The sequence below is a fragment of the Promicromonospora xylanilytica genome (genome assembly GCF_054782895.1).
Genome location: NZ_BAAGRP010000073.1, coordinates 56876 through 113406, shown reverse-complemented (window position 1 = coordinate 113406; position 56531 = coordinate 56876). Strand labels below are relative to the sequence as shown.

General features: G+C 71.0%; 51 protein-coding genes and 1 pseudogene (2 of these 52 running past the window's edge). 11 read left to right on the top strand and 41 right to left on the bottom strand.

The genetic code is table 11. From position 1 onward, the window contains the following. From mmsA to ACYVK7_RS22465, 6 genes are all read right to left on the bottom strand, one after another. Window positions 1-886, bottom strand: the 5' portion of a protein-coding gene (gene mmsA / locus ACYVK7_RS22490; RefSeq protein ID WP_460889950.1) for a multiple monosaccharide ABC transporter ATP-binding protein. The gene continues 686 nt to the left of window position 1, outside the view; the window shows 886 of its 1572 coding nt (coding positions 1-886); its start codon is at window positions 884-886; the stop codon falls past the left edge of the window. Between the two features lie 177 nt (window positions 887-1063). Continuing rightward, window positions 1064-2236 carry a multiple monosaccharide ABC transporter substrate-binding protein gene (gene chvE, locus ACYVK7_RS22485; protein ID WP_460889949.1) on the bottom strand — a complete coding sequence of 391 codons (1173 nt, stop codon included), beginning with the start codon at window positions 2234-2236 and terminating at the stop codon, window positions 1064-1066. Between the two features lie 240 nt (window positions 2237-2476). Beyond that, on the bottom strand, window positions 2477-3394 hold the full coding sequence (locus ACYVK7_RS22480) for a carbohydrate ABC transporter permease (RefSeq protein ID WP_460889948.1): 918 nt from the start codon (window positions 3392-3394) through the stop codon (window positions 2477-2479). After that, on the bottom strand, window positions 3394-4323 hold the full coding sequence (locus ACYVK7_RS22475) for a carbohydrate ABC transporter permease (RefSeq protein ID WP_460889947.1): 930 nt from the start codon (window positions 4321-4323) through the stop codon (window positions 3394-3396). Before ACYVK7_RS22475 ends, ACYVK7_RS22480 begins: the two co-directional genes overlap by 1 nt. 26 nt (window positions 4324-4349) lie before the next feature. Then, on the bottom strand, window positions 4350-5675 hold the full coding sequence (locus tag ACYVK7_RS22470) for an ABC transporter substrate-binding protein (protein ID WP_460889946.1): 1326 nt from the start codon (window positions 5673-5675) through the stop codon (window positions 4350-4352). 249 nt (window positions 5676-5924) lie between these two features. Next, window positions 5925-6989 carry a LacI family DNA-binding transcriptional regulator gene (locus ACYVK7_RS22465; RefSeq protein ID WP_460890026.1) on the bottom strand — a complete coding sequence of 355 codons (1065 nt, stop codon included), beginning with the start codon at window positions 6987-6989 and terminating at the stop codon, window positions 5925-5927. Window positions 6990-7118: 129 nt separating this feature from the next. Between ACYVK7_RS22465 and arfA the strand changes: the two genes are divergently transcribed. Beyond that, on the top strand, window positions 7119-8651 hold the full coding sequence (arfA, locus tag ACYVK7_RS22460; RefSeq protein ID WP_460889945.1) for an arabinosylfuranosidase ArfA: 1533 nt from the start codon (window positions 7119-7121) through the stop codon (window positions 8649-8651). A gap of 81 nt (window positions 8652-8732) precedes the next feature. On the opposite strand, the gene ACYVK7_RS22455 is transcribed toward arfA, so the two are convergent. The 18 genes from ACYVK7_RS22455 to ACYVK7_RS22370 form a co-directional block, all read right to left on the bottom strand. Beyond that, window positions 8733-9476: a GTP pyrophosphokinase gene (locus ACYVK7_RS22455; protein ID WP_460890025.1), complete on the bottom strand. Its 744-nt coding sequence runs from the start codon at window positions 9474-9476 to the stop codon at window positions 8733-8735. A 207-nt stretch (window positions 9477-9683) separates the two neighbouring features. After that, on the bottom strand, window positions 9684-13331 hold the full coding sequence (locus ACYVK7_RS22450; protein ID WP_460889944.1) for an alpha-L-arabinofuranosidase C-terminal domain-containing protein: 3648 nt from the start codon (window positions 13329-13331) through the stop codon (window positions 9684-9686). Between the two features lie 145 nt (window positions 13332-13476). Then, window positions 13477-14475 carry a galactofuranose ABC transporter, permease protein YjfF gene (yjfF, locus tag ACYVK7_RS22445; RefSeq protein WP_460889943.1) on the bottom strand — a complete coding sequence of 333 codons (999 nt, stop codon included), beginning with the start codon at window positions 14473-14475 and terminating at the stop codon, window positions 13477-13479. After that, window positions 14472-15539: an ABC transporter permease gene (locus tag ACYVK7_RS22440; RefSeq protein ID WP_460889942.1), complete on the bottom strand. Its 1068-nt coding sequence runs from the start codon at window positions 15537-15539 to the stop codon at window positions 14472-14474. The genes yjfF and ACYVK7_RS22440 overlap by 4 nt, the downstream gene beginning before the upstream one ends. Further along, window positions 15536-17062, bottom strand: a complete 1527-nt coding sequence (locus ACYVK7_RS22435) for a sugar ABC transporter ATP-binding protein (protein WP_460889941.1) — start codon at window positions 17060-17062, stop codon at window positions 15536-15538. Before ACYVK7_RS22435 ends, ACYVK7_RS22440 begins: the two co-directional genes overlap by 4 nt. A gap of 95 nt (window positions 17063-17157) precedes the next feature. Beyond that, the gene (locus tag ACYVK7_RS22430; protein WP_460889940.1) at window positions 17158-18162 is read right to left on the bottom strand and encodes an ABC transporter substrate-binding protein; all 1005 of its coding nucleotides are present in this window, start codon (window positions 18160-18162) and stop codon (window positions 17158-17160) included. Window positions 18163-18331: 169 nt separating this feature from the next. Next, window positions 18332-18607, bottom strand: coding sequence for an acylphosphatase (locus ACYVK7_RS22425; protein ID WP_460889939.1), 276 nt, complete (start codon window positions 18605-18607; stop codon window positions 18332-18334). Between the two features lie 130 nt (window positions 18608-18737). Continuing rightward, window positions 18738-20252, bottom strand: a complete 1515-nt coding sequence (araA, locus tag ACYVK7_RS22420) for an L-arabinose isomerase (RefSeq protein WP_460889938.1) — start codon at window positions 20250-20252, stop codon at window positions 18738-18740. Next, window positions 20249-20992, bottom strand: coding sequence for an L-ribulose-5-phosphate 4-epimerase (locus ACYVK7_RS22415; protein ID WP_460889937.1), 744 nt, complete (start codon window positions 20990-20992; stop codon window positions 20249-20251). The genes araA and ACYVK7_RS22415 overlap by 4 nt, the downstream gene beginning before the upstream one ends. Further along, complete coding sequence (locus ACYVK7_RS22410) at window positions 20992-22656, bottom strand: xylulokinase (protein WP_460889936.1); 1665 nt, start codon at window positions 22654-22656, stop codon at window positions 20992-20994. The genes ACYVK7_RS22415 and ACYVK7_RS22410 overlap by 1 nt, the downstream gene beginning before the upstream one ends. A gap of 257 nt (window positions 22657-22913) precedes the next feature. Beyond that, window positions 22914-24260, bottom strand: a complete 1347-nt coding sequence (locus ACYVK7_RS22405; RefSeq protein WP_460889935.1) for an ABC transporter substrate-binding protein — start codon at window positions 24258-24260, stop codon at window positions 22914-22916. 37 nt (window positions 24261-24297) lie between these two features. Further along, window positions 24298-25158, bottom strand: a complete 861-nt coding sequence (locus ACYVK7_RS22400; RefSeq protein ID WP_460889934.1) for a carbohydrate ABC transporter permease — start codon at window positions 25156-25158, stop codon at window positions 24298-24300. Further along, window positions 25158-25979, bottom strand: coding sequence for a carbohydrate ABC transporter permease (locus ACYVK7_RS22395; RefSeq protein WP_460890024.1), 822 nt, complete (start codon window positions 25977-25979; stop codon window positions 25158-25160). The genes ACYVK7_RS22400 and ACYVK7_RS22395 overlap by 1 nt, the downstream gene beginning before the upstream one ends. 260 nt (window positions 25980-26239) lie before the next feature. Further along, window positions 26240-27148 carry a lysostaphin resistance A-like protein gene (locus ACYVK7_RS22390; RefSeq protein WP_460889933.1) on the bottom strand — a complete coding sequence of 303 codons (909 nt, stop codon included), beginning with the start codon at window positions 27146-27148 and terminating at the stop codon, window positions 26240-26242. 127 nt (window positions 27149-27275) lie between these two features. Beyond that, window positions 27276-28277 (bottom strand): LacI family DNA-binding transcriptional regulator, encoded by a 1002-nt coding sequence (locus tag ACYVK7_RS22385; protein ID WP_460890023.1) that lies wholly within the window; start codon window positions 28275-28277, stop codon window positions 27276-27278. Window positions 28278-28324: 47 nt separating this feature from the next. Beyond that, entirely contained in the window at window positions 28325-29128 is an 804-nt protein-coding gene (gene proC, locus ACYVK7_RS22380; RefSeq protein WP_460889932.1) for a pyrroline-5-carboxylate reductase, read from the bottom strand. Window positions 29129-29181: 53 nt separating this feature from the next. Next, window positions 29182-29847, bottom strand: coding sequence for a hypothetical protein (locus tag ACYVK7_RS22375; RefSeq protein WP_460889931.1), 666 nt, complete (start codon window positions 29845-29847; stop codon window positions 29182-29184). Between the two features lie 124 nt (window positions 29848-29971). Continuing rightward, window positions 29972-30913 carry a phosphatase PAP2 family protein gene (locus tag ACYVK7_RS22370; RefSeq protein ID WP_460889930.1) on the bottom strand — a complete coding sequence of 314 codons (942 nt, stop codon included), beginning with the start codon at window positions 30911-30913 and terminating at the stop codon, window positions 29972-29974. Between the two features lie 50 nt (window positions 30914-30963). Between ACYVK7_RS22370 and radA the strand changes: the two genes are divergently transcribed. Continuing rightward, window positions 30964-32397 carry a DNA repair protein RadA gene (gene radA, locus ACYVK7_RS22365; protein WP_460889929.1) on the top strand — a complete coding sequence of 478 codons (1434 nt, stop codon included), beginning with the start codon at window positions 30964-30966 and terminating at the stop codon, window positions 32395-32397. A gap of 53 nt (window positions 32398-32450) precedes the next feature. Further along, the gene (gene disA, locus ACYVK7_RS22360) at window positions 32451-33533 is read left to right on the top strand and encodes a DNA integrity scanning diadenylate cyclase DisA (protein WP_460889928.1); all 1083 of its coding nucleotides are present in this window, start codon (window positions 32451-32453) and stop codon (window positions 33531-33533) included. A gap of 371 nt (window positions 33534-33904) precedes the next feature. Here the strand turns inward: disA and ACYVK7_RS22355 are convergent, their stop codons facing one another. Then, window positions 33905-34741, bottom strand: coding sequence for a hypothetical protein (locus ACYVK7_RS22355; RefSeq protein WP_460889927.1), 837 nt, complete (start codon window positions 34739-34741; stop codon window positions 33905-33907). Between the two features lie 275 nt (window positions 34742-35016). Here ACYVK7_RS22355 and ACYVK7_RS22350 point away from each other — a divergent pair, with 275 nt between their 5' ends. Continuing rightward, window positions 35017-35913 (top strand): HhH-GPD family protein, encoded by an 897-nt coding sequence (locus ACYVK7_RS22350; protein ID WP_460889926.1) that lies wholly within the window; start codon window positions 35017-35019, stop codon window positions 35911-35913. Window positions 35914-35928: 15 nt separating this feature from the next. On the opposite strand, the gene ACYVK7_RS22345 is transcribed toward ACYVK7_RS22350, so the two are convergent. Then, on the bottom strand, window positions 35929-36459 hold the full coding sequence (locus ACYVK7_RS22345) for an amino-acid N-acetyltransferase (RefSeq protein ID WP_460889925.1): 531 nt from the start codon (window positions 36457-36459) through the stop codon (window positions 35929-35931). Between the two features lie 183 nt (window positions 36460-36642). Between ACYVK7_RS22345 and ACYVK7_RS22340 the strand changes: the two genes are divergently transcribed. The 3 genes from ACYVK7_RS22340 (at window position 36643) to glpK (ending at window position 40786) form a co-directional block, all read left to right on the top strand. Further along, a complete protein-coding gene (locus tag ACYVK7_RS22340) occupies window positions 36643-38388 on the top strand; it encodes a glycerol-3-phosphate dehydrogenase/oxidase (protein ID WP_460889924.1) in 1746 nt (581 codons plus the stop codon). 105 nt (window positions 38389-38493) lie between these two features. Then, the gene (locus ACYVK7_RS22335) at window positions 38494-39225 is read left to right on the top strand and encodes an MIP/aquaporin family protein (protein ID WP_460889923.1); all 732 of its coding nucleotides are present in this window, start codon (window positions 38494-38496) and stop codon (window positions 39223-39225) included. A gap of 46 nt (window positions 39226-39271) precedes the next feature. After that, window positions 39272-40786 carry a glycerol kinase GlpK gene (gene glpK / locus ACYVK7_RS22330; protein WP_460889922.1) on the top strand — a complete coding sequence of 505 codons (1515 nt, stop codon included), beginning with the start codon at window positions 39272-39274 and terminating at the stop codon, window positions 40784-40786. Between the two features lie 70 nt (window positions 40787-40856). On the opposite strand, the gene ACYVK7_RS22325 is transcribed toward glpK, so the two are convergent. The 4 genes from ACYVK7_RS22325 to ACYVK7_RS22310 form a co-directional block, all read right to left on the bottom strand. After that, on the bottom strand, window positions 40857-41450 hold the full coding sequence (locus ACYVK7_RS22325; RefSeq protein ID WP_460889921.1) for a TetR/AcrR family transcriptional regulator: 594 nt from the start codon (window positions 41448-41450) through the stop codon (window positions 40857-40859). Beyond that, a complete protein-coding gene (locus ACYVK7_RS22320) occupies window positions 41434-42144 on the bottom strand; it encodes a YqeB family protein (protein ID WP_460889920.1) in 711 nt (236 codons plus the stop codon). The genes ACYVK7_RS22325 and ACYVK7_RS22320 overlap by 17 nt, the downstream gene beginning before the upstream one ends. Window positions 42145-42171: 27 nt before the next feature. After that, window positions 42172-42501, bottom strand: coding sequence for a HepT-like ribonuclease domain-containing protein (locus ACYVK7_RS22315; RefSeq protein ID WP_460889919.1), 330 nt, complete (start codon window positions 42499-42501; stop codon window positions 42172-42174). A 65-nt stretch (window positions 42502-42566) separates the two neighbouring features. Then, window positions 42567-42755 (bottom strand): hypothetical protein, encoded by a 189-nt coding sequence (locus tag ACYVK7_RS22310; protein WP_460889918.1) that lies wholly within the window; start codon window positions 42753-42755, stop codon window positions 42567-42569. Here ACYVK7_RS22310 and ACYVK7_RS22305 point away from each other — a divergent pair. Then, a complete protein-coding gene (locus tag ACYVK7_RS22305) occupies window positions 42748-44046 on the top strand; it encodes an alpha/beta fold hydrolase (protein ID WP_460889917.1) in 1299 nt (432 codons plus the stop codon). The two genes, ACYVK7_RS22310 and ACYVK7_RS22305, sit on opposite strands and share 8 nt — an antisense overlap. 34 nt (window positions 44047-44080) lie before the next feature. On the opposite strand, the gene ACYVK7_RS22300 is transcribed toward ACYVK7_RS22305, so the two are convergent. The 3 genes from ACYVK7_RS22300 to ACYVK7_RS22290 form a co-directional block, all read right to left on the bottom strand. Further along, window positions 44081-44758 (bottom strand): ANTAR domain-containing protein, encoded by a 678-nt coding sequence (locus ACYVK7_RS22300; RefSeq protein WP_460889916.1) that lies wholly within the window; start codon window positions 44756-44758, stop codon window positions 44081-44083. 138 nt (window positions 44759-44896) lie between these two features. After that, entirely contained in the window at window positions 44897-45574 is a 678-nt protein-coding gene (locus ACYVK7_RS22295) for a hypothetical protein (RefSeq protein WP_460889915.1), read from the bottom strand. A gap of 54 nt (window positions 45575-45628) precedes the next feature. Continuing rightward, complete coding sequence (locus ACYVK7_RS22290; protein ID WP_460889914.1) at window positions 45629-47098, bottom strand: helix-turn-helix domain-containing protein; 1470 nt, start codon at window positions 47096-47098, stop codon at window positions 45629-45631. Window positions 47099-47258: 160 nt separating this feature from the next. Between ACYVK7_RS22290 and ACYVK7_RS22285 the strand changes: the two genes are divergently transcribed. Next, window positions 47259-49190 (top strand): phosphoenolpyruvate carboxykinase (GTP), encoded by a 1932-nt coding sequence (locus tag ACYVK7_RS22285; protein ID WP_460889913.1) that lies wholly within the window; start codon window positions 47259-47261, stop codon window positions 49188-49190. A gap of 120 nt (window positions 49191-49310) precedes the next feature. On the opposite strand, the gene trpS is transcribed toward ACYVK7_RS22285, so the two are convergent. Beyond that, window positions 49311-50441 carry a tryptophan--tRNA ligase gene (gene trpS / locus ACYVK7_RS22280; RefSeq protein WP_460889912.1) on the bottom strand — a complete coding sequence of 377 codons (1131 nt, stop codon included), beginning with the start codon at window positions 50439-50441 and terminating at the stop codon, window positions 49311-49313. A 312-nt stretch (window positions 50442-50753) separates the two neighbouring features. Between trpS and ACYVK7_RS22275 the strand changes: the two genes are divergently transcribed. Further along, window positions 50754-51260 (top strand): tRNA (cytidine(34)-2'-O)-methyltransferase, encoded by a 507-nt coding sequence (locus tag ACYVK7_RS22275; RefSeq protein WP_460889911.1) that lies wholly within the window; start codon window positions 50754-50756, stop codon window positions 51258-51260. Between the two features lie 311 nt (window positions 51261-51571). Here the strand turns inward: ACYVK7_RS22275 and ACYVK7_RS22270 are convergent. The 5 genes and pseudogenes from ACYVK7_RS22270 to ACYVK7_RS22250 all read right to left on the bottom strand — a co-directional run. Then, window positions 51572-51775: pseudogene (locus ACYVK7_RS22270) on the bottom strand (type II toxin-antitoxin system PemK/MazF family toxin); the annotation flags it as partial. Further along, complete coding sequence (locus ACYVK7_RS22265; RefSeq protein ID WP_460889910.1) at window positions 51762-51899, bottom strand: hypothetical protein; 138 nt, start codon at window positions 51897-51899, stop codon at window positions 51762-51764. The gene ACYVK7_RS22265 and the pseudogene ACYVK7_RS22270, both read right to left, overlap by 14 nt. A 13-nt stretch (window positions 51900-51912) precedes the next feature. Next, window positions 51913-52581, bottom strand: coding sequence for a ThuA domain-containing protein (locus ACYVK7_RS22260; protein WP_460889909.1), 669 nt, complete (start codon window positions 52579-52581; stop codon window positions 51913-51915). A gap of 28 nt (window positions 52582-52609) precedes the next feature. Next, window positions 52610-53581, bottom strand: coding sequence for an NAD(P)-dependent alcohol dehydrogenase (locus tag ACYVK7_RS22255; protein ID WP_460889908.1), 972 nt, complete (start codon window positions 53579-53581; stop codon window positions 52610-52612). Continuing rightward, a complete protein-coding gene (locus ACYVK7_RS22250) occupies window positions 53578-54075 on the bottom strand; it encodes a nitroreductase family deazaflavin-dependent oxidoreductase (RefSeq protein ID WP_460889907.1) in 498 nt (165 codons plus the stop codon). The genes ACYVK7_RS22255 and ACYVK7_RS22250 overlap by 4 nt, the downstream gene beginning before the upstream one ends. A gap of 104 nt (window positions 54076-54179) precedes the next feature. Here ACYVK7_RS22250 and ACYVK7_RS22245 point away from each other — a divergent pair, with 104 nt between their 5' ends. Beyond that, window positions 54180-54932 carry a TetR/AcrR family transcriptional regulator gene (locus ACYVK7_RS22245; RefSeq protein ID WP_460889906.1) on the top strand — a complete coding sequence of 251 codons (753 nt, stop codon included), beginning with the start codon at window positions 54180-54182 and terminating at the stop codon, window positions 54930-54932. A 7-nt stretch (window positions 54933-54939) separates the two neighbouring features. Here ACYVK7_RS22245 and ACYVK7_RS22240 read toward each other — a convergent pair whose 3' ends face one another. Together ACYVK7_RS22240 and ACYVK7_RS22235 are read right to left on the bottom strand one after the other, a co-directional pair. Next, window positions 54940-56175, bottom strand: coding sequence for an NAD(P)/FAD-dependent oxidoreductase (locus tag ACYVK7_RS22240; RefSeq protein ID WP_460889905.1), 1236 nt, complete (start codon window positions 56173-56175; stop codon window positions 54940-54942). Between the two features lie 181 nt (window positions 56176-56356). Further along, window positions 56357-56531: the final stretch of an aldo/keto reductase gene (locus ACYVK7_RS22235; RefSeq protein WP_460889904.1), read on the bottom strand. It continues 881 nt past the right edge of the window; 175 of the gene's 1056 nt are visible here — the last part of the coding sequence; the start codon falls outside the window, past its right edge; the stop codon is at window positions 56357-56359.

The window sequence follows — 56531 nt, the reverse complement described above, 5'->3', positions numbered from 1 at the left end:
CGTTCAGGTTCGCCTTGTCGACGACGACGCGCCCTGGCTGGGTCGGGTGGTACACCGTCCAGTCCTCGATCCGCAGCACCTCCGCACCGGGGTGCGACTCGCGGTCGGGGTACCGGTTGTCGAGGTCGCGACCCACCATGCCGCGGATGATGCGGTTCTGGATCGCCTCGGACGACCCGCCCGCCTCGGCCATGTCGAACGTCTCGATCGAGCGGCCGTCCCGGATGATCGTGGTGCGGTCGGCGATCTCGGCGATCTCGGCGAGCTTGTGGGAGATCATGATCGACGTGATGCCCTGCGCCTTGAACTGGCGCAGCAGCCCCAGCAGGTGCTCGGAGTCGTTGTCGTTCAGCGCCGCCGTCGGCTCGTCGAGGATGAGCAGGCTCACGTCCTTGGAGATCGCCTTGGCGATCTCGATGAGCTGCTGCTTGCCGACGCCGAGCGCGGAGACGGGGGTGGTGGGCGACTCCTTGAGCCCGACCCGCTCGAGCAGCGTGGCCGCCTCCGCGTTCGTCCGGTTCCAGTCGATCGCGCCACCGGCACGGCGGCGCTCGTTACCGAGAAAGATGTTCTCGGCGATCGACAGGTACGGGACGAGCGCGAGCTCCTGGTGGATGATCACCACGCCACGCGCCTCGGAGTCGTTGATCGTGCCGAACTGGGCGGTCGTGCCGTCGAGCACGATGTCGCCGTCGTAGGTGCCGTGCGGGTACACACCCGAGAGCACCTTCATCAGGGTGGACTTGCCCGCCCCGTTCTCGCCGCAGATCGCATGGATCTCGCCTCGACGGACGGTGAGGTTGACGTCCTGGAGCGCCTTGACCCCAGGAAATGTCTTGGTGATGCCGCGCATCTCGAGGATGTCGGTCGGCGCCGAATCGGCCATGCCAGTCCTTGTCGCGTACTTGTCGCCAGTGGGGGTGTTACGGAGGCTCGACACCGGTCCGGCTCCTGGGGCGGCCGGCGGCCGCGCTCCCGGAGACCTGAGTCTCTGGGAGCGCGACCACCGACCGCCCACCGGACCACCAGCGGTGTCGACCTGACCTACCGAGGGAAGTCAGACCTAGTCGGTCTGACCGGAAGCGACCTCTTCCTCGGTGAGGTAGCCGGACTCGATCAGCTCGGCCTCGAGGTTGTCCGCGGTGACGATCACCGTGGGCAGCAGGTACGACGGCACGACCTTCACGCCGTTCTCGTACGTCTCCGTGTCGTTCGCCTCGGGCTCCTCGCCCTCCAGGAAGGACGTGGCGGCGATGACTGCCTGCTCGGCGAGCAGGCGGGTGTCCTTGAAGATCGTCGAGTACTGCTTGCCCTCTTCGATCAGCTTGGCCGACGCCGCCTCGGCGTCCTGGCCGGTGACGATCGGCATGTCGAGGTCACCCTTGCCGTAACCGGAGTTGCTCAGCGCGGTGATGATGCCGCGGGAGAGCACGTCGGCGGGCGCGAGCACGCCGTCGACGTTCTGCTCGCCCTTGCTGTACGAGGAGGTGAGTAGGTCCTCCATGCGGCTCTGCGCGCCCTCCTGCTCCCAGCGCTGGATGGCGACGGTGTCGAAGTTCGTCTGCTCGGAGGGCACGACCAGCGTGCCGTCGTCGAGGTACGGCTGCAGCACGGACATCGCGCCGTCGAAGAAGAACCCGGCGTTGTTGTCGTCGGGCGAGCCGGCGAAGAGCTCGACGTTCAGCGGGTCCTCGGGCGCGTCAGCGGCCTCCTCGCCGTTCTCGTCGAGGATGCCGAGCCCGGTCAGCAGCGAGGTGCCCTGCTGCACGCCGACCTCGTAGTTGTCGAACGTGACGTAGAAGTCGACGTTCTCCGAGTCGCGGATGAGGCGGTCGTACGAGATGACCGGGATGTCCGCGGCAGCGGCGGCCTCGAGCTGGCTACCCAGCGCGGTGCCGTCGATCGAGGCGATGATGAGCGCCTCGGCGCCCTTGTTGATCATCGCGTCGATCTGCTGCTGCTGGGTCGGGATGTCGTCGCCCGCGAACTGCAGGTCGACGTCGTACCCGGCGTCCTCAAGACCGGTCTTGACGGCGTCGCCGTCCGCGATCCAGCGCTCATACGTCTGGGTAGGCATGGCGACACCCACGAGACCACCGGGCTCCCCGTCCCCGGCACCGTCATCGGCGCCGCCACCGGCGCCTGCGCCACCGCCGCCGCACGCGGCGAGCGAGACGGCCATCGTGCCCGTTGCCAGCGCGGCCAGACCGCGCCTGGCCCACAGCTTCCTTGCCATGACATCTCCTCTTCGAGGTTCCCCGGGCGACGTCTCTGCGACCCGGCCGACTTCACTTTGTGAACGCAACAGATTGTGAACGCTCACACCTGCGTTGGTCAAAACCGTGCCGGTTGCAACCCGCCACGATTATTCGGTGACGGGGATCACCGTAGCCGTGGTCGAAGGTATGTAAGGAGATCTTCCTGAATGGTTACGCCATCGATACAACTCTTGAACCCGGCAGTCGGGGTCCGGGTCTCACCGGACGCTCCCCAGCGACAGCCCGCCCTGCCAGTACTTCTGCAGGGAGAGGAACGCCGCGACCAGCGGAACCACCGACAGGAAGGACCCGGTGACGATCAGGTTCCAGACCTGCTCGCCACCGGCACCGGCATTGGAAAGGGCTTGCCAGTTGTAGACCCCGACCGTGACCGGGAGCAGGTTCGGGTCCCGGAGCACGGCCAGGGGCAGAAAGAAGTTGTTCCATGTCGCGACGGTGGTGAGCAGCAGCACAGTGACGATCGCGGGGCGCAGCAGCGGCAGCACCACCTGGAAGAAGAGCCGGATCTCACCCGCACCGTCGACGCGTCCGGCGTCGAGCACCTCCTCCGGCACGGCGTCCTGCGCGTAGACCCGCACCAGGTAGACACCCACCGGGCTGAGCAGCGACGGCAGGATCACCGCCCACATGGTGTTGAGCAGGCCCATCCCGCTGAGCAGCACGAACGTGGGGATCACCAGGGCCGTCATGGGCACCATCACCGAACCGAGCAGCAGCGCGAAGAACACGCTCCGGCCGCGGAACCGATACTTGGCCAGTCCGTACCCCGCGAGCACCGACAGCACCGTGGCGCCCACCCCGCCCGCGATCGCGTACACGAACGAGTTACGGAACCAGACCCAGTAGATGCCGCCCTGGTGGCTGAACAGCCCGGCGATGTTGTCGGCCAGGGCGAAGTCCGTGCCGAACCAGAGCGGCGCGCCGCCGAACAGACCGGCGTTCGTCTTGGTCGACGCCACCAGGAGCCACCACAGCGGCACCACGAAGTAGAGCGCCAGCAGCACGAGCACCACGTGCGACCCGAGCCGGCGGCCCTGGCCCACGGGCTCCGAGGTGGTGCGCTCCGCTGCGCGCCGCTCCGCGCGGGTCCGGGAAAGAGCTGTCGAGTTCGCCATCACTTGAGCCCGCTCTGCTTGCGCGTCAGGAACAGGAACAGGTACGAGCCCACGAACACCAGGAAGCCGAGCGAGAACGCCAGCGTCGAGGCGTAGTTGAACTGGCTGTAGTTGAACGCCGTGGCGAACGCGTACATGTTCGGGGTGTAGTCGGACGGGATCGCGCCCATCGCGGAGGACCGCAGCACCTGCGGCTCCGTGAAGAACTGCAGGGTGCCGATGAGCGCGAAGACCACGATCATCACCATCGACGACGAGATCATCGGCACCTTGATCCGCAGCGCGATCTGCCGCCGGCCGGCGCCGTCGAGCACCGCCGCCTCGTAGATCGACGGGTCGATCGACCGCAGGGCCGCGTAGATGATGATCATGTAGTACCCCACCCACTGCCAGGTCACGATGTTGACCAGCGACCCGAAGATGTTGGCGGAGCTGAGGAAGTTCGGCGCGGTGAGCCCTACCAGGCCGAACACGTCCTGCGCCGGCCCGAACCGCGGGCTGTACAGGAAGCCCCACATGAGGGCGCCGATCACGGCGGGGATCGCGTACGGCACGAAGATCAGCAGGCGCGAGACCCGGCTCAGCCGCGTGGCGAGCGTGTCGAGCAGGAGCGCCGCCACGAGCGCGACCAGGATCTGCACCGGCACCATGACCAGCACGAACCGGAGCACCCGCCACAGGCCCTCCAGGAACACCGGGTCCGTGAACGCCTTGACGTAGTTGTCGGCGCCCACGAACACGCTGCGCCCGGCCGTCGCGATGCCCTTGGTGTGCAGGCTCATCCACAGGGCGTAGCCCAGCGGCAGCACCAGGAACACCGCGAAGACCGCGGCGAACGGAGCCACGTACACGTACCCCCAGCGCTGCCGCCGGCTGGCGATCTTGCTGGTCGGCCGGGTCGCCCGCGTCGCGACGGCGCTCTCGCTCACACTCGTTCCCGAGCTCATTCCCGAGCTCATTCGGCGACCGTGAAGCCCTGCTCGGTGGCGTACTGCACCAGACCGTCCTGGATGGTGCTCAGGGCCGTGGCCGCGTCGGTGTCCTGCTCGACCATGTCGTACAGGGCCTGCGTCTGCTGGTCGTACGCGTACACCTGGAACGGGCTGAACGCGAAGCCCTCGTACCCGTTGGCCGCGTCGAGGAACACCTCCTCGTTGATCTTCTGACCGCCGAAGAACGGTGCCTCCAGCCCCGTGAACCAGTCCGACTCGAGCATCGGCTTCCACTGCGGCCAGAGGGCCGCCTCCTCGACGCCGAGCTTCCAGGCCTCCTCGGTGTCGAACAGCTCCTTGGCGACCGTCGCCGCGGCCTCCGGCTGCTCGGACTGGGTGGTCACGGCGAACGTGGAGCCGCCCCAGTTCACCTGTACCGGGTTCTCGGGGTCCCACTGCGGGAGCGGAGCGGCGCGCCACTCGGCGTCGGCGTCGGCCTCCGACAGGCCCTGCAGGTAGCCAGGGCCCCACGCGGCCGCGAGGTAGACGGCGTAGGTGCCGTCGACGAGCGCCGCGTTGTAGTCGGTGGTGAACGCGTCCTCCGTGGCCACCAGGTCGTCGTCGATCAGGCCCTTCCAGTAGTCGAGCACTTCCTCGGCCTCCGGGCTGTCGACGTCGATGCCGATCTCGGTGGGCTTCGCGGCGTCGTACTGGAACGGCTCCCAGCCGTTCTGCGCGAACAGCGCGTAGTTGAGCGCGTTGCCGTTGGTCGGGAAGTCGGTGATGTGGCCCTCGAAGCCGGCGTCGCGCAGGTCCTGGGCCGCCGTCGCGAACTCGTCCCAGGTGGTCGGCACCTCCACACCGTGCTTCTCGAAGATGTCCGCCCGGTACAGCATGCCCATCGGGCCGCCGTCGACGGGGATCGCGTAGACGGAGTCGCCGTTGGACACGTCGGACCAGGAGCCGGGGGTGTAGTCGCCCTCGAGCTCGCCGGCACCGTACTCGGACAGGTCGACGAGCGAGTCGAGGATCGTGAACGTGGGCAGCACCTCGGCCTCGAGCATGATCACGTCGGGCGCGCCGGTGCCCGCCTCGATGGCGGTCTGGAACTTGTTGTACTCGTCGGCGCCCTGGCCGGCGTTGGTCCAGCAGACCTGCAGGTCGGTGTGGGTCTCGTTGAAGTGGTCCACGATCGTCTCGAACGACGGGTACCACGCCCACACGGTCACCTGGGTGGCGTCCGCCTGCTTGATCTCGTTGGTGCAGGTCGCCTCCTCGGCACCGCCGCCACCGCCGGAGCAGGCCGCGAGCCCCGCGGCGGAGACGGCCATGGCGGCTGCGGCAGCCATGCCCCGGCTTCGGGCTGATCTACGCATCCGAGTCCTCCTTGATTCGGTGCCCACGGCCGGAGGCCGAGGTGCGCCCGGCGTCGTCACCGGGGTTCTTTTCAACGTTGTAGGAACGCCGAGCACCGTTCTACCGGGTACCTGCCGCCCATGGCAAGAGGTTCGACGCGCTTGATCGGCAGTTGGTCAGGTGATCGGCAGCCCGAGGCGCCGATCACCTGATGAAACGACCGGCCACGTCGCCCCGGCCGGTCAGGCCCAGCTCAGGTCCGCAGCGACCTCCACGGTGCCGCCCGGCTGGACACCCACCACGTCGCCGTCCTCACCCGTCGACTCCCTGCCGACGATCCGCGAGTCCGGCACCACCTGGCGGAACGGGGCGGGGTCACCGGTCGCGCCGATGCGCTCCAGCAGCAGCTCCACGGCGGTGTGCGCGATCTGGTCCCGGCCAGGGTCCACGGAGGACAGCGCGGGGACCGAGTACTTCGCGTCGTCGACGTCGTCGAACCCGATGAGCGCGACGTCCCCCGGCACGTCGATCCGGTGCGCGTGCAGGGCGTGCAGGGCGCCGAGGGCGAGTGCGTCGTTGAGCGCGAAGACGGCGTCGAGCTCCACCCCGTCGTCGAGCAGGCGGCTCATCGTCTCCGCGCCGGTGGAGCGGTGCCAGAGGCCCGCCTCGCCGACGAGCTCCGGCGCGAACGGCAGCCCCGCCGCCTCGAGCCCCTCGCGGTAGCCGGCGGTCCGGAGAGCCGCCGAACCGACCTGCTCCCCTTCGTGCGCCCCGATCAGGGCGATCCTGCGGCGGCCGAGCGAGGCCAGGTGCAGCGTCGCCGCCCTGGCCGCCGCGACGTTGTTCATCGTCACGTGGTCGGCCGGCGCCCCGAAGACCCGCTCGCCGAGCAGCACCAGGGGGAAGTCCACGGTGAACAGGCCGAGGTCGTCGGGGCCGAGCGCCAGCGGCGAGAAGATCAGTCCGTCGGTGAGGTGCCTGCGCCGGCCCGAGAGCACCTCGGTCTCCCGCTCGCGACTCGCGCTCGTCTGCTCGATCAGCACCGTCCACCCCGCGGCGTCGGCCGCGGAGATGACGGCGTCGGCCAGCTCCGCGAAGTACGGGAGCGACAGCTCCGGGACTGCCAGGGTGATCAGCCCCGTGCGCCGGGTGCGGAGGTTCCGCGCCGACATGTTGACCCGATAGCCCAGGTCGTCGATAGCGGCCTCGACCCGCTCACGGGTCTGCGCGCGGATGTACGGATAGCCGTTCACCACGTTCGACACGGTCTTGATGGACACGCCTGCGCGCTGTGCCACGTCGTGCATCGTCACGGCCACGCTGCCAGCCTCCACTCGGCGAGTTTTTCCCACAGGGTAGAGGAACGTCGTCGCCCGCGCGTCGTCGATCGGCTAGTGTGCAACGTTGTAGAACCGTCGACCGATCAGCGAGGAACAATGACGACCTCCCGCACCCGCGTGCTGCTGCACCCCGACTTCACCGTGGGCGCCGTCGACCGCCGCCTGTTCGGCTCCTTCGTGGAGCACCTCGGGCGCGCGGTCTACACAGGCATCCACGAGCCGGGCCACCCGACGTCCGACAACCACGGCTTCCGCCGCGACGTCGCCGACCTGACGCGTGAGCTGGGCGTCACGACCGTCCGGTACCCGGGCGGCAACTTCGTGTCGAACTACCGGTGGGAGGACGCCGTCGGCCCGGTCGAGCAGCGCAAGCCGTTCCTCGACCTCGCGTGGCGCACCGTCGAACCCAACCTCGTGGGAACCGACGAGTTCCTGCAGTGGGCCGAGCGCGAGGGCATCGAGCCGATGATGGCCGTCAACCTCGGCACCCGCGGTGTCGAGGAGGCCGTCGCCCTGCTCGAGTACTGCAACGGCGAGGCAGGCACCCGCTGGGCCGACCTGCGCATCGCCAACGGCCGCGAGAAGCCGTACGGCGTCAAGCTCTGGTGCCTGGGCAACGAGATGGACGGCCCCTGGCAGATCGGGCACAAGGACGCGCACGAGTACGGGAAGCTCGCCCGGAACGCCGGCGCCGCGATGAAGCTCGTGGACCCGTCGATCGAGCTCGTCGTGTGCGGGTCGTCGTCCATGCAGATGGACACGTTCGGCGCGTGGGAGCGCACGGTGCTCGAGCACACGTACGACCTCGTGGACCACATCTCGATGCACGCCTACTACGAGGAGGTCGACGGCGACCGCGCGTCGTTCCTCGGCTCGGGCACCGCGATGGACCGGTTCATCGAGCGGGTCGTCGCGTCGGCCGACGCCGTGGGAGCACAGCGCCGCTCCGACAAGCGCATCACCATCTCGTTCGACGAGTGGAACGTCTGGTACCTGACCACCCGCTTCCACGGCGAGGAGAACCTGCCGATCCAGCGGGACGCGCCACGCATCATCGAGGACGTCTACTCCGGGCTCGACGCCGTGGTGGTGGGCGACCTGCTGGTCACGCTGCTGAACCACGCCGACCGGGTGCCGGTCGCGTGCCTCGCCCAGCTCGTCAACGTGATCGCGCCGATCATGACCGAGCCGGGCGGCGAGGCCTGGCGGCAGCCGACCTTCCACCCCTTCGCGACGACGGCGCGGCTCGCCCGGGGCGAGGCGCTCGACCTGCGTGTCTCGGCGCCCACCATCACCACCAGGGCGCACGGCGAGGTGCCCGCGGTGACGGCGGCGGCCACCCTGGCGGACGGCGCCGTCGCGCTGTTCCTCACCAACCGCTCCGCGGAGCCGGTCGAGGTGGAGCTCTCGCACCTGGGTGCGACGCTCGAGGTCGCCGAGGGCTGGTCGATGACCGCCGACCACGAGACCGCCGTCGCCGGCCCGGAGCACGCGGAGAAGGTGGCGGCGGAGCACTGGGGCGCGTTCGACGTCGCCGGCCGGGTCGCCGCCGCGGACGCCGGCGCCACGACGGTGACACTGCCCCCGGAGTCCTGGACCGCCCTGTCGGGAACCCTCAGGACCCGCTGAGGCCCTCCTTGGGGTGGGCGTGATCGTTGCGGCTGTACGCCTGGTCGAAGCGCCACGATCACGCCCACCACCACAAGGGGGTCAGCTCTCGCTGTCGAAGCCGAAACCGCCGTCGGCCTCCGCGGCACGCCAGAAGTCGCGCAGCATCTCCTCGGGGGTGTGCAGGTTGTGCCGGCTCGCCAGCGGCTCCTCGTCGCCCGAGATGGCCTTGACCTCGTCGTGGATGCGCTCCATCGAGGTGTCCAGCGACCAGGCGACGTCGGCGGCGAGCTTGAGGGAGTCGGTGAGGTGCCGGGGCACGTCACCGTCGTACTTGTAGTAGATCTTGTGCTCGAGGCTCGCCCAGAAGTCCATGGCGATGGTGCGCAGCTGGATCTCGACGATCACCTTCTCGACCCGGTCGGACAGGAACACCGGGATCTGCACGATCAGGTGCAGCGACTTGTACCCGGCGGCCTTCGGGTTCTTGATGTAGTCGCGCTCCTCCAGCAGCGTCATGTCCGACTGCTTGAGGAGCATGTCTCGCACCAGGTAGATGTCGTTGACGAAGCTGCAGGTGATCCGTACCCCGGCGACGTCGAACATCTGCTCACGAATACCGTCCGGCGTCAGGGGTATGCCCTTGCGCCGGCACTTGGCGACGATCGACTCGAACGACTTGAGCCGCGAACCCACGTGCTCGACGGGGTTGTAGTTCTGCATGTGCCGGAACTCGTCGCGCAGGATCGAGACCTTGGTCATGACCTCGTCGATCCCGAACTTGTAGGTCAGCACCAGGCGGCGAAGGTCGGCGACCAGCTGACGCAGCTCGGCAGGATCAGGCATCGGGCGTTCCCGGACGTCCTCTGGCAGCTTGCTCACGGGGTCCACCGTACGGCTTGCCAGCGGTCCCATGGGCTGAAAACCCCCATCCTTCCCCTGCCGAGGTAGTCGTCTGGCGAGGTAGTCGTCTGGCGAGGTAGTCACCCAGCGTGAGCTGAATGACTACCTCGCCAGGTGACTACCTCGGCAGGGGACTACCTCGGCGGGGGGTCAGCTGCCCGTGGACTCCTTCAGGCGGAGGAACGTGACGGAGTGCGGCGCGAAGTCGTACGTGAAAGCCGACCTCCCGGCCGACTCCGAGACGTCGAGCGTTGCCGTGCCCTCCTCGGGCACCACCCGTTCGGGCTGCGCCTTGGTGTTCATCGCCGACGGCGCCCCGCTCATCTCGATGACGTCGGCGGCTCCGTCCACCGCATATCCGTCGACGGAGACCGCCGTCCGGGCGACGGACTCGTACGGGTTGACGACCTTGAGCACCAGCTCGCCCGTCTCGGCGTCCCGCGTGACCACCTGGTACAGCGACTCGGTGGTCGGCTCGGAGTACTTCATCTGCAGCTCTCCGTCGAGGTAGAGCTCGACGGTCCGCCCGGAGACCACGACCTTCACGTGGTAGTCCCGTCCGGTCTCCATGCGGTGGCCCTCCACGGCCGCGACCTCGTTCGCCGAGCCGCCGTCGGCCCGCTGGAGGGCCTGGCGGGTGTTGTTCCACCCGCCGAGGTTCCACCAGTAGAAGTCGTCCTGGCCCCCGGCGGCGAACCCGACGAGGAACGCCTCGCTGCCGCTCAGCTTCCGGGCGTCGAGCTCCAGGGTGTAGTTGTCCCAGTCCTTGGCGTAGGCGTCGGTGATGATCGAGCGGGCGTCGGTGACGTTGCCCGCCGACTGCACGTACTCGCCGTCCGACACCGCCCACGAGCCGGCCTTCGGGTCCCACCGCGACGCGTCCTCGAACGAGTCCGAGAAGAGCACCTCGCCGGACTCGTTGTCCGTGACGGTCACGTCGTCGTAGGCGGCCGCCGTGTTCCACGTGGACAGGAAGACGCCGCCCGAGATGTCCGCAGGTGTCTCCTCAGGACCGTCGTGGGTGGACGGGACCACCTGGTCGCCGGTGTTCGTCATGAACATCTGCTGCGTCCAGTACGACGTCGAGCCCCAGGACTCGTCGTTGTCGAACCACATCATGTCCGGGGACCACTGGACGTGGTCCTCGTTGGCGAACATCGGTGCGTACGAGGCCAGCTCGACCAGGTCGGCGTTGCGCTCGATCCCGGTCATGTACGCCGCCTCCGACAGCGCGTTCGACCAGGCGTTGCCCCGGGAGGCGTACTCGCCGAGGAACACGTGCGGCCCCTCGCGGTCGTACGAGTCGTACCGTTCCGTGTTCGACAGGAACCACGACGGGTCGTTGTAGTAGTGCTCGTCGACCATCGCGACGCCCTGCTCACGGTTGAACTCCCAGAGCTCGTCGAACCGGGCGCCGGTGTCGTCCGGGCCGGAGTTGGAGATCACGGTGACCTCGGGGTGCGCGGCCTCGACGGCGTCCCGGAACCGCGGGAAGTTGGCCTCGAACGTGCGGGTGTTCTCCTCGTTGCCCAGGCCGATGTACTTCATGTCGAACGGCTCGGGGTGGCCCAGCGCGGCGCGCTTGGCGCCCCACTCCGTGTCCACGGACCCGTTGGCGAACTCGATGAGATCGACGGTGTCCTGCACCCACCGGTCGATACGCACGTCGTCCGTCATCTCGGGGATGGTGCTGCCGCAGCCGTTGGCGCCCACGGACAGCACGGGCAGCGGCGTCGCCCCCAGGTCCTCGGCGAACTCGAAGTACTCGAGGTAGCCCAGGCCGTAGGTCTGGTTGTAGCCCCAGAAGTTCCAGTTGGTCGGGCGCTCCTCGACCGGCCCGATGGTCTCCTTCCACTGGTAGGTCCGACGGCGGTCCGCGCCGTCCGACTCCAGGTACGTGTCGAAGGTGCCGACGTTGGTGACGCAGCCGCCGGGGAACCGCAGGAAGGACGGCTCCAGGTCGGCCACCTTCTGCGCCAGGTCCTCGCGCAGCACCGAGCGGCCGTTGACCGGGCCGTCCCACGTGTCGCGCGGGAACAGCGAGATCATGTCCAGGCGCAGCGTGCCCGCCGCACCGCCCGTCACCACGAGCCTGGCGTCGTTGGCGGCCCCGTTCGAGGTCAGCTTGGCGGTGTGCTTCTTCCACCGGTCACTGCCGTTGACCCGCACGGTCGTGGACGCGTACGTGGTCGCGCCGTCGGGCGACTCGAGGCTGACCCGGAGCTGCTGCGACCGGTCGCTGCGCGCGAACACCGAGAAGTCGTACTTCTTGCCCTTCCCGAGGGCGACACCCTCGTTGTAGCTCGCATTGCGCACGCCGACGCCGGGGCCGTCCGCCTCGACCGTCAGGTAGGCGCGGTTGGCGTCGTTCAGCCACTCGTCGCGGTCGGACTCCACGACCGCGGTCCCGCTCGACCCGCGCCGCTGCACGACGTCCCAGCCCGTCATACCGGTGAAGCTCGCGTTGTCCGTCGGCGCGAACTCGAACGACCGGTTGCGGACCAGCTCGGCGTACAGGCCGCCGTCCGCCGCGTAGTTGATGTCCTCGTAGAAGACGCCGTACAGGTCGTCGCTCATCTCGGTGCCCGCCGCCGCGGCGTCGACGTCGAGCGTGTGCTCCTGCACCGGGGTCTCCGCCGGCGGGTAGGCCGCCACCAGGCGCTCGCGCTCCTCCGCGGTGATCGGCAGGACGGTCCCGTGCCGGGGGCTGGCCGGCAGGGTCGCGTCGAGGTTGGCGGTCCACTCGCCACTGCTCAGGTCGTCGGACTCGAAGAGCATGTAGCCCTGACCACCGTGATAGCTCGGCTGGTCCTGCAGCAGGAACCAGCGGTCATCGGTGAGCGACGGGAACAGCGTGGGCCCCTCGCCCCCGGTGAACGTGCCGCCCCAGGGGTTCGGCTGCCCGAACCCGACGCGCTCGGTGATGAGGTCCCAGCCGTCGCCCTCCGTCACGCCCTGCGTGCGGCGCAGCTCGGTGGACGACTCCTGCCGCATCCCCATGTACGACTCGTCCTTGGTGAGGCGGTAGTAGACGCCGTCCTCCTCCTGGACCGTCGAGTCGATCATGCCGAGGCCGTCGCCCTGCGGCTCGTCGATCCACACCTGAGGCTCCGAGAAGGTCTCGAAGTCGGTGGTGGTCGCGTACAGCATGCGCTGGTACGACGTGCGGATGTCGCGCTCCGCCGGCGGGATGTCGGCCGGGTACAGGGCCGAGGCCCAGTAGACGACGAACTCCCCCGTCGCCTCGTCCCAGTACGCCTCGGGCGCCCACAGGTTGCCCGCGTTCTCGGGGGCGAGCTCGATCTCGCGCTGCTCGCCCCAGTTCACCAGGTCGGTGGACTCCCAGACCATGAGGGAGCGGCTGCCCGTCTCCTGGGCGTCCCCGAAGTTGCCGCCACCGTGGATCTTGAGGTCGGTCGCGAGCAGGTAGTACGTGCCGTCGTCGCCGCGGGTCAGGAACGGGTCGCGCAGCCCCTCGGTGCCGAGCGTGGAGGTGAGCACCGGATCGCCGCCGTTGAGCGTGGTCCACTCCAGCGGGTCCGGTCCGTTGGACACGGCGAACGAGATGGTCTCGCCGTCGGCGGCGGACTCGCCGGTGAAGTAGGGGAAGAAGTAGGCGGCGTGCTCGCCTTCGGCGACTGCGGGCTGGTCGGACGCCGCCGCGGGCATCGCGGGCATGGCTGCGGGCGTCGCTGCGGGCATCGCGGCCGCTGGAGCCGCCAACCCGACGGTGAGCGCGGCCGCCAGGATCGCCGTTCGGCGCCTCGACCATCTCTTCATCGTTGTACTCGTGGGCATCTCTGCTCCCTCTCTCACGTCATCGTGCGGATGGGTCTTGGAGCCACGTCATCTTCTGCGGACCACGCCATCTTCCACCGCTATGGGGGCGGTAGCGCAGAAGATGGCGTGGTCCGCGGAGGATCACATGGTGGGCCGGGGGCCGCTAGGTCTTGCGGAGGGTCAGTACGCGCTGGAGTGCGACGAAGATCAGCAGCAGCACGCCGATCACGATCTTGGTCCACCAGGAGCTGAGGGTGCCCTCGAAGGTGATGATGGTCTGGATCAGTCCGAGCACCAGCACGCCCAGCACGGAGCCGAGCACGAATCCGGTGCCGCCCGTCAGCAGCGTGCCGCCGATGACGACCGCCGCGATGGCGTCGAGCTCCATCGCGACGCCGGTCAGGGAGTAGCCGGACCGGGAGTACATGGCGAACAGCAGGCCGCCGAGGCCGGCGCACGTGCCGCTCACCACGTAGGCGAGCACCTTGGTGCGGGCCACGGGCAGACCCATGAGCAGGGCGGACTGCTCGCCGCCGCCCACCGCGTACACCGTGCGGCCGAACCGCGTGAAGTGCAGCACCAGGAAGCCGAGGCCCACCACGATCAGCGCGATGAGGACACCGGACGACATGCGCCACCCGCCGAAGATCTGCACCCAGCTCGCGAGCGAGACGAACGACGCGTCGTCGATGGCGATGGACTCGGGCGCGATGACGAAGCAGAGCCCGCGCGCGAAGAACATGCCCGCGAGCGTCGCCACGAACGGCTGCACCTGGAAGTAGTGCACCATCACGCCGTGCGCCAGGCCGATCACGGTCCCGGCGCCCACCGCGAGCGGGATCACCACGGCGGGCGGCCAGCCCGCCTGGAGCAGGGCCGCCGTGACCACCGTGGACAGTGCCAGCACCGACCCGACCGACAGGTCGATGCCGCCCGTGAGGATCACGAACGTCATGCCCACCGCGAGCACGATGAGGTGCGCGTTGTTGATGAACAGGTTGGAGATCACGGCCGGCGAGACGAAGTTGTCGTACCGGCTGCCGCCCACGATCAGCATGAGGGCCAGCACCACGAACGTGCCAACGACCGGCAGGTAGCGCCGGTCCAGCCGGGTCGGGATCTTCAGTGCGCGTGGGGCGCGGGTGGGGGCCGACGTCGTCATCGGGCCTTCACCTCCGTCGAGTCGGGGCGTGCGGCGGGCTGCGGCTCGGGCGGCGTCGTGGCGACCGGCCGGCGGGTGGCGGCCATGAGCCGCTCCCGCATCCTCGGTGACTGCAGCAGCGTCACCGCGATGACGACCAGGGCCATGAACAGCGGTGTGACCAGCGGCGAGATGCCGACCACGGTCACCGTCCGCTCCAGGGTGGCGATGACGAGCGCGCCCACCAGGGTGCCCGACAGGTTGAACTTGCCGCCCGAGAGCGCCGTCCCGCCGATCACCACCGCGAGGATGGCGTCGAGCTCGATGAACAGGCCGGCGTTGTTGGCGTCGGCCGCCATGGTGTCGGCGCTGATGAGCAGGCCCGCCAAGCCGGCGAACAGGCCGGACGCCGCGTACACCGTCCAGGTGAGCGTCCTCGACCGCACCCCGGAGAGGCGGCTCGCGGCGGGGTTGATGCCCGTCGCCTCCAGGAGCATGCCGAGCGCGGTGCGCCGCACCACGAACGCGACGACGGCGAACACGCCGAACGCGAGGACCGCCGCGACGGGCAGCCCGAACCAGAACCCGGAGCCCAGCACCTTGAACGGTCCGCTGTTGACGGTGGTGATCATGCCGCCCGTGATGAGCATGGCGACGCCGCGGCCCGCCGTCATCAGGATGAGCGTGGCGATGATCGGCTGGATGCCGAGCACCGAGACCAGGAACCCGTTCCACACGCCCAGCACCAGGCACAGCACAAGAGCCAGGCCCACGGCGATGAGCACCGTGACGGGGGAGTCCGGGCTGGGCGACGACGCGATGTACGACAGCGCCACGGCTCCCGAGACGGCGACCACCGCGCCGACCGAGAGGTCGATGCCGCGCGTGGCGATGACCAGGGTCATGCCGAGCGCGACGAGCAGGAGCGGCGCGGTGGTCCGCAGGATGTCGATCGGCGCGCCGAAGAGGTGGCCGTCCCGGACGGTGATCGCGAGGAAGCTCGGGCTGGCGACCGTGTTGGCGACCAGCAGGGCGATCAGGGCCGCCACAGGCCAGAACAGGTGGTGGCGCAAGAGGTTCGTCATGCCGCACCGCCACCGGCGATCAGTTCGACCACCTGGTCCATCGTGGCTCCTCCTCCGTCGATCTCCGCCACCTTGCGGCGGTCTCGCATCACGGCGATGCGGTGGGATATGCGCAGCACTTCCTCGAGCTCCGCCGAGATGAAGACGACCGACATGCCGTCGGCGGCCAGGTCGGCCACGAGCTTCTGGATCTCGGCCTTGGCGCCGACGTCGATACCGCGGGTGGGCTCGTCGAGGACGAGCAGCCGCGGAGCCGTCGCGAGCCAGCGGGCGAGCAGTACCTTCTGCTGGTTGCCGCCGGAGAGGTTCCGGAGCAGCGCCTCGGGATTGGCGGGTCGGATGCCCAGCTGCTCGATGTAGGAGGCGACCAGCTCGTCGACCTGCTTGCGCGGCAGGGGCCGCATCCACCCCCGCCGGGCCTGGAGGCCGAGCACGATGTTCTCCCGCACGGTCAGGCCGTCGACGACGCCCTCGCCCTTGCGGTCCTCGGAGGTGTAGGCGATGCCGAGGTCCATGGCCGCGCGCGGGGTCCGCAGCCGGGCGGGCTTCCCGGCCAGGCGGGTCTGGCCGGCGTCGGCCTTGTCGGCGCCGGTGAGCAGGCGGGCCAGCTCGGTGCGGCCCGAGCCGAGCAGGCCGGCGAGGCCCACCACCTCGCCCTGGTAGAGATCGAGGTCGAACGGCTGCACGGAACCCTTGCGGCCCAGGCCGACGACCTGGAGCAGCGGGGGCGTGCCGGCGGGCCGGCCGGCGTGCTCCGCCACGTCCTCCGCCGCCTCCAGCACGTCCATGGAGCGCCCGATCATGTGCTGCACGAGCTCGGAGGCCGGCAGGTCGGCCGTCACGTACTCGCCCACGAGGCGACCGTTGCGCAGCACGGTCATCCGGTCGGAGACCTCGTAGACCTGGTCGAGGAAGTGGCTCACGAACAGGATGGCCACACCTTCGTCGCGCAGCGCACGCATGACCGTGAACAGCTGCGCCACCTCGTCGGTGTCGAGGCTGGAGGTGGGCTCGTCGAGGATGAGCACCTTGCAGTCGCCCACGGTGGCGCGGCAGATCGCGACGAGCTGCTGCACCGCCAGCGAGTGCGAGCCGAGGGACGACGCCGGGTCGATGCTCAGGCCCATCCGCTTCAGGTGGGTCGCCGCCTCACGGCGCATCGCCCGCCAGTGGAGGCCGCCCAGCAGGCGTGGCTCCGCGCCGAGCATGATGTTCTCCGCGACCGTGAGGTTGTCGCAGAGGTTGACCTCCTGGTAGACGGTGCTCACCCCGTGCGAGCGCGCGTCGGCGGGACCAGTGAACCGGCGCTCGACGCCGTCGACGCGGATCGTTCCGGCCGTCGGGGAGTGAATGCCGGTGAGGGCCTTGATCAGGGTGGACTTGCCCGCGCCGTTCTCGCCCATGAGGGCGTGGATCTCGCCGGGGCGCAGGTGAAAGTCGACGCCGTCGAGGGCCTTGACCGGGGGAAACTCGACGCTGATGCCCGTCATCTCGACGACGGGCGGTGTTGTCTGCTGGGTCATCCTCGACCTTCCAACTCGAACCTTGGCTGTGGGCGTGACCGCCGCGCCCCGAACGGGACAGCGCGAGGGTCACGCCCACAGCCAGACAGGGGCCGTCAGTACGCGCGCGTTGGCAGCGCTTCCTTCGCCGCGGCCTGGTCGAACGCCTGGTCCTCGACCACGATGCGCTTCTCGACCTCCTCGCCGGCGATGACCTTCTGGGCCACCTCCGCCAGGTCCGGCCCGAGCAGCGGGTTGCACTCGACGATGTAGTTGATCTTGCCGTCGACGAGCGCCTGCATCCCGTCCTTGACGGCATCGATGGTGACGATCTTGATGTCCTTGCCCGGTTCCATGCCGGCGGCCTCGATGGCCTCGATGGCGCCGAGGCCCATGTCGTCGTTGTGGGCGTAGACGAGGTCGATGTCGTCGTGCTTGTTGAGGAAGCCCTCCATGACGGTCTTGCCCTCGGCCCGCGTGAAGTTGCCCGTCTGGCTGTCGATGATCTCGATGTCCGAGCCCTCGATGGCCGTCGCGAACCCTTCCTTGCGGTCGATCGCCGGGGCCGCACCCGTGGTGCCCTGCAGCTCGACGGCCTTGTAGCCCTCGCCGTCGTACTGCTCGACGACCCACTCGCCGGCTGTCTCCCCCTCCTTGACGAAGTCCGAGCCGATGAACGACTCGTAGAGGGTCTCGTCGCTCGAGTCGACGGCGCGGTCGGTGAGGATCACGGGGATGCCCGCCGACTTGGCCTCCTGGAGCACGGCGTCCCAGCCGGTCTCGACCACCGGGGAGAACGCGATGACGTCCACCCCCTGCGTGATGTAGGAGCGGATCGCCTGGATCTGGTTCTCCTGCTTCTGCTGCGCGTCGGAGAACTTGAGCTCGAAGCCGTTCTCCGCGGTGATCGTGTCCTGGATGGACTGGGTGTTCGCGGCCCGCCACCCCGACTCGGCGCCCACCTGCGAGAACCCGAGCGTGATGACGCCGTCATCGCCGGCAGCCGGCTCGCCGCCGCCACCGGTCTGGGTGCCGGCGTCCGAGCTGCACGCGCCGAGCGTGAACAGCGCGGCCGCCGACACCGCGGCCAGGACGGTACGGGTGAGGGTAGTGCGTGCCATGTCTCCTCCTTGAGATCCCACACCACTGCGTGCGGGTGTTAGCGGCGTGTTTGCCCGAGTGGAATGTTAGCGCTCACATGGGCCGGATCGGTAGTTGTCGGAGTCACATTCCAGTAACGGAGTCTGCCCTTTTTCCCCTTGAAGGGGAATAGTCGGAATCGCGTGGCGCTCAGCGGATCTCGAAACCCGTGAGTCCCCGCGGCGCGACGTCGCGCACGTCGACCGCGGTCACGACGGCGTGCCGCGGGCCGTGCCGCATCCAGTCCAGGACGTCACCGACCGCGGCGGGTGCCCCTTCGAGCACCGCCTCCACCGTGCCGTCACCGGTGTTGCGGGCCCAGCCGCACAGTCCGGCGGCCGCGGCTCGCCGCTCCAGGTGGTAGCGAAAGCCGACGCCCTGCACCCGGCCGCTCACCACGACGTGCCGTGCGATCAAGGTGTCCATGCACCCATCGTCACCGATCCGGCGCCGTCTCTCCCGCCGCGCGAGCGGGACCGGCGGCTGGTCGGGTGCGGGCCGGCTGTCGCCTGGACAGCACTTCGGCAACAGCCGGCCCGCACTCGACGTGGTGGGGTCAGAAGCCCTGGGCCAGGCGGTAGTACGCCGCGTTGTGGCGCACCTGGTCGGCGAAGCCGCGGCGCGTCGTGCCCTCGTCGATGACCAGCAGCTCTGTGCGGGCGATGTCCGCGAAGACCTCGAACGCCTCGATGCCCGCGGCGGTCGACATGACGGTGTGGTGCGCGCCGCCCGCCGTCAGCCACGACTCGGCGGAGACCTCGAACGACGGCCGCGGCGCCCACATCGCACGGGCGACCGGCAGGTTCGGCAGGTCGCGCGGCGGGGTCACGACGTCGACCACGTTGGCAGTCAGGCGGAACCGGTCGCGCATGTCGGCGAGCGAGACCACGACGGCGCCCTCGACGGCGTCGGCCGAGAAGACCATGCGCACCGGGTCCTCCTTGCCGCCGATGCCGAGCGGGTGGATCTCGATGCGCGGCGTCGAGGTGGTCAGCGAGGGGCAGACCTCCAGCATGTGCGCGCCGAGGATCAGCTCGTTGCCCGGGGTGAGGTCGTAGGTGTAGTCCTCCATGAGGCTCGCGCCGCCGGGGAGCCCCTCGCCCATGACCTTGGCCGCGCGGACGAGGACCGCCGTCTTCCAGTCGCCCTCGGCGCCGAAACCGTAGCCCTTCTCCATCAGGCGCTGGACCGCCAGGCCGGGCAGCTGGCGCAGGGCGCCCAGGTCCTCGAAGTTGGTGGTGAACGCCTTGGCGCCGACCGACTCGAGGAAATCCTCCAGCGCGAGCTCCTGGCGAGCGGCGTAACGCAGCGAGTCGTGCCGCTCGCCGCCGGCCCGCAGCTCCGGGGCGACGTCGTACTTCTCCTCGTACTCCGCGACCACCTCGTCGACGGCGGCCTCCTCGACGGCGTCCACCGCCGCGACCAGGTCGTTCACGCCCCAGGTGTTCACCGAGACGCCGAACCGCAGCTCCGCCTCGGTCTTGTCGCCCTCGGTGACCGCGACGTTGCGCATGTTGTCGCCGAACCGGACCAGCTTGAGCTCGTGCGTGGCGGCCCAGCCGGCCGCGCCGCGCACCCAGGTGCCCACGCGGCGGGTGACGGCCGGGTTGGAGACGTGCCCCACCACCGTCGTCCGCGCCACGCCGAGCCGCGTCGCGATGTACGCGTACTCGCGGTCGCCGTGCGCGGCCTGGTTGAGATTCATGAAGTCCATGTCGATGTCGTCCCAGGGGAGCTCGACATTGGCCTGCGTGTGCAGGTGCAGCAAGGGCTTGCGCAGCGTGTCCAGGCCCGCGATCCACATCTTGGCGGGGCTGAAGGTGTGCATCCAGGTGACGACGCCCAGCACGTGGTCGGCGCTGTTGGCGTCGAGCATGGCCCGGCGGATCGCCGCCGAGTCCTTGAGGACCGGCTTCCACACGACCTTGACGGGCACGTCCGACGACGCGTCCAGCGCCCGGGCCACCTCCTGCGACTGCTCGGCGACCTGGGCGAGGGTCTCCTCGCCGTAGAGGTCCTGGCTCCCGGTGAGGAACCAGACCTCTCGGTCCGCGTAGGGCTTGGTGCTCATGCCTGTCCTTCCGTGGCGGTCGCGGCCTGCTGGCCGTAGACGTTCTGGTAACGGTCGTAGAGGGAGTCGATGTGCTGCTGGTCGATCGGCACGGGCTCGCCGAGCTGCCGGCTGACGTGCACCGTCCGGGCGACCTCCTCGACCATCACGGCCGCCTTCACGGCGGCCCGCGCGTCCTTGCCGATGGTGAACGGACCGTGGTTGCGCATCAGCACGGCGGGGCTGCGGTGCCCGGTCAGCGTCTCGACGATGCCGCGGCCGATCGAGTCGTCGCCGATGATCGCGAACGGGCCCACGGGCACGGGCCCGCCGAACTCGTCGGCCATCATCGTGAGCACGCACGGCACCTCCTCGCCGCGTGCGGCCCAGGCCGTCGCGTACGTGGAGTGCGTGTGCACCACGCCGCCCACCTCGGGCATGTGCCGGTACACGTAGGCGGCGGCCGCGGTGTCCGACGACGGCGACCGCGTGCCCTCCACCAGGCTGCCGTCCAGGTCGCAGACCACCATGCTCTCGGGGGTCAGGTCGTCGTAGGAGACGCCGGAGGGCTTGATGACGAAGAGGTCGGCGCTGCCGTCCGGAACGTCGGGGTTCGGCACGCGCTGGGAGACGTTGCCCGCCGTCCAGACCACCAGGTCCCAGCGGGGCAGCTCGGCATGCAGGTCCGAGACGACGACACGCACGCGCGCCACCTCGTCCCGGACCGCCTGCGAGTAGTCGGCCAGGGTCTTGCTGCTCATCAGTCGCTCTCCTGCGTCGTGTCTCGGTTGCGGAGCGCCCCGACGGCGGCGCGCTCGATCGCCAGGCCGGCGCTGTAGCGCTCCAGAAAGGCGGAGAATCCCGCCACGTCGTCGGCATCGGGCTCGACCACATCGATCGCGGCGTCCGCGAACACCTCGGCGTCCAGGTAGGCGCCGAGGTCCTGCTCAGGGGCGGGCGAACCCGCGGCGGACGCCCGGTAGGCGGCGAGCACCGCGATACCCCAGGCACCGCCCTCGCCCGCCGTCCGGCCCACGGCCACCGGCGCGCCGAGCGCCGCGGCCAGCAGGCGCTGGGCCACGCCCTCGGTCTTGAACAGGCCGCCGTGGGCGAACATCGCGTCCAGCTCGACCCGCTCCTCTGCCAGCACGCGCATGCCGAGGCTGAGCGTGCCGAACACGCTGTAGACCTGTGTCCGGGCGAAGTTGCCCAGGGTGAGCCGGCTGTCGGGCGTGCGCGTGAACAGCGGACGCCCTGCCTCCAGGCCGGTGATCGGCTCGCCGGAGAGGTAGTTGTACGCGAGCAGGCCGCCGCCGTCGGCGTCGCCGTCCAGGGCCGAGCGCAGGAGCGCCTCGAAGACCGCCTCCGGCTCCGCCGGCTGCCCCAGGGCGCCGGCGAACTGGCCGAACAGCTCGGCCCAGGCGCCCAGCTCGCTGGCCCCGTTGTTGCAGTGCACCATCGCGACGAGGTCACCGGCCGGCGTGGTCACGAGATCCAGCTCCTCGTGCACCCGCTCCAGGGCCTTCTCCAGGACCACCATCGCGAAGATGCTGGTCCCAGCGCTCACGTTGCCGGTCCGCGGGGCCACGGAGTTGGTGGCCACCATGCCGGTACCGGCATCGCCCTCGGGCGGGCACAGCGGGATGCCTGGCCGGAGCGTGCCGGTCGGGTCCAGCAGCGCCGCCCCCTCCTCGGTCAGCGCGCCGGCGTCGGCGCCCGCCGGAAGAACACGCGGCAGGAGGCCCGCGATGTCCCGGCCGGGGCCGCGGTCGCCCACCAGCTCGTCGAACTGACCGAGCATCCGCCCGTCGTAGTCCCTCGTCACCGGATCGATCGGGAACATGCCGGAGGCGTCGCCGACGCCGAGCACCTGCTGCCCGGTCAGGCGCCAGTGCACGTACCCCGCCAGCGTGGTGAGGTGCCGCACCTGCGACACGTGCGGCTCGTCGTCGAGGACCGCCTGGTACAGGTGGGCCACCGACCAGCGCAGCGGGACATTGTACCCGAACAGGCCGGTCAGCTCGACCGCGGCCCGCTCGGTGCTGGTGTTGCGCCAGGTGCGGAACGGCACGAGCAGCTCGCCGGCGTCGTCGAACGCGAGGTAGCCGTGCATCATCGCCGAGACGCCGATCGCGCCGAACGTCGCCGGCCGCACGCCGTACCGCCGCTCGACGTCGGCCAGCAGCGCGGCGACAGCGTCCTGCAGCCCGGACCAGACGGCGTCCAGGGAGTAGGTCCACGTGCCGTCGACGAGCTGGTTCTCCCAGTCGTGGCTGCCGCTCGCCAGCGGCGCATTGTCCGGGCCGACGAGACATGCCTTGATCCGGGTGGAGCCGAGCTCGATGCCGAGAGCCGTCCGCCCCTGCTCGATCGCCTCCTGGAGACCGGCGAGCCGTCCAGCCTCTTCGTCCTGCCGCTCCACCATCGTGGGCCGCTCCGTCCTGCCCGCATCGTCGCGAGGCGTCGTTCGTGTCGCCGTCGGTCGGCCGGCACGGTCAGTCGACCGTTACCCGCCCACGGCGATGTTAGCGCTCACACGATACGTTACGACAGTCGGGTACGGACAGGTCCGCCTCGACCTCGACCTGGGGTACCGAACCGGGCTCGGTGCGGTACCCCGGGTCATGGCCGGAGCGGACCCCTGGTGCGGCGGCCCGGCCCTCGAGAGGGCCCGGGGCGAGGTCAGCCGTCCACCGTGAAGCCCTGCTCCGTGCCGTACCGCACGTTCTCGGCCTGCCAGGCGGCGAGACCGTCCAGCAGCGACGTCTTGTCGAGGTAGGCCTGGCCCACCGTGTCCGAGAAGATGCTGTTCGCGTACGACTGCCACGGCAGGTAGCGCCAGCCCTCGACCACGTCATCCGCGCCGGAGGCGAGCACCTCGTTGATCTTCTGACCACCGAAGTACTCGGACTCGTAGCCGAGGAACTCCTCGGAGCCAAGCTCCGCGACGGTCGCGGGGAACCCGCCCGTCTCCATGAACACGCGGATGCTCTCCGGATCGCTGTTGAGCCACTTGAGGAAGCCCGCCGCGAGCACCTTGTCATCGGAGCCGGCCGGGATCACGTCCGCCGAACCGCCGTTCTCGGCGTTGACCGGGGTCCCGTCGTAGGTCGGCATGGGGGCGACCCGCCAGTCGCCATCACCCTCGGGGACGCCGTCCTCGAAGATTCCGGGCATCCAGGCCCCCACCACCATCGAGGCGATCGAGCCGTCCCCGAGCGCCTGGTACCACTCGTCGCTCCAGCCGGTGATGTCCGACATCAGTTCCTCGTCGATCAGCTGCTGGTACGTCTCGGCCCATTTCACCGTGCCCTCGTCGGCGAGGTCGATCGTGACGCTGTCCCCCTCGACCTGGAACGGCTGGCCGCCGGCCTGCCAGATCAGCGACGTGACGGTGCCCGGCCCGTTCCCGTCGTCGTTGAAGAGGAACTTGTCGGGATCCGACTTCTTCAGCTTCCGCGCCTGCTCGATGTACTCGTCCCAGGTCGTGGGCACCACGAGGTCGTTCTCCTCGAAGACCTTGGCGTTGTAGAACAGGGCCATCGGGCCCGAGTCCTGGGGCAGCCCCCAGAGGCCCTCACCGAGGGCGACGGAACCCCACGTCGACGGCGTGTAGAGGTCCTCGAGCTCGCCCAGGCCGTACCCGGACACGTCGGTGAGCTGGCCTGGGAGCTGGAACTGCGGCACCGACTGGTACTCCAGCTGGGCCACGTCCGGGATGCCCTTGTCTGCGGCGATGGCGTTCTGCAGCGCCGTGTTGTGCTCCTCGGCGCCCTGGGTGTCCGTGAGGTTCACGGTCATGTTCGGGTACGCCTTCTCGAAGGCCTCGATCTGCTTCTCGGCCTGCGGCGTCCACGTCCAGTAGTCGATGGTGCCGCCCTCTTCGAGGGCCGCCTCGATCTCCTCGGCGGTCGCCTCTTCGCCGGTCCCTCCTCCGCCGTCACCGGCCCCGGAGCAGGCCGCGAGGCTGCCTGCCAGCACGGCGGCCATGGCGCCCGCCGCGATCCGGCCGTTACGTGTGATGCTCATGATTCCTCCTCCTTGAGGTAGTTCATCTTGAAGCGGCTCATCCCTTCACTCCCCCGGCGCTCAGACCGGACTGCCAGTAGCGCTGCAGCAGCAGGAACGCCGCGACGATCGGCAGGATGGTCAGCACCGCACCCGTGATGACCAGGTGGAACACCGGCGTGGCTCCCACGCCGGTCGCGTCGGCGTTCCAGCTCGCGAGCCCGATCGCGAGGGGGAACAGGTTCCGGTCGGACAGCATGATCAGCGGCAGAAAGTAGTTGTTCCAGGTGGCGACGATCGCGAACAGCGCGACGGTCACGATGCCGGGCGCGAGCAGACGCAGTGAGATCGTGAAGAACGTGCGCCACTCGCTCGCGCCGTCGACCCGCGCGGCCTCGAGCAGCTCCGTGGGTATGGCCTCCACGGCGAACACCCACATCAGGTACAGCCCGAACGGGGAGACCAGGGTGGGCAGGATGACCGACCACATCGTGTTGGTCAGGCCGAGCTGACTGAACATGAGGAACGTCGGCACGGCGAGCGCCGCGCCCGGCACCGCGACCGCGCCGATCACGGTGGCGAACACCGCCGAGCGTCCCCTGAACCGGTACTTCGCCAGGCCGTAGCCCCCGAGCGTCGCCAGCAGGGTGGCTCCGCCGGCACCCGCCACGACGTAGACCACGGTGTTCCCGAACCAGCGCACGAAGACGCCGTCCTGGTAGGTGAGCACCGCGGCGATGTTGTCGAAGAGCGCGAACGGTCCCGCCGGCCACAGGCCGAAGGAGTCGGCTAGCGCCTCCTGCGTCTTGGTGGAGCTGACGAGCAGCCACCACAGCGGTGCGAGCGAGTAGACGACCAGCCCTGCCATGAGCAGGGTGAGGACCACGGACTTGCGCGGTCGCGAGAAGGAGTGCGCCATCAGCTGTCCCTCCTGGTGCCCCTGAGCTGGACCACGTAGGCGATCACCGCGGTCAGCACGCCCATGATGATCGCGACGGTCGCCGCGTAGTTGACCTGCTGGCCGAGGAAGCTGAGGTTGTAGGCGTACATGTTGGGCGTGTACGACGACGAGATGAGCGTCGGCGCGAGGACCTTGAGGATGTTCGGCTCGTTGAAGAGCTGGAAGCTGCCGATGATCGAGAAGATGGTCGCGATCACGAGCGCCCCGCGCAGCGCCGGGAGCTTCACCGCTCTGATCACCCGCCACTGGCCGGCACCGTCGATCGCCGCCGCCTCGTAGAGCTCTCCGGGCACCGTGCGCAGTGCGGAGTAGAGGATGAGCATGTTGTAGCCCACGAACTCCCACGTCACGATGTTGCCGATCGCGACGAGCATCCATTCCTTGGAGAAGGGCGCGAGCAGCTGCGAGCCCGCCGCCTCGTTGATCCAGCCGACGAGCCCGATCCGGTCGCCGTACAGGAACCCCCACATCAGGACGGCGACGACGCCGGGCACCGCGTAGGGCACGAACAGCGCGATCCGCGTGAAGCGTTTGCCGAACAGCCGTCCGCTGTCGATCACGAGGGCAGCGGCCAGGGCTACCGCGAGCATGATCGGCACCTGCACCACGAGGAACAGGAGCACCCGGCCCGCGCCGTCCCAGAACTTGGGGTCCGTGAACGCGGCGGAGTAGTTCGCCAGCCCCACGAACTGGTTGCCGCCCATGAGCTGGTTGCGGAACAGGCTGAGGTACAGCGAGTAGAGCACGGGGGCGAGGAACGCGAAGGCGAACGCCACCATGAACGGCGTGATGAAACTCCAGCCTGCCGCGGAGACGCGGTGGCTCGGTAGGCGGCGGCCTGGCACGGGCGGCACCTCTCCCCGGACGACGGCGTCCGGAATCGCCTGGACTTCGATGTCCTGGAACGCGCCGGGCGGCGCTGCCCGACGACGGAATGTGAACGTAAACATCTCCGTGCGCGGTGACTCTGCCACCCTCACGGAAGGCTGTCAACGGCCCTGGCCACGGTCGCGGGCGCGTGGTGGGAGGCGCGCGGCGCTCAGCCCAGCGGGGCGTTCCCGCCCAGCAGTGCCCAGGCCATCACCCCGGTGTCCTGGCCCACCTCGATCGCGCAGTGCGCCGCGTACGCGAGCCAGACCGAACCGCTCCGGGCCTGCACCCAGCCCAGCAGCAGGCCCACCAGCCCGGTGCTCAGCACCGCCACCGGATCGACGACCAGCCCGTCGGCGGTGAGCACCAGGCCGTGCCAGAGCCCGAACCACACCGTCGTCAGGACCAGCCCCCAGCCGACGTCCGCGCCGAGGAATCGCCAGGGGGTTCCGCAGGCACGGTCGAGCACGGCCAGCATCGCGCCCCGCACGAGCAGCTCCTCGCCGAGGTTGGCGTGCCCCACGTCGAACAGGAAGCGCTCGGTGTCCATCGGGTCGGGTGGTGCGCCGGCGTCGGCCAGGTTCCACAGGGAGAGCAGGGCGAACCCTGCGAACAGCCCCACCACCACCCAGCCCGCGGCCCGCCAGCCTGGACGCGGCCGCAGGCCGAGTCCCGCCTCCTCGCGCGCCCACGGTCCGAGGGCCAGGAAGAGAGCGACCAGCCAGAGCACCTCGACCGTCTTGCCCTGCCAGTTCCAGTCGAGCCCCGTACCGAGCACCTCCGGCAGGCCGAGCGCCCACCGGCTGCACGCGATCAGGACGGCGAGGACCGCGACGACCCGCAGGGCGCCCGGCCGGCGCCACAGCGCGACTGCCAGGAGCGGGCCGGCGACGGCGAGCGTGAGCGCCGCGTCAGCGAGGCCGACCGCGCCGGACCGCAGCACCGCGACGGGTCCGGCGAACGCACCCACCAGGACCGTCGCCACCGCGAGGACCACGAGCACCGGCCCCACCCAGCGCCAGGTGTCCACCGGCCCCGTCCGTACGGTGACGGTGTTCTGCGGTGGGCGTACGGTCATCGGCAGGTGTGTTCCTTCGTCTCGGTGTCGCGTCGGCGCGGCGTCGGCGCGGCGTCGGCGCGGCGTCGGCGCGGCGTCGGCGCGGCGTCGGCGCGGCGCGGCGTCGGCGCGGCGTCGGCGCGGCGTCTCAGTGGCGCGGCGCGGCCGCGCTCCGGCGCACGACCAGCTCGGGCTCGATCAGCTCCGCGGCGGGTTTGCCGCCGTCCACCGCGGCAAGGAGCAGCGCCACGCTGCGCCGGCCCAGGTCGACGAAGGGCTGGCGCACGGTCGTCAGCGGCGGGATGAAGTGCCCTGAGCCGTCGACGTCGTCGAACCCGACCACGGAGACGTCGTCCGGCACCGAGACGCCGCACTCCCAGAACGCCCGCAGCAGGCCGAGGGCGAGCTGGTCGTTGGCGGCGAAGACCGCCGTGGGGCCGGAGCCCGCCTTGACCCGCTGTGCCAGGTCGAGGCCCACCAGGTAACCGCGGTCCGCGGTCCAGCCCGCCACCACCGGCTCCGGTACGGGAAGCCCACGCTCGGTGAGGACGGCACGCCAGGACTCCTCGCGCTCGATGGCGTCCAGCCAGTCCGGCGGGCCCGCGACGTGCAGGATCCGCTCGTGGCCCAGCTCGATCAGGTGCTCGACGGCGAGCCGCGCCCCGGCCCGCTGGTCCACGGCCAGCGGGATGGTCGGCACCTCGGGCTTCAGGTCCCGCGCCGCGATGATGACCACCGGGACGGGCGCCTGGAACGACTCCACCGCGTCGGCGACATCCGTGTGCGGCGCGATGACCACGATGCCCTCGACCGCCTGGTCCATGAAGTGCTCGAGCGCCTTGTGCATGGTCTCGGCGTCGTACCGGCGCAGGGTCGCGACGCTGACGTACCAGCCCTGCTCGCGCGCGGCCTCCTCGACGGCGATGAGCGTGCTCGACGGGCCGAACAGCGGCGAGCCGGTGGTCACCACGCCCACGGTGGTCGACCGCGCCGTGACCAGGGCCCGCGCGGCACTGTTGCGGCGGTAGCCGAGCTGGGCGATCGCATCGAGCACCTTCTCGCGTGTCGCCGGGCGCACGCTCCTGTGCCCGTTGAGCACGCGCGAGACGGTCTGGTGGGACACGCCGGCGAGCGCGGCGACGTCGGCCATGGCCGGCGGCCGCGTCGTCGCGGGTCGAGAGATGGTCACGGAAGGAATCATCCACCCAGCGCGTCGGCACGGTCACGTGCGGCGGCCGCGGCGGCCAGGAACGAAGCGCGCACCCCGCCGTCGTCCAGCGCGCGCAGAGCGGCGGCGGTCGTGCCGCCGGGCGAGGTGACCTTCTCGCGCAGCAGCACGGGGTGCTCCCCCGACTCGTCCATGAGGCGGGACGCGCCGAGCAGGGTCTGGACGGCGAGTCGGCGCGCGACGTCGCGCGTCAGGCCGAGGAGGACGCCCGCCTCGGCGAGCGCGTCGGCCACGTAGAAGACGTACGCCGGCCCGGACCCGGAGATCGCGGACACGGCGTTCAGGTCCTTCTCGGCGGCGCGGACCACGGCGCCCGTGCCGGCGAACAGGTGCTCCACGGCCTCGAGGTGCGCCTCCGTGGCGGCGGCACCCGGTGCGATGGCCGTGATGCCGGCACCGATCGCGGCGGGCGTGTTGGGGACCGCCCGCACGACGGGGGTGTCCGCGGGCAGCCGCTGCTCGTAGAACGCGGCGGGGTGGCCGGCCGCGACGGTGACCACCACGGCCCCGGGTTCGACCACGGACGCGATCTCGTCGAGCAGCGCGCCGACGTCCTTGGGCTTCACTCCGACGAGGACGAGGCCCGCGCCCCGCACGGCCGCCACGTTGTCGCTGGTGGTGGCCACCTGGTAGGTCTCACGCAGGTGCTGGGCCTTGGCCTCGGTCCGCACGGTGGCGACGACGTCAGCCGCCGCCCAGCCCGCCGAGAGCGCACCCGCGAGCACCGCCCCGCCCATGTTCCCGGCCCCGAGGACCGCAAGTCGCTGGTTCACGGCGCCATTGTGCCCCGCGCGGCTCGCCGCCGGCCCCGTCCGGCCGGAATCCGTCACAGCGGGAAGGCCGCGTAGAAGTCCTCCATGGTGTCGGCAGGACCCGTCGCCTGCAGCACCGCGGTGCCGTTCTGCCAGACGACCACTACCTTTCCGTCCTTGGCAGGCATGACCGCGTACTGCCCGACCACCTTCTTGCCGACCTTCACGTCACCCTCGCGCTCGGCCTCGCCCGCCGCCTTCGTCCAGGCGGCGGCGGCCTGGGCCGCCTCGTCCGACGTCGCCCACTGGCCGGCCCGGAGCGCCACCTCACCGGAGCCGCCGTCGGAGTACTCCGCGTCCCAGACCTCGAGCGCGCCCTGCTCCTCCTTGACCTTGCCCGCCTCGGTGTACGAGCCGAGCGCGAACCGCAGCACGCTGGACGGGAGCGCCTTCTGGAAGGCGGTCTCGTCGCCGCTGCGGTCCATCGCCTTGACCGTCGGCGTCGGGGCCGGCGCGGTGACCGTCACCGTGGGCACGGGCTGCGGCGTCGCCTCGGCCCGCCAGAAGCCCGGCCACACGAGGCCGCCGACGAGGACCACGACGAGCACGATGACGAGCAGGCCGACGACAGCTACCAGGCGACGGCGGCGGTACACGGCGGGCGAGGCCTTCCTCGCGCCCTGCCTCGCCACCGATGCTGTCGCGCCGGTGCGCGGTGTGTTCGCGCGCTGGTCGGTCATGTCTGGCTCCCCCGTACTCCGGCCACCGGGTACGTCACGGTGGCTCAGTTGGCACCTTATGGTGCGCCACTGACATCCGCCCGTAGGCACGCCCGGACGGGCCCGGCACGGGGTCGGGACGGGACTACGCCCGTGCGGTCGCCTGGCGTAGCGGCAGCAGGACGGCGAACGCCGCCGCCGAGACGGCGAACGCGGCGAGCAACCCGCCGGTGTACGCGGTGAGGCCGCCGGCCCACGGCAGGCCGGTCCAGGTGTGCCCCTCCGTCGCCGCGGCGGCCAGCACGGACAGCCCGGCGGTGGGCACGGCGACGACACCGAGGACGGTGGCGACCAGCCGTGTCGGGACGTCGGCCCGGGCGCCGGGGTCGTCGTCGGGCAGGTCGGCCCACCGTGCCGGCGCCACGGCGCACGCCAGCGCGGCCCACGCCACGACCACGAGCACCGCCGCGACGACGTCGGACGGGCGGTGCCAGCGGTCACCGAGCGTCGCGAGACCTATCGCACCGGCGGCGACCGCACCCCCGAGCGCCGTCAGCGGCCGCCAGGCACGCGGCGCGACGAGAAGCAGCGCCGCCCAGGCCGCGACGACGACCGTGACATGACCGCTCGGCAGGGTGTTGACGTCGCGGTTCCACTCGCCGACGAGGCCCGTGCGGTAGAACACCCCGTCCTTGATCACCTGCGTGGTCAGGTTCGACCCGACGATCACCACGGCGGCCGCGAGAGTGGCCCCCCAACGACGACGCAGCAGCCCGATCCCGCACACCAGGACGGACCCGGTCAGGAGCCACGGCAGCGAGCCCAGCAGCAGCACCGGCTCCACCAGCGGGTTGACGACGTCCTGGAACCGGTCGGCCGTCTCGAAGACCCGCTCCTCGACCCGCTGACCCGGCCACGTGGTGACCATCGCCCACCACACGAGCCAGGTCCCCACCGCCGCTCCTACGGCCACGACGAGCGCTGCGGCACGGGGCGCGCGGCGGTCGGTGGGGCGCGGGGGCGTCATGGGGTACGGGCCGGTACGCGGCGCTCCGCGACTCACCTGGCGCCCGTCGGATACCGGCATGGACGCAAGGTACCCCGGCCGTGTGGGTGGCGGCACGTACGGTGGCGCCCGTGACCTCATCGACCTCCAAGCGGGCCCGGCCCGCGTACCGCTGTGCCGAGTGCGGCTGGACCACCGTGAAGTGGGTCGGCCGCTGCGGTGAGTGCCAGGCCTGGGGCACCGTGTCCGAGGACGGGCCCGCGGCGACCGGGCCCCGCACGGCCACCGTGTCCCCCGCGCGCGAGCCCGCACGCCCCATCGGCGACATCGACGTCGAGTCGGCGCGCGCCAACCCCACCGGTGTCGGCGAGCTCGACCGGGTGCTCGGCGGCGGGCTCGTGCCCGGCGCCGTCATCCTGCTCGCCGGCGAGCCCGGCGTCGGCAAGTCGACCCTGCTGCTCGACGTCGCGAGCAACGTGGCCGACGGCGCTTTGGGGCCCGACGGGTTCGAGTCGCCCCGCACCGTGCTGTACGTGACCGGTGAGGAGTCCGCCGGCCAGGTGCGGCTGCGTGCGGAGCGGATCGGCGCACTGTCGCCCACCCTGCTGCTCGCCGCGGAGACCGACCTGGGGACGGTGCTCGGCCACCTGGAGGCCAACCAGCCGGACATGCTGATCGTGGACTCGGTGCAGACCATCGCGTCCGCGCAGGTCGACGGCGCCCCGGGCGGTGTGTCGCAGGTCCGTGAGGTCGCGGGGGCACTGATCGCAGTCGCCAAGGGACGGCAGATCCCCACGATCCTCGTGGGCCATGTGACCAAGGACGGCTCCGTGGCCGGCCCCCGCACGCTCGAGCACCTGGTGGACGTGGTCTGCCAGTTCGAGGGTGACCGGCACTCGCGCCTCCGCATGATCCGGGCGGTGAAGAACCGGTACGGCCCGACGGACGAGGTCGGCTGCTTCGACCTGTCGGAGGACGGGATCGTGGGGCTGCCGGACCCGTCAGGCCTCTTCCTCTCGCACGCCGGGTCCGGTGTGGCCGGGTCGTGCATCACCGTCACCCTGGAGGGGCGGCGCCCCCTCGCCGTCGAGGTGCAGGGACTCGTGGCCCCGAGCCCGCTGAACAACCCGCGTCGCGCGACCAGCGGTGTCGACTCCAGCCGGCTCGCCATGATCCTGGCCGTGCTCCAGCGGCACGGCGGCCTCCGGCTCGCCGATCAGGACGTCTACGCCTCGACCGTCGGCGGCGCCCGGATCACCGAACCGGCGTCCGACCTCGCTGCCGCGCTGGCCCTCGTCTCCGCACGGACGGGCCGGCCCTTGCCCGGGGCCACCGTAGCCGTCGGCGAGGTGGGGCTGGCCGGCGACCTGCGCCCGGTCGCCGGACTGGACCGTCGCCTGGGCGAGGCCGCACGGCTGGGCTTCGCGAACGCCGTGGTGCCGCACGGGACCGGCGTCAAGGCGCCCGAGGGGCTCCAGCTCGTCGAGGCGGCGCACATCCGCGACGCCGTCGAGTGGGCGCAGTCCACGGGCCGCGGAACCGCCCGCGGCTCGGACGACAGGTGACCGGCTTGTGAAACGAACTGCTTGTGACCCGGCGCACAGCGTAGGATTTCTCCGTGGCCACCACCTCCTCGCACACTGACGAGCTGCTCCGGGAGACCCTGGCCGCCGTCGCGCCCGGAACCGAGCTCCGCGACGGACTCGAACGCATCCTGCGCGGCCGGACCGGCGCGCTGATCGTGCTCGGACTCGATCCGGTGGTCGAACAGATCTGCTCCGGCGGCTTTTCGCTCGACGTCGACTTCTCGGCCACTCGCCTGCGCGAGCTGTCCAAGATGGACGGCGCGGTGGTGCTCGACCGGGCCGCCACCCGTATCCGCAAGGCCGCCGTGCAGCTGCTGCCCGACCCGACCATCGAGACCACCGAGTCCGGCACCCGCCACCGCACGGCCGAGCGGGTCGCCAAGCAGACCGGCTTTCCCATCATCTCCGTGAGCCAGTCCATGCGGATCGTCGCCCTGTACGTCGGCGGCCAGCGGCACGTGCTGGAGGACTCCGACACGATCCTCGGCCGGGCCAACCAGGCCCTCGCGACGCTCGAGCGGTACCGCGCCCGGCTCGACGAGGTGTCCGGCACGCTCTCAGCGCTGGAGATCGAGGACCTGGTCACCGTGCGCGACGTCTGTTCGGTGGTGCAGCGGCTCGAGATGGTCGGCCGCATCTCCGACGAGATCGCGGGCTACGTGATCGAGCTCGGCGTGGACGGCCGCCTGCTCGCGCTCCAGCTCGACGAACTGATCGGGGATGTCGGCTCGGACCGCGAGTTCGTGATCCGCGACTACGTGCTGGGCCGCAAGGACCGCACGCTCGCCGACGTGCAGGCCGAGCTGTCCGCCCTCACGTCGCAGGAACTCCTGGACATGAGCCAGATCGGCCGGATCCTCGACCTGCCCGGTGGTGGCGACGCGCTCGACGCCGCCGTCGCGCCGCACGGCTACCGGCTCCTGTCCAAGGTACCCCGCCTGCCGAACACCACCATCGAGCAGCTCGTCGGCCACTTCAGCAGCCTGCAGAAGCTGCTCGCGGCGAGCGTGGACGACCTCATGTCGGTCGACGGTGTCGGCGAGCAGCGCGCCCGGACCATCCGCGAGGGCCTGTCCCGCCTGGCCGAGTCCAGCATCCTCGAACGGTACGTGTGACGCGGGCTGCCTGACGCAGCCCGTCTCAACGCAGCACCTCTGACGCGGCGTCACTGACACGGACGCTGACCGGTCCGGGCAGCCGGGCCGGGCTGGGCCGGCCGGGCCGGGCTGGGCCGGGCAGCCGGGCCGGGCAGCCGGTCCGGGCAGCCGGTCCGACGAGTGCAGACTTCATCGCCCCTGCACTCGCCGAGTGCAGACTTCGCTGCGGTTCAAGGGTGCCCCGCCGCAACGAACTCTGCAGTCGGCATCCGTCATCGCGACCAAGTCTGCAGTCGGGCGTGGGCGATGACGTCCGGGGCGACGGCATCGGGGGCGATGGCGTCGGGGGGCGTTAGCGGACTTGTCGGCGACGCTGACCGGCAGCGACCTCAGGGCTTCTTGGCGGAATCGTCACTCGGCTCGTCCGACGCCTCGGACCCATCCGGCTCGTCCCGCTCCCCCGACCCACCCGGCCCCTCCGAGCCCTCCGAGCCCTCCGACCCCTCCGGCGCGTCCGATGCCTCCGCGTCAGCACTCGCGGACGAGCCACCCGACGGGCTTCCCGAGGGCGACGGGGAGCGGCTCGGCTCCGGCACCGTGTATGTCATGCGCACCACGTCGCTGGACACCCCCTCGACATCGGCGAGCGTGACTTGCGCGGTGTACTCGCCGGCGACCAGCTTGGGCTGGTCCGGCTCGCAGCCGGGCGCCGAGCGCGCGTCGGACCAGCTCACGTCCGTCGTGTCGACGTCGCCGGGCCCGAGCAGGAGCAGCCGCTGCTCCTCCTGGTCGGCACAGTCCGCCGAGGACCAGGCCCGCTCCGCCGTCGGCTCACCGACCTCGCCCTGGTACACGGTCACGGCGAGGCCGTGACGAGGCGCCTCGACGAGGCACTGCACCCGCCCCTCGTTCCGGAGCGACACCGTGAACCGGACCGGGACCCCCGGCGTGACGGACAGCCGGTCCGCCGCGAGCCCGATGTCGAGGTCGTCGGGCTCGCAGGGCGCCGCGGCGGCGTTGGGGTCGACGGGCTTGGGCGGGTCCACCTTGTCCGACGCGATCGGCACGTCGCTCTCCGGCCACGTCAGGGCTACCCCGGTTCCGGCGAACGCCAGGACGGCCAGCACCACGATCACGCGCACGAGCCGTCGCGGGCGCCGTCCGGCGGACGCCCACTCCGCGTCGTGATCCTGGGACCCCTCGGTCCCCTCCGGCGCACCGACCACCTGCTGAACCCCCTGTGAACTGTCCTGGAGACCGTCTGACGTGCGGTAACACCGCCCGGGACCAAAATACGACGCTCCGCGCCGCCGTGGTGGCAGCCGCGCCGCCGAGTCGGTCACGTGTCCTGGTTCACGGGTTCGGCGCGCAACACCCGTGCGTGACGCGACCAGCGCCCGCGCGCGAGGCAGCAGGCGCGCGAGGCACCCACGCGCGAGGCAGCAGGCGCGCGAGACACCCGCGGGCGAGGCGGCAGGCGGGTGAGGCAGGATGAGTCCCCGTGACAGCACGGGAACTGACGCGACGTACCGAGGTGCGCTCCGGCGTGGTGCAGTGGTTCGACGGCGCAGCACGCGACCTGCCCTGGCGCGCGCCCGACCGGACGCCGTGGGGCGTGCTGGTCAGCGAGGTCATGCTGCAGCAGACCCCGGTCGTCCGGGTCGAGCCGGCCTGGCGCGCATGGCTGGAGCAGTGGCCGACGCCGGCGGACCTGGCGCAGGCGCCGACCGCCGACGTCCTGCGGGCCTGGGGCCGGCTCGGCTACCCGCGCCGTGCGCTGCGGCTCCAGGAGTGCGCCCGGACGATCGTCGAGCGACACGGCGGCGTCGTGCCCCGCACCGACGCCGAGCTCCGGGCCCTGCCCGGCGTCGGCGAGTACACAGCCGCGGCGGTGCTGGCGTTCGCCTACGGGAAGCGGTCGGTGGTCGTCGACACCAACGTGCGCCGCGTGCTGGCGCGTGTCGTCGGCGGGACGGCTCTGCCCGCGCCGTCGTACACCGCGGCGGAGCGCGCCCTCGCGACGGCTCTGGTGCCGGACACCGACGCCGACGCCGCCCGCTGGGCCGCCGCGTCGATGGAGCTGGGGGCCCTGGTCTGCACCGCGAAGGCACCCAGGTGCGGCGCCTGCCCGGTGGCCGGGCTGTGCGCGTGGCGCCAGGCCGGATCGCCCCCGGACGCCCACGCCGACCAGCGTCGTACCCAGGCGTGGGCGGGTACCGACCGGCAGGCACGCGGCCGGGTCATGGCGGAGCTCCGGCAGGCCGCGGAACCGGTGGACCGCGCACTGCTCGCGAGCCTGTGGCACGACCCGCCGCAGCTCGACCGCGCGATCGCCGGTCTGGTCGAGGACGGCCTGGCGGAGCAGGACGACGCAGGCCGTCTCCACCTCCCCCGCTGAGCCCTCGCTGTGGGCTCAGAGCTCCAGGAGCATGCGGGAGTTTCCCAGCGTGTTGGGCTTCACCCGCGCCAGGTCGAGGAACTCGGCCACACCCTCGTCGTAGGAGCGCAGGAGCTCCGCGTACACCTCGTGGGTCACCGGCGTGCCGTCGATCTCCCGGAAGCCGTGCGCCGCGAAGAAGTCGACCTCGAACGTCAGGCAGAACACCCGGCGCAGCCCGAGGGCCCGCGCTCGCTGGATCAGCGCCTCGAGCAACGCGTGACCCACCCTGCGGCCGCGCCAGTCGCGGTGGACCGCCAGCGTGCGCACCTCGGCGAGGTCGTCCCACATGACGTGGAGCGCCCCGCAGCCGACGGCGACGTCGTCTGCCGCGGCCGGGTCGGTCGCGACCAGGAACTCCTGGACCGCCTCGAAGTAACCGACCATCTCGTACGGCCGGAGGATCCGCTCCTGGCTGAGCGGCTCGACGAGGTCGCGGATCGTGCGCACGTCGGCCGGGAGCGCTGGGCGGATCACGGGCGCGATCGGCGCCTCGGGTGTCGTCACGGCGACACACTACGACCGGCACCCCGCGCGGCGCCCGGCCGCCACACCTGACGGGCATCTCCGGCGGGAACACCAGACGAAACGTATGGTGAATCGGAAAGTGAGCAAGAGAACCTCTCAACACACCCTGACCCACAGGGCAAAGGTCTTGCCAAGTCAAGGAATGCGTGGTGAGTTTGGCGCATGGCATCCACACGCCTGACCGCAGACGCGAGGACGCAAGCGCTGGCCGCACTCGAGGCCAGCGTCAGCCCCTCGGCAGAGCTCGATGTACTGGTGATAGGGGGCGGCGTCACCGGCGCCGGCATAGCGCTGGACGCGGTCACGCGTGGCTTGTCGACGGCGATCGTCGAGGCGCAGGACTGGGCGCAGGGCACGTCGAGCCGCAGCAGCAAGCTGGTCCACGGCGGACTGCGATACCTGCAGATGCTGGACTTCGAGCTGGTCCACGAGGCACTCACCGAACGTGACCTCCTGCTCCGGGACCTCGCACCGCACCTGGTGCGACCGGTCCCGTTCTTGTATCCGCTGGAGCACCGGGTCTGGGAGCGCGCCTACGTGGGCGCCGGCATCGCGATGTACGACGTGCTCGCGACCCTCACGCCGGGCCGCCGGCCGATGCCGTTCCACCGGCACCTGAGCAAGAACCAGATGGAGGCCAAGTTCCCGGACCTGGCGCACGACGCCGCCGTCGGCGCCGTCCAGTACTGGGACGCGTCGGTCGACGACGCCCGGCTGGTGGCCACCGTCATCCGCACCGCCGCGAGCTACGGCGCGCACGCCGCGAGCCGCACCCAGGTGGTGGACCTGACGCAGGGCGCGACGGGCGCGGTCAACGGTGCGGTGATCGTGGACCTGGAGACCGGCAAGGAGATCACCGTGCGGGCCCGCTCGGTCATCAACGCGACCGGCGTGTGGACGGAGGACACCGAGGCGCTCGCCGGCTCGGAGGGCGGGCTGCACGTGCTCGCCAGCAAGGGCGTGCACCTCGTCGTCCCGCGGGAACGCATCCGCGGCCATGCCGGGCTGATCCTCCAGACGGAGAAGTCGGTGCTGTTCGTCATCCCGTGGAGCCGGTACTGGATCATCGGCACCACGGACACGCCGTGGGACCTCGACCCGACCCATCCGGTCGCCACGAGCGCCGACATCGACTACGTGCTCGACCATGCCAACGCCGTGCTGGCGCACCCCCTGACGCGGGAAGACATCATCGGCACCTACGCGGGCCTGCGTCCGCTGCTGCAGCCGGGCACCAAGGCGGGTACGAGCAGCGCGAAGGTCAGCCGTGAGCACACCGTCGCCTCGCCGACGCCGGGCCTCACCGTGATCGCGGGCGGCAAGCTGACGACCTACCGGATCATGGCCAAGGACGCCGTCGACTTCGCGATCGGGCAGCGCTCGGCGGCCCTCCCGTCGATCACCCACCAGATCCCGCTCACGGGCGCCGTCGGGCTGCGAGCCGTGCAGCGTCAGGCGCGCACGTGGGGCAAGCGGTTCGGCTGGTCCCCGCCACTGCTCGACCACCTGCTGCACCGGTACGGTGCCAACCTCGCCGAGATCGTCGAGCTGTGCGACGCCGACCCCTCGCTCGCCCGGCCGCTCGAGCACGCCGCCGCCTACCTGCGTGCCGAGGTGCACTACGCCGTGAGCCACGAGGGTGCGCTCCATCTCGAGGACGTGCTCGCGCACCGCACGCGGCTCGTCTACGAGGTCGCGGACCGCGGTACCGAGGCCGCCGAGGAGGTCGCGTCCGTCGTCGGACCGTTGCTCGGCTGGGACGCCTCCGACACGGAGCGCGAGGTGCGCGCCTGGCAGGCGCGGATCGAGGCCGAACGGAACGCGGAGGAAGCCCCCGACGACGAGGCCGCCGAGCGGGCGCGCCTGACCACCCCCGACGTAGCGACCATGCAGCCGCTCCGAAACTAAGGAAGCCAAGGACGTCAGCACTGGACTGCCGGCGCGCTCCCCCAGCGGGGCCGCCGGCGACACCCCTGTACGCCGACAGTGCGGTCGGCAGAAAGCGAGTCAGCGATGAACGCATTCACGGACATCATGCTGCCGGAGTTCCTCGGCACCATGATCCTGATCCTCGGTGGTGCCGGCGTCGTGGCCAACGCCATCCTGCCGAGGACGAAGGGCTTCAACGGCGGGTGGTTGCTCATCAACTTCGGGTGGGGCCTCGCGGTCTTCGCCGGTGTGTACGTCGCGTTCAAGTCCGGCGGGCACATCAACCCCGCCGTGACGCTCGGCATCCTGTCCAGCGGGGCCGAGGAGTTCGCCGAGGGCGTCCCGGCCTCCTTCGGCAACATGCTCCTGTACTGGGTGGCGCAGCTCGCCGGTGCCTTCGTGGGTGCCGTCCTGGCGTACCTCGCGCACAAGAAGCACTTCGACCAGGACGCCGAGCCGGCCGTCAAGCTCGGCGTCTTCTCCACCGGCCCCGAGATCCGCTCGTACACGTGGAACTTCGTCACCGAGGTCATCGCCACGTTCATGCTGGTCTTCGTGATCCTGTCGTTCGGCAACTGGCCGGGGGACATCGGGCCGCTGGCCGCCGCCCTCCTGGTGGTCGGGATCGGCGCGAGCCTCGGTGGCCCCACGGGGTACGCCATCAACCCGGCTCGTGACTTCGGGCCGCGCATCGCACACTTCGTCCTGCCCATCCCGGGCAAGGGCTCCAGCGACTGGGCGTACTCGTGGGTGCCGGTGCTCGGGCCGCTCGTGGGTGGCACGATCGGTGGTCTGCTCGCCGCAGCGGTCTTCTGATCCGACACGGACCTCGACACCGACAGAGACAAGGGAGTCAAGACCGATGGCTGACTACGTACTCGCGATCGACCAGGGCACGACGAGCTCCCGGGCGATCGTCTTCAACCACGCCGGGACCATCGTGTCCAGCGGCCAGATCGAGCACGACCAGATCTTCCCGAAGGCCGGGTGGGTGGAGCACAAGCCGGACCAGATCTGGGACAACACCCGCCAGGTGGTGGGTCTCGCCCTGACCAGGGCGAACATCAACCACAGCGACCTCGCCGCCGTGGGTATCACCAACCAGCGCGAGACCACCGTGGTGTGGGACAAGACGACCGGCAAGCCGGTCTACAACGCGATCGTGTGGCAGGACACCCGTACCCAGGCCATCGTTGACGAGCTCGGCGGGTCCGACGGCCCGGACAAGTACAAGGCGATCGTCGGCCTGCCGCTCGCCACGTACTTCTCCGGCCCCAAGGTCAAGTGGATCCTCGACAACGTCGAGGGGACGCGCGAGGCCGCCGAGCGCGGCGACCTGCTGTTCGGCAACACGGACGCCTGGATCCTGTGGAACATGACCGGCGGGGTCGACGGCGGCGTCCACGTCACCGACGTCACGAACGCGTCGCGCACCATGCTCATGGACCTCGACACCCTGTCGTGGCGCGAGGACATCGCGGCGGACATGGGCATCCCGATGTCGATGCTCCCCGAGATCCGCTCCTCCTCCGAGGTGTACGGCAAGGGCCGCCCCCGCGGCATGGTGCCCGGCGTGCCGATCGCGGGCATCCTCGGCGACCAGCAGGCCGCCACGTTCGGGCAGGCCTGCTTCGAGGTCGGTACCGCGAAGAACACGTACGGCACCGGCAACTTCATGCTGCTCAACACGGGCACGGAGAAGGTGCCGTCCGAGAACGGCCTGCTCACCACGGTCTGCTACAAGATCGGCGACGCCGCCCCCGTCTACGCGCTCGAAGGGTCCATCGCCGTCACCGGGTCACTGGTCCAGTGGCTCCGCGACAACCTCGGGCTGTTCACCGACGCGCCCGACGTCGAATGGCTCGCGCGCAAGGTCGAGGACAACGGCGGCGCCTACTTCGTCCCCGCGTTCTCCGGTCTGTTCGCGCCGTACTGGCGGCCCGACGCGCGCGGCGCGCTCGTCGGCCTGACCCGGTACGTCAACCGCAACCACATCGCGCGGGCGGCCCTCGAGGCCACGGCGTACCAGACCCGCGAGGTCATGGACGCCATGCGTGCCGACTCCGGCGTGGAGCTCACCGAGCTCAAGGTCGACGGCGGCATGATCGCCAACGAGCTGCTCATGCAGTTCCAGGCCGACCAGCTCGGCGTACCCGTCGTCCGGCCGGTCGTCGCGGAGACCACGGCGCTCGGCGCCGCCTACGCGGCGGGCATCGCGGTCGGCTTCTGGAAGGGCGAGTCCGACGTCATCGCGAACTGGGCGGAGGACCGGCGGTGGGAGCCCGCCATGGAGCAGGACGAGCGGGAGCGGCTGTACCGGAGCTGGAAGAAGGCAGTGACGAAGACGTTCGACTGGGTGGACTCGGACATCGGCTGATCCTCCGGCGTGTCGGACGCACAGGTCACTGGAGTGACCTGTGCGTCTGACGTCGGATCAGGGGCTCGGATCAGGGGGCGAGGAAGCGGCGCGCCGTGTCGACAAGGGTCGCCTTCTCGGCGTGGGCCGTGAAGGTCTCCTCCTCCGCTATGCGGCCCAGGAACCCGTCCGTCAGCAGGTAGAGCCACGAGGTGATCCGGTCAGGGGTGAGATCGGTCCTGATCTCCCCCGCCCGCTGCGCCTTCTCGACCCAAGCGAGGAGCAGGTCGCGCTGCGCCCGTGTGTCCTCCTCCAGCGCCGCTGCGACCTCGGGCATCCGCATGACGCCGGCCACCGCCCGGACGAAGCCCGGCATCCGGGGTTCCGCCGCGTCGTCGGCGCCCTTCGCCACGATGTCGAGGAGCACGCCGAGCGGGTCGCTACGGTCCGCGTAGAGCCCCGCGGCCTCCCGCGCCTCGGCCGTACCGAGCGCGAGGATCGCGAGCAGCAGGTCCAGCTTGGTCGGGAAGTAATGGAAGAACGTGCCCGACCCGATGCCCGCGCGTCGGCAGATCTCGGCGGTGGTGGCACCGTCGTAGCCACGTTCGGCGAAGACCGTCAGGGCCGCGTCGATGATGACGAGCCGGCGCGCCTCGTGGCGCGCCGGGTCAACGGTCCGCGGCACGTGCGCCCTGGCCGGCCGACGTGGCCCGGCGCACCTGGATCCGGTCGTCCCGGATCCGGGCCACCAGGCCCAGCGCGGCCAGGTCCGCGTCCGCCTTGCGGCGGGCGACCGCGTCCTTGCGCTCCTCGAGCCGACGGCGGAGCGCCTCGTGCTCGACCGTCGTGAACCCGGGCCGACCGTCGACCCAGCGTTCGAACTGCTGCTCGTACGGGTCCTCGTCCCGCCACGACCAGTGATGCCGGTCGAGCGCACCCCGGACCTCGGCCCGGGGCAGGGTGTCGATGTCGAGCCGGGCGCGCAGGCCGCCGTCGGGCCGCAGGAGCACCAGGTCGTCCTTGTCCCGGAACGCCGCGCCGACGTCGGACCGCTCGATCCACACCTCGCGCTCCTCCTGTGCGTGCTCGAGGTGGTCGTCCGCGACGGTCAGGCGAGGCGCCTCACCGACCGTCATGAACGCGACGAAGGCTCCGCCCACCAGGCCGAGCCCGCCCAGGATCCCCAGCGACCACTCCAGCGGGAGCGTGCCGATCAGCCGGAGCACGCCGGGCGACGGCAGCGGCGTCGCCTCGATCAGGCCGACCAGACCCCGGGCCAGTGCGGGCGCGAACCAGCCCAGCACGAGGCCGAGCGCGAGCGTGCCCGCACCGAGCAGAGCAGGGAGTGCGGGCGGCTGGCGCACCTCGGTGGTCGTCATGGGTCAATTATTAGAGTAGCTACTCCATTAATGCAACGGTGGGCCGTCGTCGCCGACCAGCTGCTGGATCATCCGAGGCACACGTTTCTCCAGGGCGCGCCACACGAGCTCGTCGTCCACACCGTCGTGGACGTGCGCGATCAGGTTGCGCATTCCCTTGAGGGCCGGCCAGCCGACCTCGGGGTGCTGTTCCTTGAACTGCTCCGGGAGCCGTTCGGCAACCGTCGCGATGTTCAGGACGATGTGTTCACCGAAGCCTCTGCTCCGCTGACCGTCGAACGTCCGGGCCATATAGGCCTCGTGCCCCTCGGTGACCAGCTGGCGCGCCTGCTCCCCGAAACGCGCCAGGTCGGCCAAGTACCGGGCGGCCTTCCCGCGATCGGCCGCTCCACCCTCCTGCGCCGACGGGGTGACATCGCTCGTCACAACGGCACCGCCTCCGCCGCCGCACGTGCGGCAGCGGGCCCGTGCGCGTCGTCCGGAACCACGTCGACGTGCACACCGAGCACTTCCTCCAGCGCCTCGGTGAGCATGGCCTTGTCGAAGATGTCGAAGTCCGCACCCCCTTGTTGAAGGATCCGCGCACACCGATAGCGTGAGCCCGTGCCCATCAGCTACACGCTCCCCGGTGTCCACATCACCGACCACTCCGTCGACGTCCCCCTCGACTGGACCCAGCCCGACGGCTCCCCGACCATCTCGGTGTTCGCGCGCGAGCTCGTCGACCCGGCCCGTCGCACGGAGGACCTGCCCCTCCTCGTCTTCCTGCAGGGCGGCCCCGGTGGCAAGGGTCCGCGTCCGACCGGCCCGGACGGCTGGGTCGGCACGGCACTGAAGCGCTTTCGCGTGGTGCTGCTGGACCAGCGCGGCACCGGGCGGTCCAGCGCCGTCCGCGCCGCGACCCTCCAGGACGTCGGCACGCCCGAGGAGCAGGCGGAGTACCTCGCGCACTTCCGCGCGGACAACATCGTGCGCGATGCGGAGCACGTGCGGAAGACGCTCTTCGACGGCCGTCGCTGGACATCGCTGGGCCAGTCGTACGGCGGGTTCATCACGATGACGTACCTGTCGTTCGCGCCGGAGGGACTGAACGCGAGCCTCGTCACCGGCGGCCTGCCCGGCCTCACGGCGTCGGCCCGCGAGGTGTACGAGCGCACCCAGCCTCGCGTGGTCGCCAAGAACGAGCAGTTCCGTGCGCGCTACCCGCACGTGGTGAGGACGCTCGGCCGCATCGCCGACCGGCTCTCCGCCGGTGGGGTGACCGAACCAGGTGGCGACACCCTGACCACCCGCCGGTTCCAGACGCTCGGCCAGGACTTCGGCATGCAGCCCGGCTTCGACCGCGTCCACTGGATCGTCGACGAGGCGTTCGACTCCCCGCACGGCGGCCCGCTGAGCGACACGTTCCTCGCCACGGTCGCCGCGGAGACGTCGTTCGCGACCAACCCGCTCTACGCGCTGCTGCACGAGTCCATCTACGCCCAGTCCCACACCGGGCCGACGGCGTGGGCCGCCCAGTCCGTGCGCGACGCCGACCCGGCGTTCGCCGAGGACGCCCGTCCGCTGCTGATGACCGGCGAGATGATCTACCCCTGGATGTTCGCCGAGATCAGGGCGCTGCGACCGTTCGAGGCCGCCGCGGACGCCCTCGCGGCACGCCAGGACTGGCGTGACCTGTACGACCTGCACCGCCTCGCCGAGAACGAGGTGCCGGTCGAGGCGGCGGTGTACTTCGACGACATGTTCGTGGACTCGTCACTCTCGCTGGAGACGGCGGCCCACGTGGGCAACGTCGCACCGTGGGTCACCAACGAGTTCGAGCACGACGGCCTGCGCCTCGGCGACGTGCTGCCCAAGCTGCTGGAGCGCCTGGACGCCCGGGGCGGCCCGCTGCGCGGCTGAGGCTCGTGCCCGGCGCCGACCGCGCCGGCACGACTCACCGTGCGGTGGACGGCGGTCCCACGTCTCCGGGTTCGCCACCGAACACCAGTGCCCGCAGGACCGTCTCGGCGACCTCGCGGCCATCGACGTTGCGGTGCCCGGATGCCGACTTGAGGATCTGCCGGGCCTGGCTCTCGTCGCACTGGTTGGTGTGCATGATGGCGCCGACTGCCCGCTCCGTGACGATGCTGTCGGACATCGTGCGGTACAGGCCGACAGTCTGGTCCTCGAGCTTCGCGACCTCCAGGCGCAGGCGGACCGCCGACGCCGTCAGCTGGGCGTAGGAGTCGGCTGCGGTGAGCAGCTCCGGGGTCCAGGGATCGACGGAGCGGGCGTACAGGTTGAGGGCGATCGCGACGCCGGGCTCCACGAGCGCGGGGACGGCGACCGCCGACACGAAGCCCTCGTCGACCACCTGCTGCTTCCACGCCGCCCAGCGGGTCTCCTCCCCGATGTCGGCGACCACCTGGGCATGCAGCTGGTCCATGGCGTCGATGCACGGCCCGACACCGGTGAGGGCCTCGACCCGGTCGCAGCGCCCGGCGGCATCGCTGTTGCTGCCGGCGCGGACGGCGAGGCCGTGCTCGCGCATCGTGATGCTGACCTCGAGGCCGCGGCCGAGCAGCGTGGCGGCTCGAACAGCGAACTCGTACGGATAGTTCGAGAAGCGCACGGCCTGTCCCCTCTGGCCGGCCGTGTCGGCGAAAGCAGCCCAACATGTCGACGCGTCCAGCCGTCTCGACGGGATCGGGCGGAGAGCCGCCCTAGATCACCTCACGGTACGTGAACATCGTCGACGTAGCGACGGGACTCAGGCACGCAGAGCCGGGATGGACGCCACCACGTACCCGTCGACCTCGACCACGTCTCCCGCGACCAGATCCGGCTTGCCCACCGGGACGCAGAGCGTGACCTGGAAGCCGTCGGTCTGCACGCGCGCCGCGGTGAAGCCCTGGCCGGTACGGCCGACGGCGCGCTGCTCGACCGCGAGCACCACACCGGTCAGGTGGGCCACCGCGTCGGTCGACACGGCGTAGGCACCGGTGGGCTCGAAGACCAGGCCGGGCGCGGCACCGTCGGCCTGCCCGATCACCTGGGTCGAGTTGCCCAGCACGACGATGGACGCCGGCCCCTCGACCGGCGGAGTCGCCGCGCCGAGCAGGGAGAGCTCCTCGAGCTGACACGCGATCTCGGTGATGACCTCGTCCTGGTCGTTCACAAGCTCCGCGAGCACGAGCCCGCCGTCGACGGACTGCGGCTCGGAGATCACGGCGCCGGGCGCGGCGTAGAACGTGGGCGTGACGACGCGGACCAGGTCGCCCTCGGTGGTGATGATCAGCCGGGCACCGGACACGTCGGTCCAGATGTGCACGCCGACCTCGCCGTCCTTGGCGATGGTCTCCGCCTCGGAGCGGGCCGCCGCCACCATGTCGCGAAAGTCGCTACGCCGCCAGACGTCCAGTCCGATACAAGCCAGGTTCGATGCCACGGTTGACTACGCTAACCCGGCATCCGCCAGGATCGCGCGATACGCCGTGAACCGTCATTCGGGCGCATGCTTGTCCAGGAACGCGTAGACCTCCGCGTCGTCCACGCCGGGAAACGCGCCGCGTGGCAGGGCCGCGAGGATCTGCTGGTGCATGCGCCCGGACGGCCAGGCCTCGCCGGACCAGCGCTCCGTGAGCTCCGGCGCGGGCCGCTGGCAGCATGCCGGGTCGGGGCACGCGGAGCTGCGCCGCACCTGGGTGTCCCGCCCCCGGAACCACTTGGCGTGGGCGTAGGGCACGCCGACGGTGATCGAGAAGGCGCCCGAACCGCCGTCCGGCCCGCCCGACGGCGACATGGAGCCCGTCTGGGTCGAGCACCAGAACGTCCCCGCCGGTGTGTCGGTGTACTGGTAGAACTCCGTGGCCCGGTCGCGCCGTTCGAAGGCCTCGCGTGCCGCCCACCGCCGGCAGATGAGCTGTCCCTCGATGGCCCCCGTGACGTCCTGCGGGAACGGCAGGCCGTCGTTCGCGTAGCCGCGGAACAGGGCGCCGTCCGCCCCCACCCGCAGAAAGTGCAGCGGGATGCCGAGGTGGTGGGTGGCGAGGTTGGTGAGCCGCATCGCGGCGGCCTCGTGCGTGATGCCGAACGCGTCCCGGAAGTCCTCGACGGCAAGGTCACGGTCGCGCTTGCGCGCCTCGAGGAACGGCACGGCCACGAACTGGGGTGCGAGGCAGGCGGCGGCGAAGTACGTGATCTCGACGCGCTGGCGCAGGAACTCGCCGTAGGACCGCGGCCGGTCGTGCTCGAGCACCCGGTGCGCGAGCGCCTGCAGCGCGAGCGACCGGAGCCCGTGCCCGCCGGGGGTGGATGCGGGAGGCAGGTAGATGCGCCCGTTGTGCAGGTCCGTGACGGAGCGGGCGGAGCGCGGCAGGTCGTCCACGTGCAGCAGGGTGAAGCCCATCTGCTCCGCCATCCGCGCCACCGTGCGGTGGGTCAGCGCGCCGCCCGTGTAGCCCGCGTCCTTGACCATCTGCTCCGCGATGGCCTCGAACTGCGGGTAGTGGTTGTCCCGGGCCTCCCGCTCCAGGCGCAGCTCGGTGTTGGCGCGCCGGGCTTCCTCGGGGGTCGCGATGGCGAGCTGCTCGCGCCGGGCCAGCTCCTCGTGCAGGCCGACGAGCTGCTCGAGGACGGGCATCGGCAGCTTCTGGCTGGGTTTGACGGCCGGCACGCCCAGGGTCGTGAAGAGCGGCCCGCGCTGTGCCCGGTCGAGCGCGATCTCCAGCGCGGCGCGGCGCGACGGCGGCTCCGCGCTGAGCAGCTCGCTCATCGGCACGCCCAGCGCCTCCGCGACGGACCGCAGGAGGCCGAGGCGGGGCTCGCGCCGTCCGTTCTCCACGAGAGACAGGAGGCTCGGCGCCGAGCCCACCTTCTCGCCCAGCGCGTCGAGCGTGAGCCCCTGTGTGGTGCGCAGGTGCCGGATGCGGCGGCCCAGCGTGATCAGGTCCGTCTCCCCGCCGATCCCCACGGCGACCTCCTTCGTGGTCGTGGTGCTGCCCGGGACGGGGCAGCAGTTGCCCGCTACTTCACACTACGTGAAGATCTGCGTTTCTTGACAGCCCGTGGACTGGAAATTGGGCCGATCCGCGCATGAAGGTGGAAACAAGCCCGCCACCGTGGCCCGCCGCATGACGATCGGAGCGCACATGTCCGTCCTCGCGAATCCCCGCCGAACCCGGCTCGTCGCCGAGCTCGTCTCGGACCTGACGACCGGCCAGGGCTCCACCACGACGTCCGACGCGACGGCGCAGGCAGCGCCGGCCCGCGCCGAGCACGACGTCCGTGCCTGGGTGGCCGGTGTCGCCGAGCTCACGCAGCCCGACGAGATCGTCTGGTGCGACGGTTCCGCCGACGAGAAGCAGCGCCTCATCGACCAGATGCTGGCGGCGGGCACGCTCGTCGAGCTCAACCAGGAGAAGCGCCCGGGCTCGTACCTGGCGCGCTCCAACCCCGCGGACGTCGCCCGTGTCGAGTCGCGCACGTTCATCTGCTCGGAGGCCGAGGAGGACGCGGGCCCCACCAACAACTGGATGCCTCCGGCCGAGATGCGCACCGAGCTGGAGGGCGTCTTCGAGGGATCCATGAAGGGCCGCACCATGTACGTGGTGCCGTTCTCGATGGGCCCCGTCGGCGGCCCGATCTCGCAGGTCGGCATCGAGATCACCGACTCGCCGTACGTCGTGGTCTCCATGCACGTCATGACCCGCGTCTCGGACGAGATCGTCGAGCTGATCGACGCGGGGCAGCAGTGGGTCCCCGCGGTGCACTCGGTGGGCGCGCCGCTCGCCGACGGCGCGACCGACGTCGCCTGGCCCTGCAACGACACCAAGTACATCGTGCACTTCCCCGAGAGCCGTGAGATCTGGTCGTACGGCTCCGGCTACGGCGGTAACGCCCTGCTGGGCAAGAAGTGCTTCGCGCTGCGGATCGCCTCGGCGATGGCGCGCGACGAGGGCTGGCTCGCCGAGCACATGCTGCTCATCCGCATCACCTCGCCCGAGCAGCGCCAGTACCACCTCGCCGCCGCCTTCCCGAGCGCCTGCGGCAAGACCAACCTCGCGATGCTGCAGCCCACCATCCCGGGCTGGAAGGTCGAGACCCTCGGCGACGACATCGTGTGGATGCGCCCCGGCCCCGACGGCACCCTCCGGGCGATCAACCCGGAAGCCGGCTTCTTCGGCGTGGCGCCGGGTACCGGCATCGACACCAACCCGACTGCCGTCGCCACGTTCGACCGCGACACCATCTTCACGAACGTCGCCCTGACGGACGACGGCGACGTCTGGTGGGAGGGCCTGACGCCCGAGGCGCCGGAGCACCTGATCGACTGGCAGGGCAACGACTGGACGCCTGCCTCCGAGAGCCCCGCCGCGCACCCGAACTCCCGCTTCACCGTGGCCGCCGCCCAGTGCCCCACCATCGCGGACACCTGGGAGGACCCGGCCGGCGTGCCGGTCGACGCCATCGTGTTCGGCGGCCGCCGCGCCACCAACGTGCCGCTGGTCGCGCAGTCGTTCGACTGGGAGCACGGCGTCTTCATGGGCGCCACCATCTCCTCGGAGCGCACCGCCGCGGCGGAGGGCGCCCTCGGCGAGCTGCGTCGTGACCCCTTCGCGATGCTGCCGTTCTGCGGCTACAACATGGCCGACCACTGGGCCCACTGGCTCGAGGTCGGGGCGGGCATCGAGGAGTCGAAGCGTCCGCGGATCTTCCAGGTCAACTGGTTCCGCAAGGGCGAGGACGGCAGCTTCCTGTGGCCGGGCTTCGGCGAGAACTCGCGCGTCATCGAGTGGATCGTCGGTCAGGTCGAGGCGGGTCGGGGCCTGCGTCCCGACACCTCCGTCACGTCTCCGGTCGGCAGCCTGCCCGCCCCGGGCACGCTGAACCTGGACGGCATCGACGTGTCGGACGCCGACATGGTCGCCCTCTTCGACGTCCCGACCGAGCCGTGGCTGGCGGAGGCCGAGCTGACCGAGGAGTTCTTCGCGCAGTTCGGCGACCACACGCCGGCCGCGCTGCGCGCCCAGCTGGACGCTCTCAAGGAGCGCCTGGCCCGCTGACTTCGGGCGGCCGACGGCGCGACACCCACGGGTGGCTCCCGTCGCGCCGTCGGCCGTCCGAACAGACGTCCCCGGCCGGGTTATTGAGGCATCCCGGCCGGGGATCTTCTCTGCCCGCGGTCAGTACCGCATGCGCATCAGGCCCCGGACGTCGTCCAGGGTGCGGTCGGCCAGCTCGTTGGCCCGTGCGTTGCCGCGGGCCAGCACCTCGCTGACGTAGCCGGGCCCCGCGGCCGCGAGCTCGCGACGTCGGGCGCGCAGGGGCCGCAGGCCCTCCACGACGGCCTCGGTCACCACCGCCTTGAGGCGCCCCGCGCCGGCCGGTCCCACCTCGTCCGCGAGCGCCTGCGGCGACGTCCCCGAGAAGTGGGCGCCGATCTGGAGCAGGTTCGCGATCTCGGGCCGGCTCTCGGGCTCGTAGGTGATCACACGGTCGGCGTCGGTCCGCGCGCGCCGGAAGAAGGCCACGGTCTCGTCCTCGCCGGCCCGCAGCTCGAGGGCGTTGCCCCGCGACTTCGACATCTTGGTGCCGTCGTCGCCGAGGACGGTGGGCGACGGGGCGATGAGCGCGTCGGGCTCGGGAAAGTACGGCCGGGCGGCCGAGTAGCGCTGGTTGAAGCGCCGGGCCACCATCCGGGTGGCCTCGAGGTGCGGCAGCTGGTCCTCGCCGACCGGCACGAGGTTGCCGTGGCAGAACAGGATGTCGGCCGCCTGATGGACCGGGTAGGTGAACAGCAGGCCGCTCATCCCCCGGCCACCACGCTCCGCGGCGGCGGCCGCCTCGGCCCTGACCGTGGGGTTGCGCTCCAGCTCTGCGACGGTGACCAGCGACAGGAACGGCAGCAGGAGCTGGTTCAGCGCGGGCACGGCGGAGTGGGTGAAGACGGTGGTGCGCGCCGGATCAACCCCTGCGGCGAGCTGGTCGAGCAGCACCTCGCGGACGGTGGCGGGCAGGTCGCCGGCGCTCTCCCGGTCGGTGATGACCTGGTAGTCGGCGACGATGAGGAACACCTCGACACCCAGGTTCTGCAGGCGTACGCGGTTCGCCACGGTGCCGAGCAGGTGGCCGAGGTGCAGCGCGCCCGTGGGCCGGTCGCCGGTCAGGACGCGGAACTCCGCGGGGTTCCGGGCGATCTGTTCCTCGAGCACGGCGGTGCGTTCCCGGGCCGCGGCGACGGAGCGGGTGGGGGCCGGCCCGGCGGAGGTGGCCGACGGCGACGCGGTCGCCCCGGGCGTGGTGGTGACGGACATGTGGGTTCTCCTTGTTCGGGGAGCTGCCCACGGACGGCGTCGGGCACAGAAAAGTCCCGGGCTGCGGTGAGCAGCTCGGGACGTCTGTGCGGTGGGCGCGTCAGGTCACGGCTGCGAGTGCAGCCGCCACCAGTTGAGCCCGTGCGTCATGCGCTCATGATAGGTGGGGGCGCGAGGCCGGACAAGGACGGTCGACGAAAGTCCGCTTCCAGCATGCAGTGCGGCATGGTCCAGCGCCCCGGAGCAGGCCAGATCACATGGTCGAAGCGGACCAAGCACGATCGCCCGGCGTCGGGCAGCGAGAATGGGGCTGTGCCGCACCAGCCTGACGCCTCCGCGCTGCCCGAGTCCCCGCTCGCCCACGTCGTCTACTTCGAGCCCCGCATCCCCGGTAACACCGGGTCCGCGATCCGGCTCGCGGCGGTCACCGGTGCCCGGCTGCACCTGGTGGAGCCGCTGGGCTTCGACCTGTCGGAGGCCAAGCTGAAGCGTGCGGGCCTCGACTACCACGACCTCGCCGTCATGGACGTGCACCCGTCGCTCGACACGGCGCTCGACGCCCTCCCGGAAGCGCGGGTCTTCGCGTTCACGACCCGCGCGACCACGCGCTTCACCGACGTCGAGTACCGGCCGGGCGACGTGCTGCTGTTCGGTCCGGAGCCCACCGGGCTGCCGCCGGAGGCGCTCGCCCACCCGCGCGTCACCGACGAGCTGCGGATCCCGATGCTGCCCGGGCGACGGTCGCTCAACCTGACCAACGCGGCGTCGATAGCGGTGTACGAGGTGTGGCGCCAGCTGGGCTTCACCGAGGGCGCGTGACGGGCGAGCGACCGCAGAAGTGACATGGCCGCCCTGGCCTGGCGATGTGCCCGGCAGGGCAGAACATCTCCGACCCGTCCGCGGCCGACGGCGGCGTCGGTGAGGCGGTGGGCGGTACCCACGACGTCGGGCACCGCGATGCCCACCTCGCTCACGGACAGCAGGTCACGAGATCCCGAGGTGCACCAGCAAGGCGTCGTCGAGCTCGGCAACCTCATCCGCGGAAAGCTTTCCGACGCGGTTGACCAGGCGGCCATGTCGACCGCACGCACCTGTTCCGCCTGCGCCTTGGAGTCGACGGGCAGCCCTGAGCCCTGCTTCGAGACGAGCACCTGGAACGAGTGGACCCGCGTGACGTTGCTCGTCAGCGGCACGACCGTCAGCACGCCACGCCCGAGCCGACGAGCTGCCGCGTTGTACGCGTCGTTCGACACGATCACGACCGGCCGAACCTTGTTCGTCTCGGACCCGCGGACCGGGTCGAGGTCCGCGTACCAGATCTCACCGCGGTACATCGGGCTCCAGACCGTCGGCCACAGTCGCGTCCCAGACCTGGGCCTCGCCCGAGTCGTACCACTCCGCGATCGCCTGCTCGGCCTCCAGCGTGAGGGTCCCTGAGGCACCGCACGCCGAGCTCATCTCGGCACGGCGGCTACGACAGCAGCCAGGACGCCGACCGGCGCAGCAGCTCCTGGTGACCTTCCGACGCGAACGAGCGGACGTCGTGGCCCAGTGCCGAGTACACGCTGCGGCCCCCGTGGGTCTCGTTGACCCAGAGGACGGGCTGCTCGGCGCCGTCGTCGTCCCGGGTGGTGCCGAGGACGCGGGCGCCCGGTGCCACCCGGAGCAGGCAGTAGCGCTCGTCGAAGGCCTCGACCACGCTCAGGCCGTCCGTGACCGGGTGCCCCTGCGTCAGCTCGAACCGGGCCGGGCCGATCGGCGGGTGCATCGACTCCCCGGGCACCCAGCGCCCCCCGAGCACAGCAGACCAGTCGGGTGCGTCGTAGAACGTGTTCGCGGCCTGGTGCAGGCCCAGCACCGAGCCGCCGGCCCGCGCCCAGGCGGCGAGGCGGTCGTGGACGGCGAGCCAGTCGCCGTCGGAGCCGTCGAACTCCGTGTCACGCCGCCCCGAACCCCCGTTCACGACCAGCAGGTCCACGGTGTCCAGGTCGTCGAGCGCGTCCCGGAAGAGTCCGCGCACCTCGACCTCGCCCAGCCCACCGAGAACCCCGGCGACCGCGTGCGACGTCGCCGCGTGATCGTGCCAGGGGTCCTCGTAACGTCCACGGCCGGCCAGGATGAGGATGCGCTTCGTCGTCACGGTGCGATCCTGCCACGACGTGCCCTGGCTACGGCACCACCAGGATCTTGCCCCGCGCGCTGCCGGACTCGAGCCGACGGAACGCCTCCACCGCCTCCCCGAGCCCGAAGCGCCGGTCGATCCGCGGCACGATCTCGCCGGCGACCAGGAGCCCGGCCAGCTCGTCGAGGTCCGCCCGCCGGTTGGGACGCCAGGAGAAGACTCCCATCCGGGTCCCGGTCAGCCCGCCGACCACCGGGCCGAGCAGCGCCTTCTCCGCGAAGGAACCGAGGCGCCGCGCGATCAGCACGTACCGGCCGCCGGGCGCCAGGGCGCGACGGAGAGCCGCGACGGACCGCGTGTCCGCGATGTCCAGCACGACGTCGAACCGCCGGTCGCCCCGCGTGAAGTCCTCGCGGGTGTAGTCGATCACCTCGTCCGCGCCGAGCTCCCGGAGAAGGTCCAGCTTGCCGCCGTGGTCGACAGCGGTGACCACGGCGCCCCGCGCCTTCGCGATCTGCACAGCGAACGGCCCCACGCAGCCGCCGGCGCCGTTGACCAGCACCCGTTCGCCGGGCCGGATCGGCCCGGCGGCCCGCAGCCCCTGCAGCGCGAGCGACCCGGAGTGCGGGGCCGTGGCCGCGTCGTCGAACGACACCCCGTCAGGCAGCGGCGACAGGGCCGATGCCGGGACTCCCACCCGCTCAGCCAGCGCACCGTGCCCGGTCTCGAACAGGTCGGCCCAGACGCGGTCGCCCGGCCGGAACCCGGCCGCGTCCGACCCGACCTCCTCGACGATCCCCGCCACGTCGACCCCCACCCGGGGGTGGCTCGGCCTGCGCAGCCCGGTCCCGAGGCGCGCCAGGCACGGGCGGCCGAGCAGGTGGTCGAGGTCCGCCATGTTCAAGGAGGCGGCTCGGACACGGACCACCACGCCGCCGGGCCCGGGGTCGGGCGGGGCCACCGTAGCCACCCGCAGCACGTCGACGGGACCGTACTCGTCCCGGACCACGGCCCTCACGGGGCGCCGCCCGTGGTGACCGCGGCACGCTCCAGCACGAGGAAGTCGGTGACGCCGAAGAGGCGCGCGACGCGGCGGTCGGCCGCGGACAGGTGGGGCAGCGCAGCGGCCGGCTCGACGATCCGCGGCGTCACCCGGTGGGTGCGCCCGTCGGCCCGCAGCTCCGCCGATCCCGCCGCGAGGATGTTCCGCAACCAGTCCACCTCGCGCCCGTACGGCAGGTACACGAGAAAGTCGTCTCCCATCGGGTACACCCCGATCGGCGTCGCGTACTGTGCGCCCGACCTGCGCCCGACGTGTCGGATCACCGCGGCGGAGGCACCGGGCTCACCCGCGGTCCGCATCTCCACGGGCCGGCCGAACCGCTTGCCGAACCGGCGGACGAGCAGCAGCCCACGCCGGTTCTTGGTGCGCATGGTCACCACCAGCGCGATGAAGCCGACGAGCGCTACCAGTACCAACGCCACGACCGACCAGAGGATCCAGACCCACATGACGTCTCCTTCTCGGGGGAGGCTCACGATGTAAGCCTTACGCCGTAAGGTAGGTCGGTCGGCCGGACCCGTCAAGGGAAGGCGCGACGTAGGATCGCGGCATCATGACTTCACCCGGGCCGGCAGGCACAGCACCGCGGAGCGCCCTGAGCCGCGGCCGCGTGCTCCAGGCCGCGGTCGCGCTGGCCGACCGCGAGGGTCTCGGGGCGCTCACGATGCGCAGCCTCGCGCGTGAGCTCGGGATCGAGGCGATGTCGCTCTACCACCACGTCGCCAGCAAGGAGGACCTGCTCGACGGCGTGGTGGACGTCGTCGCGGCGGAGATCCAGGACGCCGTCGGCGCTCTGGGTGCCCTGCCCGACGACGCGTCCGACTCCTCGTGGAAGCCCGCGATGCGCCGGCAGATCCTCACGGCGCGCGCGGTGCTGCTGCGCCACCCCTGGGCGTCGACCGTCCTGGAGAGCCGCACGTCGTTCAGCCACCACGTCGTGCGGTACTACGACTCGCTCATCGGGCTGATGCGGCGGGGCGGCTTCTCGTACGACCTGGTCCACCACGCCATGCACGCCCTGGGCAGCCGGGCACTCGGCTTCTCCCAGGAGCTCTTCGAGCCGGACGGCGCCGCGGCGGGCTCGGCAGGCGGTGGCGGCGCCAAGGAGGGCGCCGACGACGCCGCCACGGCCATGCTCGAGCAGATGGCCGACGAGCTGCCCCACATGGTCGAGATGCTGGCCGCCGTTGCGCACGAGGGCACCAGCCCCACGCTGGGCTGGTGCGACGACCAGACCGAGTTCGAGTTCGGCCTGGACCTCATCCTCGACGGGCTCGACCGGCTGGCCGCGCGCGAGGAGAGCTGACCGGACGCTACCGCAGCGGGTCGAACGGCCGGATCTCCTCCGGTGTCTGCCCCGTGGTGATCATCGTCGCCAGGGCCCGGCCCGTCGCCGGACCGAGCACGATTCCCCACATGCCGTGGCCGCCGGCCACGTAGACGCCTGGCGCAGTGGTCCGGCCGACGAGCGGCAGCCCGTCGGGCGTCACCGGCCGGGAGCCCACCCACTCGTCCTCGCGGGAGTCGAGATCGACCCCGTCGAAGAGGCCGCGGATGGAGTTCACCATCGCCCGGACACGTCCCGGCTGGAAGGGCTCGTCGGGCCCACGGAACTCCATGGTCCCGGCGACCCGCAACCGCCCCTGGTACGGGGTGCAGGCCACACGCCGGGCCGGGAAGTAGACGGGATGGTCGATCGGCGGCCCCTCCACCGGCACGCTGAACGAGTAGCCCCGCCCGGCCTGCACCTTGGTCCGCACCCCGAACTGTTCCGCCAGCCCGGGTAGCCAGGCACCCGTGGCGATCACCACGGTGTCGGACCGCATCCTGCCGTGGCCGTGCACCGCGACCTCGACGCCGCCGGGGACCGGCCGGATGTCGTCGACGCGGGCGTCCGTCAGCACCTTGGCGCCCCGCGCACTGACCGACGTCGCCAGCGCCTGGACGTACGGGCCCGGCTCGATGTAGCGCTGTCCCTCCAGCGTCCAGGTCGACTGGACGGCCCGGGAGAGGTGCGGCACACGGACGCCGTCGGGCACCCGTGAGAGCCGGATCTCCTGGCCGGCCTTCGCCACGCCGCGCAGCTCGTGCACGAACGGGCGCGACTCCCGCTCCCGCTCGAACCCGACGACCCAGCGGCTGGGGTACGACGTCGCGTGGACCCCGCCGGCCTCGAGCTCGTCGTACGCCTCGAGCGCGATCCGGTCGATCGGGGTGAGGGCCGCCATCGCGCGCCGCCACTCACCGGGCGTCGCGTGGGCCATGAACCGGGCGAGGAACCCCCAGAGCGCGCGGTCGAACCGGAAGGGCACACTGAGGGCTGCGTCGGGGTCCAGCATCGCCTTGGGGCCGTAGGCCCAGAGGGCCGGGTCGGCCAGCGGCATCGCCATGCCAGGGGTGAGCCAGCCGGCGTTGCCCCAGGAGGCCCCTGACGCGACGCCGCGCCGGTCGAGGACTGTCACCTCCACGCCATGTTCTTGCAGGTGCCAAGCGGTGGCGAGGCCGACCATGCCGGCGCCAACGACGGTAGCGGTCTTCGTTTCGGGCACGCTCGTGCTCCTTCTGGTCAGGGCAGTACCTTGCAGTACCCCTCCCCGTCGAGCGGCGGATACTCTCATCGTCCGCCCCGCGGATCGATTCGGCGCGACGACGCGGTGAAGTGCGGCGGAACGGTCGGTGTGGTTTCGCCGCCCGACGACGGAAGGGACACAGGTGTTGCGGTGAGGGGGCTCAGCCGAGCGGCTGGGCCAAGGGCTCGATCACCCCGATCTCGTCGTCGGTCAGCGGCCCCGCCTCGAGCGCGGCCACGTTGTCCTCGAGCTGCGCCACGGACGACGCACCGATCAGGGCGGAGGTCACGCGCCGGTCCCGCAGCACCCAGGCGAGCGCGAGCTGGGCGAGCGTC

What these genes read in the sequence shown, in the direction of transcription:
- ACYVK7_RS22245 (WP_460889906.1), top strand. Translation starts at nt 54,180, where the DNA reads ATGACTTCACCCGGGCCGGCAGGCACAGCACCGCGGAGCGCCCTGAGC.
- ACYVK7_RS22285 (WP_460889913.1), top strand. Translation starts at nt 47,259, where the DNA reads ATGACGATCGGAGCGCACATGTCCGTCCTCGCGAATCCCCGCCGAACC.
- ACYVK7_RS22465 (WP_460890026.1), bottom strand. Translation starts at nt 6,989, where the DNA reads ATGCACGACGTGGCACAGCGCGCAGGCGTGTCCATCAAGACCGTGTCG.
- ACYVK7_RS22440 (WP_460889942.1), bottom strand. Translation starts at nt 15,539, where the DNA reads ATGACGAACCTCTTGCGCCACCACCTGTTCTGGCCTGTGGCGGCCCTG.
- chvE (WP_460889949.1), bottom strand. Translation starts at nt 2,236, where the DNA reads ATGGCAAGGAAGCTGTGGGCCAGGCGCGGTCTGGCCGCGCTGGCAACG.
- ACYVK7_RS22400 (WP_460889934.1), bottom strand. Translation starts at nt 25,158, where the DNA reads ATGGCGCACTCCTTCTCGCGACCGCGCAAGTCCGTGGTCCTCACCCTG.
- ACYVK7_RS22310 (WP_460889918.1), bottom strand. Translation starts at nt 42,755, where the DNA reads ATGGGCACGGGCTCACGCTATCGGTGTGCGCGGATCCTTCAACAAGGG.
- ACYVK7_RS22370 (WP_460889930.1), bottom strand. Translation starts at nt 30,913, where the DNA reads ATGCCGGTATCCGACGGGCGCCAGGTGAGTCGCGGAGCGCCGCGTACC.
- ACYVK7_RS22340 (WP_460889924.1), top strand. Translation starts at nt 36,643, where the DNA reads ATGGCATCCACACGCCTGACCGCAGACGCGAGGACGCAAGCGCTGGCC.
- trpS (WP_460889912.1), bottom strand. Translation starts at nt 50,441, where the DNA reads ATGTCCGTCACCACCACGCCCGGGGCGACCGCGTCGCCGTCGGCCACC.
- ACYVK7_RS22250 (WP_460889907.1), bottom strand. Translation starts at nt 54,075, where the DNA reads ATGTGGGTCTGGATCCTCTGGTCGGTCGTGGCGTTGGTACTGGTAGCG.
- ACYVK7_RS22375 (WP_460889931.1), bottom strand. Translation starts at nt 29,847, where the DNA reads ATGACCGACCAGCGCGCGAACACACCGCGCACCGGCGCGACAGCATCG.
- ACYVK7_RS22425 (WP_460889939.1), bottom strand. Translation starts at nt 18,607, where the DNA reads ATGGACACCTTGATCGCACGGCACGTCGTGGTGAGCGGCCGGGTGCAG.
- ACYVK7_RS22435 (WP_460889941.1), bottom strand. Translation starts at nt 17,062, where the DNA reads ATGACCCAGCAGACAACACCGCCCGTCGTCGAGATGACGGGCATCAGC.
- ACYVK7_RS22265 (WP_460889910.1), bottom strand. Translation starts at nt 51,899, where the DNA reads ATGAGCTCGGCGTGCGGTGCCTCAGGGACCCTCACGCTGGAGGCCGAG.
- ACYVK7_RS22415 (WP_460889937.1), bottom strand. Translation starts at nt 20,992, where the DNA reads ATGAGCAGCAAGACCCTGGCCGACTACTCGCAGGCGGTCCGGGACGAG.
- yjfF (WP_460889943.1), bottom strand. Translation starts at nt 14,475, where the DNA reads ATGACGACGTCGGCCCCCACCCGCGCCCCACGCGCACTGAAGATCCCG.
- arfA (WP_460889945.1), top strand. Translation starts at nt 7,119, where the DNA reads ATGACGACCTCCCGCACCCGCGTGCTGCTGCACCCCGACTTCACCGTG.
- ACYVK7_RS22450 (WP_460889944.1), bottom strand. Translation starts at nt 13,331, where the DNA reads ATGCCCACGAGTACAACGATGAAGAGATGGTCGAGGCGCCGAACGGCG.
- ACYVK7_RS22320 (WP_460889920.1), bottom strand. Translation starts at nt 42,144, where the DNA reads ATGACGACCACCGAGGTGCGCCAGCCGCCCGCACTCCCTGCTCTGCTC.
- ACYVK7_RS22335 (WP_460889923.1), top strand. Translation starts at nt 38,494, where the DNA reads ATGAACGCATTCACGGACATCATGCTGCCGGAGTTCCTCGGCACCATG.
- ACYVK7_RS22455 (WP_460890025.1), bottom strand. Translation starts at nt 9,476, where the DNA reads ATGCCTGATCCTGCCGAGCTGCGTCAGCTGGTCGCCGACCTTCGCCGC.
- ACYVK7_RS22480 (WP_460889948.1), bottom strand. Translation starts at nt 3,394, where the DNA reads ATGGCGAACTCGACAGCTCTTTCCCGGACCCGCGCGGAGCGGCGCGCA.
- ACYVK7_RS22470 (WP_460889946.1), bottom strand. Translation starts at nt 5,675, where the DNA reads ATGGCTGCCGCAGCCGCCATGGCCGTCTCCGCCGCGGGGCTCGCGGCC.
- ACYVK7_RS22395 (WP_460890024.1), bottom strand. Translation starts at nt 25,979, where the DNA reads ATGGTGGCGTTCGCCTTCGCGTTCCTCGCCCCCGTGCTCTACTCGCTG.
- ACYVK7_RS22385 (WP_460890023.1), bottom strand. Translation starts at nt 28,277, where the DNA reads ATGGCCGACGTCGCCGCGCTCGCCGGCGTGTCCCACCAGACCGTCTCG.
- glpK (WP_460889922.1), top strand. Translation starts at nt 39,272, where the DNA reads ATGGCTGACTACGTACTCGCGATCGACCAGGGCACGACGAGCTCCCGG.
- ACYVK7_RS22410 (WP_460889936.1), bottom strand. Translation starts at nt 22,656, where the DNA reads ATGGTGGAGCGGCAGGACGAAGAGGCTGGACGGCTCGCCGGTCTCCAG.
- ACYVK7_RS22405 (WP_460889935.1), bottom strand. Translation starts at nt 24,260, where the DNA reads ATGAGCATCACACGTAACGGCCGGATCGCGGCGGGCGCCATGGCCGCC.
- ACYVK7_RS22430 (WP_460889940.1), bottom strand. Translation starts at nt 18,162, where the DNA reads ATGGCACGCACTACCCTCACCCGTACCGTCCTGGCCGCGGTGTCGGCG.
- ACYVK7_RS22390 (WP_460889933.1), bottom strand. Translation starts at nt 27,148, where the DNA reads ATGACCGTACGCCCACCGCAGAACACCGTCACCGTACGGACGGGGCCG.
- araA (WP_460889938.1), bottom strand. Translation starts at nt 20,252, where the DNA reads ATGAGCACCAAGCCCTACGCGGACCGAGAGGTCTGGTTCCTCACCGGG.